The organism is Cellulomonas humilata (genome assembly GCF_030814415.1).
Classification (GTDB): Bacteria; Actinomycetota; Actinomycetes; order Actinomycetales; family Cellulomonadaceae; genus Cellulomonas; species Cellulomonas humilata_A.
This window is the reverse complement of the sequence record NZ_JAUSVB010000002.1, coordinates 1,028,551-1,086,221: the sequence shown is the minus strand read 5'-3', so window position 1 is coordinate 1,086,221 and position 57,671 is coordinate 1,028,551. Positions and strand designations below refer to the sequence as shown.

At 71.9% G+C, this 57,671-nt stretch carries 53 protein-coding genes and 4 tRNA genes (2 of these 57 only partly in view); 14 read left to right on the top strand and 43 right to left on the bottom strand.

From position 1 onward, the window contains the following. Window positions 1-1,084, top strand: partial view of a DUF349 domain-containing protein gene (locus J2X26_RS10950; protein ID WP_307492168.1) — the 3' portion only. The gene continues 863 nt to the left of window position 1, outside the view; only the last 1,084 of its 1,947 coding nucleotides appear in the window; the start codon falls outside the window, past its left edge; its stop codon occupies window positions 1,082-1,084. A 113-nt stretch (window positions 1,085-1,197) separates the two neighbouring features. Next, complete coding sequence (locus tag J2X26_RS10945) at window positions 1,198-1,758, top strand: hypothetical protein (RefSeq protein ID WP_307492166.1); 561 nt, start codon at window positions 1,198-1,200, stop codon at window positions 1,756-1,758. Between the two features lie 3 nt (window positions 1,759-1,761). Here J2X26_RS10945 and J2X26_RS10940 read toward each other — a convergent pair whose 3' ends face one another. From J2X26_RS10940 to pdxT, 10 genes are all read right to left on the bottom strand, one after another. Further along, a complete protein-coding gene (locus tag J2X26_RS10940; protein WP_055914326.1) occupies window positions 1,762-4,086 on the bottom strand; it encodes a RelA/SpoT family protein in 2,325 nt (774 codons plus the stop codon). Between the two features lie 80 nt (window positions 4,087-4,166). Next, window positions 4,167-4,745 carry an adenine phosphoribosyltransferase gene (locus tag J2X26_RS10935; RefSeq protein ID WP_307492164.1) on the bottom strand — a complete coding sequence of 193 codons (579 nt, stop codon included), beginning with the start codon at window positions 4,743-4,745 and terminating at the stop codon, window positions 4,167-4,169. Next, complete coding sequence (gene secF, locus J2X26_RS10930) at window positions 4,742-5,833, bottom strand: protein translocase subunit SecF (protein ID WP_307492163.1); 1,092 nt, start codon at window positions 5,831-5,833, stop codon at window positions 4,742-4,744. Before secF ends, J2X26_RS10935 begins: the two co-directional genes overlap by 4 nt. Beyond that, on the bottom strand, window positions 5,833-7,701 hold the full coding sequence (gene secD / locus J2X26_RS10925; RefSeq protein ID WP_307492161.1) for a protein translocase subunit SecD: 1,869 nt from the start codon (window positions 7,699-7,701) through the stop codon (window positions 5,833-5,835). Before secD ends, secF begins: the two co-directional genes overlap by 1 nt. Before the next feature lie 129 nt (window positions 7,702-7,830). Further along, window positions 7,831-8,259, bottom strand: coding sequence for a preprotein translocase subunit YajC (gene yajC / locus J2X26_RS10920; RefSeq protein WP_307492160.1), 429 nt, complete (start codon window positions 8,257-8,259; stop codon window positions 7,831-7,833). A 103-nt stretch (window positions 8,260-8,362) separates the two neighbouring features. Next, a complete protein-coding gene (gene ruvB, locus J2X26_RS10915; protein ID WP_307492159.1) occupies window positions 8,363-9,421 on the bottom strand; it encodes a Holliday junction branch migration DNA helicase RuvB in 1,059 nt (352 codons plus the stop codon). After that, complete coding sequence (gene ruvA, locus J2X26_RS10910; protein ID WP_307492157.1) at window positions 9,414-10,025, bottom strand: Holliday junction branch migration protein RuvA; 612 nt, start codon at window positions 10,023-10,025, stop codon at window positions 9,414-9,416. The genes ruvB and ruvA overlap by 8 nt, the downstream gene beginning before the upstream one ends. An 83-nt stretch (window positions 10,026-10,108) precedes the next feature. Beyond that, window positions 10,109-10,675, bottom strand: coding sequence for a crossover junction endodeoxyribonuclease RuvC (ruvC, locus tag J2X26_RS10905; protein ID WP_307492155.1), 567 nt, complete (start codon window positions 10,673-10,675; stop codon window positions 10,109-10,111). Between the two features lie 191 nt (window positions 10,676-10,866). Beyond that, window positions 10,867-11,622 carry a YebC/PmpR family DNA-binding transcriptional regulator gene (locus tag J2X26_RS10900; RefSeq protein WP_307492154.1) on the bottom strand — a complete coding sequence of 252 codons (756 nt, stop codon included), beginning with the start codon at window positions 11,620-11,622 and terminating at the stop codon, window positions 10,867-10,869. Between the two features lie 55 nt (window positions 11,623-11,677). Next, window positions 11,678-12,277: a pyridoxal 5'-phosphate synthase glutaminase subunit PdxT gene (gene pdxT / locus J2X26_RS10895; RefSeq protein WP_307492152.1), complete on the bottom strand. Its 600-nt coding sequence runs from the start codon at window positions 12,275-12,277 to the stop codon at window positions 11,678-11,680. A 48-nt stretch (window positions 12,278-12,325) separates the two neighbouring features. Here pdxT and kynU point away from each other — a divergent pair, with 48 nt between their 5' ends. Then, complete coding sequence (gene kynU / locus J2X26_RS10890) at window positions 12,326-13,558, top strand: kynureninase (protein WP_307492151.1); 1,233 nt, start codon at window positions 12,326-12,328, stop codon at window positions 13,556-13,558. Between the two features lies 1 nt (window position 13,559). Here kynU and J2X26_RS10885 read toward each other — a convergent pair whose 3' ends face one another. The 9 genes from J2X26_RS10885 to J2X26_RS10845 all read right to left on the bottom strand — a co-directional run bounded on the left by J2X26_RS10885 (window position 13,560) and on the right by J2X26_RS10845 (window position 21,436). Beyond that, a complete protein-coding gene (locus J2X26_RS10885) occupies window positions 13,560-14,201 on the bottom strand; it encodes an NUDIX hydrolase (protein WP_307492149.1) in 642 nt (213 codons plus the stop codon). Further along, window positions 14,198-15,121 carry a pyridoxal 5'-phosphate synthase lyase subunit PdxS gene (gene pdxS, locus J2X26_RS10880; protein ID WP_307492148.1) on the bottom strand — a complete coding sequence of 308 codons (924 nt, stop codon included), beginning with the start codon at window positions 15,119-15,121 and terminating at the stop codon, window positions 14,198-14,200. The genes J2X26_RS10885 and pdxS overlap by 4 nt, the downstream gene beginning before the upstream one ends. A 98-nt stretch (window positions 15,122-15,219) precedes the next feature. Continuing rightward, complete coding sequence (locus J2X26_RS10875; RefSeq protein ID WP_307492147.1) at window positions 15,220-15,876, bottom strand: hypothetical protein; 657 nt, start codon at window positions 15,874-15,876, stop codon at window positions 15,220-15,222. Next, complete coding sequence (locus J2X26_RS10870) at window positions 15,873-17,099, bottom strand: glycosyltransferase family 4 protein (RefSeq protein ID WP_307492146.1); 1,227 nt, start codon at window positions 17,097-17,099, stop codon at window positions 15,873-15,875. The genes J2X26_RS10875 and J2X26_RS10870 overlap by 4 nt, the downstream gene beginning before the upstream one ends. Further along, window positions 17,096-18,058, bottom strand: coding sequence for a phosphatidylinositol mannoside acyltransferase (locus J2X26_RS10865; RefSeq protein ID WP_307492144.1), 963 nt, complete (start codon window positions 18,056-18,058; stop codon window positions 17,096-17,098). Before J2X26_RS10865 ends, J2X26_RS10870 begins: the two co-directional genes overlap by 4 nt. Further along, window positions 18,055-18,657, bottom strand: coding sequence for a phosphatidylinositol phosphate synthase (pgsA, locus tag J2X26_RS10860; RefSeq protein ID WP_307492142.1), 603 nt, complete (start codon window positions 18,655-18,657; stop codon window positions 18,055-18,057). The genes J2X26_RS10865 and pgsA overlap by 4 nt, the downstream gene beginning before the upstream one ends. 7 nt (window positions 18,658-18,664) lie before the next feature. Then, window positions 18,665-19,219, bottom strand: a complete 555-nt coding sequence (locus J2X26_RS10855) for an HIT family protein (RefSeq protein ID WP_307492140.1) — start codon at window positions 19,217-19,219, stop codon at window positions 18,665-18,667. Beyond that, entirely contained in the window at window positions 19,219-21,231 is a 2,013-nt protein-coding gene (thrS, locus tag J2X26_RS10850; RefSeq protein ID WP_307492139.1) for a threonine--tRNA ligase, read from the bottom strand. Before thrS ends, J2X26_RS10855 begins: the two co-directional genes overlap by 1 nt. Window positions 21,232-21,363: 132 nt before the next feature. Then, window positions 21,364-21,436, bottom strand: a tRNA-Val gene (locus tag J2X26_RS10845). Between the two features lie 299 nt (window positions 21,437-21,735). Between J2X26_RS10845 and J2X26_RS10840 the strand changes: the two genes are divergently transcribed. Beyond that, the gene (locus tag J2X26_RS10840) at window positions 21,736-22,164 is read left to right on the top strand and encodes an SsgA family sporulation/cell division regulator (protein ID WP_056095121.1); all 429 of its coding nucleotides are present in this window, start codon (window positions 21,736-21,738) and stop codon (window positions 22,162-22,164) included. Window positions 22,165-22,216: 52 nt separating this feature from the next. Here J2X26_RS10840 and J2X26_RS10835 read toward each other — a convergent pair whose 3' ends face one another. Together J2X26_RS10835 and J2X26_RS10830 are read right to left on the bottom strand one after the other, a co-directional pair. Then, window positions 22,217-23,080, bottom strand: a complete 864-nt coding sequence (locus tag J2X26_RS10835) for an aminotransferase class IV (RefSeq protein ID WP_307492135.1) — start codon at window positions 23,078-23,080, stop codon at window positions 22,217-22,219. A 4-nt stretch (window positions 23,081-23,084) separates the two neighbouring features. Then, window positions 23,085-24,152, bottom strand: a complete 1,068-nt coding sequence (locus J2X26_RS10830; protein WP_307492133.1) for a chorismate-binding protein — start codon at window positions 24,150-24,152, stop codon at window positions 23,085-23,087. A 146-nt stretch (window positions 24,153-24,298) separates the two neighbouring features. Here J2X26_RS10830 and J2X26_RS10825 point away from each other — a divergent pair. The 3 genes from J2X26_RS10825 (at window position 24,299) to J2X26_RS10815 (ending at window position 24,605) form a co-directional block, all read left to right on the top strand. Continuing rightward, window positions 24,299-24,370, top strand: a tRNA-Gly gene (locus J2X26_RS10825). 56 nt (window positions 24,371-24,426) lie between these two features. After that, window positions 24,427-24,497: transfer RNA gene (locus J2X26_RS10820), tRNA-Cys, on the top strand. A gap of 33 nt (window positions 24,498-24,530) precedes the next feature. After that, a tRNA-Val gene (locus J2X26_RS10815) sits at window positions 24,531-24,605 on the top strand. A gap of 174 nt (window positions 24,606-24,779) precedes the next feature. Here J2X26_RS10815 and J2X26_RS10810 read toward each other — a convergent pair. The 3 genes from J2X26_RS10810 to J2X26_RS10800 form a co-directional block, all read right to left on the bottom strand. Next, complete coding sequence (locus tag J2X26_RS10810) at window positions 24,780-25,640, bottom strand: right-handed parallel beta-helix repeat-containing protein (RefSeq protein ID WP_307492131.1); 861 nt, start codon at window positions 25,638-25,640, stop codon at window positions 24,780-24,782. Window positions 25,641-26,193: 553 nt separating this feature from the next. Then, window positions 26,194-26,442, bottom strand: coding sequence for a hypothetical protein (locus tag J2X26_RS10805; RefSeq protein ID WP_307492130.1), 249 nt, complete (start codon window positions 26,440-26,442; stop codon window positions 26,194-26,196). Window positions 26,443-26,737: 295 nt separating this feature from the next. After that, a complete protein-coding gene (locus J2X26_RS10800; RefSeq protein ID WP_307492128.1) occupies window positions 26,738-27,520 on the bottom strand; it encodes a response regulator transcription factor in 783 nt (260 codons plus the stop codon). Between the two features lie 160 nt (window positions 27,521-27,680). Here J2X26_RS10800 and J2X26_RS10795 point away from each other — a divergent pair, with 160 nt between their 5' ends. From J2X26_RS10795 to J2X26_RS10775, 5 genes are all read left to right on the top strand, one after another. Then, window positions 27,681-31,100, top strand: coding sequence for a hypothetical protein (locus tag J2X26_RS10795; RefSeq protein WP_307492127.1), 3,420 nt, complete (start codon window positions 27,681-27,683; stop codon window positions 31,098-31,100). Between the two features lie 46 nt (window positions 31,101-31,146). Continuing rightward, window positions 31,147-32,295, top strand: coding sequence for a hypothetical protein (locus J2X26_RS10790; protein WP_307492126.1), 1,149 nt, complete (start codon window positions 31,147-31,149; stop codon window positions 32,293-32,295). 387 nt (window positions 32,296-32,682) lie between these two features. Next, window positions 32,683-32,841, top strand: coding sequence for a hypothetical protein (locus J2X26_RS10785; RefSeq protein WP_307492124.1), 159 nt, complete (start codon window positions 32,683-32,685; stop codon window positions 32,839-32,841). 318 nt (window positions 32,842-33,159) lie between these two features. Next, complete coding sequence (locus J2X26_RS10780) at window positions 33,160-33,291, top strand: hypothetical protein (RefSeq protein ID WP_307492123.1); 132 nt, start codon at window positions 33,160-33,162, stop codon at window positions 33,289-33,291. Window positions 33,292-33,301: 10 nt separating this feature from the next. Beyond that, window positions 33,302-34,111: a hypothetical protein gene (locus J2X26_RS10775; protein WP_307492122.1), complete on the top strand. Its 810-nt coding sequence runs from the start codon at window positions 33,302-33,304 to the stop codon at window positions 34,109-34,111. Window positions 34,112-34,114: 3 nt separating this feature from the next. Here the strand turns inward: J2X26_RS10775 and J2X26_RS10770 are convergent, their stop codons facing one another. From J2X26_RS10770 to J2X26_RS10705, 14 genes are all read right to left on the bottom strand, one after another. Beyond that, complete coding sequence (locus J2X26_RS10770; protein ID WP_307492120.1) at window positions 34,115-34,591, bottom strand: hypothetical protein; 477 nt, start codon at window positions 34,589-34,591, stop codon at window positions 34,115-34,117. Then, window positions 34,588-35,127, bottom strand: coding sequence for a phage tail protein (locus tag J2X26_RS10765; protein WP_307492118.1), 540 nt, complete (start codon window positions 35,125-35,127; stop codon window positions 34,588-34,590). The genes J2X26_RS10770 and J2X26_RS10765 overlap by 4 nt, the downstream gene beginning before the upstream one ends. A 6-nt stretch (window positions 35,128-35,133) precedes the next feature. Further along, window positions 35,134-37,701 (bottom strand): baseplate J/gp47 family protein, encoded by a 2,568-nt coding sequence (locus tag J2X26_RS10760; RefSeq protein WP_307492116.1) that lies wholly within the window; start codon window positions 37,699-37,701, stop codon window positions 35,134-35,136. 1 nt (window position 37,702) lies between these two features. Beyond that, complete coding sequence (locus tag J2X26_RS10755) at window positions 37,703-38,167, bottom strand: GPW/gp25 family protein (RefSeq protein ID WP_307492115.1); 465 nt, start codon at window positions 38,165-38,167, stop codon at window positions 37,703-37,705. Continuing rightward, window positions 38,164-38,517 (bottom strand): hypothetical protein, encoded by a 354-nt coding sequence (locus J2X26_RS10750; protein WP_307492113.1) that lies wholly within the window; start codon window positions 38,515-38,517, stop codon window positions 38,164-38,166. The genes J2X26_RS10755 and J2X26_RS10750 overlap by 4 nt, the downstream gene beginning before the upstream one ends. A 1-nt stretch (window position 38,518) precedes the next feature. Beyond that, a complete protein-coding gene (locus tag J2X26_RS10745) occupies window positions 38,519-40,087 on the bottom strand; it encodes a contractile injection system protein, VgrG/Pvc8 family (RefSeq protein ID WP_307492112.1) in 1,569 nt (522 codons plus the stop codon). Continuing rightward, window positions 40,084-40,923, bottom strand: coding sequence for a CIS tube protein (locus J2X26_RS10740; protein WP_307492111.1), 840 nt, complete (start codon window positions 40,921-40,923; stop codon window positions 40,084-40,086). Before J2X26_RS10740 ends, J2X26_RS10745 begins: the two co-directional genes overlap by 4 nt. Then, complete coding sequence (locus J2X26_RS10735; RefSeq protein WP_307492110.1) at window positions 40,923-42,047, bottom strand: hypothetical protein; 1,125 nt, start codon at window positions 42,045-42,047, stop codon at window positions 40,923-40,925. Before J2X26_RS10735 ends, J2X26_RS10740 begins: the two co-directional genes overlap by 1 nt. A 107-nt stretch (window positions 42,048-42,154) precedes the next feature. Continuing rightward, window positions 42,155-42,637, bottom strand: a complete 483-nt coding sequence (locus tag J2X26_RS10730; protein WP_307492108.1) for a phage tail protein — start codon at window positions 42,635-42,637, stop codon at window positions 42,155-42,157. Then, on the bottom strand, window positions 42,634-43,899 hold the full coding sequence (locus J2X26_RS10725; protein WP_307492107.1) for a phage tail sheath family protein: 1,266 nt from the start codon (window positions 43,897-43,899) through the stop codon (window positions 42,634-42,636). Before J2X26_RS10725 ends, J2X26_RS10730 begins: the two co-directional genes overlap by 4 nt. 39 nt (window positions 43,900-43,938) lie before the next feature. Further along, window positions 43,939-44,661, bottom strand: coding sequence for a carboxypeptidase-like regulatory domain-containing protein (locus J2X26_RS10720; RefSeq protein WP_307492106.1), 723 nt, complete (start codon window positions 44,659-44,661; stop codon window positions 43,939-43,941). Next, window positions 44,642-45,298 carry a hypothetical protein gene (locus J2X26_RS10715; RefSeq protein WP_307492104.1) on the bottom strand — a complete coding sequence of 219 codons (657 nt, stop codon included), beginning with the start codon at window positions 45,296-45,298 and terminating at the stop codon, window positions 44,642-44,644. Before J2X26_RS10715 ends, J2X26_RS10720 begins: the two co-directional genes overlap by 20 nt. A 9-nt stretch (window positions 45,299-45,307) precedes the next feature. Further along, the gene (locus J2X26_RS10710) at window positions 45,308-46,459 is read right to left on the bottom strand and encodes a hypothetical protein (protein ID WP_307492102.1); all 1,152 of its coding nucleotides are present in this window, start codon (window positions 46,457-46,459) and stop codon (window positions 45,308-45,310) included. Window positions 46,460-46,513: 54 nt separating this feature from the next. After that, window positions 46,514-46,888 carry a hypothetical protein gene (locus tag J2X26_RS10705; protein WP_307492101.1) on the bottom strand — a complete coding sequence of 125 codons (375 nt, stop codon included), beginning with the start codon at window positions 46,886-46,888 and terminating at the stop codon, window positions 46,514-46,516. A gap of 277 nt (window positions 46,889-47,165) precedes the next feature. Here J2X26_RS10705 and J2X26_RS10700 point away from each other — a divergent pair, with 277 nt between their 5' ends. Then, window positions 47,166-48,080 carry an endonuclease I family protein gene (locus tag J2X26_RS10700; RefSeq protein ID WP_307492100.1) on the top strand — a complete coding sequence of 305 codons (915 nt, stop codon included), beginning with the start codon at window positions 47,166-47,168 and terminating at the stop codon, window positions 48,078-48,080. A 9-nt stretch (window positions 48,081-48,089) separates the two neighbouring features. On the opposite strand, the gene J2X26_RS10695 is transcribed toward J2X26_RS10700, so the two are convergent. From J2X26_RS10695 to J2X26_RS10675, 5 genes are read right to left on the bottom strand one after another with little or no spacing between them, the layout of a single operon-like run. Continuing rightward, entirely contained in the window at window positions 48,090-49,574 is a 1,485-nt protein-coding gene (locus J2X26_RS10695) for a hypothetical protein (protein WP_307492098.1), read from the bottom strand. Between the two features lie 9 nt (window positions 49,575-49,583). Further along, complete coding sequence (locus J2X26_RS10690; RefSeq protein WP_307492097.1) at window positions 49,584-53,423, bottom strand: FHIPEP family type III secretion protein; 3,840 nt, start codon at window positions 53,421-53,423, stop codon at window positions 49,584-49,586. Continuing rightward, entirely contained in the window at window positions 53,413-54,825 is a 1,413-nt protein-coding gene (locus tag J2X26_RS10685) for a CHAT domain-containing protein (RefSeq protein WP_307492095.1), read from the bottom strand. Before J2X26_RS10685 ends, J2X26_RS10690 begins: the two co-directional genes overlap by 11 nt. After that, the gene (locus J2X26_RS10680) at window positions 54,825-55,943 is read right to left on the bottom strand and encodes a CHAT domain-containing protein (RefSeq protein WP_307492093.1); all 1,119 of its coding nucleotides are present in this window, start codon (window positions 55,941-55,943) and stop codon (window positions 54,825-54,827) included. Before J2X26_RS10680 ends, J2X26_RS10685 begins: the two co-directional genes overlap by 1 nt. 9 nt (window positions 55,944-55,952) lie before the next feature. Beyond that, entirely contained in the window at window positions 55,953-57,170 is a 1,218-nt protein-coding gene (locus tag J2X26_RS10675; protein WP_307492091.1) for a S8 family peptidase, read from the bottom strand. A gap of 316 nt (window positions 57,171-57,486) precedes the next feature. On the opposite strand from J2X26_RS10675, the gene J2X26_RS10670 reads away from it, so the two are divergent. Further along, window positions 57,487-57,671, top strand: the beginning of a protein-coding gene (locus tag J2X26_RS10670) for a hypothetical protein (protein ID WP_307492090.1). 1,264 nt of this gene lie beyond the right edge of the window; 185 of the gene's 1,449 nt are visible here — the first part of the coding sequence; its start codon is at window positions 57,487-57,489; the stop codon falls past the right edge of the window.

Genomic DNA, 57,671 nt, shown 5'->3' with positions numbered 1-57,671 from the left:
CCGCCTCGCCGCGACGGACCTGTCCGTCAAGGAGATCGACCAGACCCTGGCCCGCCTCACCGACGAGGTCGCCGAGCCGGCCGCGGTCGGTGACCTCGACGGGCTGCGAGCACGTCTCGACGCACTGCGCACGACCGCCGCGGAACGTCGGGCCGTGGCCGAGGCCGAGCGCGCCGCGGCGCGTGAGGCCGCGGTCCTCGCCCGGACCGAGATCGTCGAGCAGGCCGAGAAGATCGCGTCGACCGACCCGTCGCGCATCCAGTGGCGGCCGGCGGGCGAGCAGCTGCGCCTGCTGCTCGACCAGTGGAAGGAAGCGCAGCGCACGGGACCGCGTCTCGACCGCCCGACAGAGGAGTCGCTCTGGAAGCGGTTCAGCCACGCGCGCACCACGTTCGACCGCGAGCGTCGTCACTTCTTCGCCGAGCTGGAGTCGCGCAACGCGTCGGCCAAGCAGGTCAAGGAGAACCTCGTGACCGAGGCGGAGCGTCTCCAGTCGAGCACCGACTGGGGCGCCACCGCGGGGGTGTTCCGCGACCTGATGGCGCAGTGGAAGGCCGCCGGGCGTGCCAGCCGGGCCGACGACGACGCCCTGTGGGCCCGCTTCCGCGCGGCTCAGGATGCGTTCTTCGCGGCGCGTGACGCCCAGTCGGCCGCGACCGACGAGGAGTTCCGCGCCAACCTCGAGGTCAAGGAGGCGCTGCTCGTCGAGGCTGAGGCGCTCCTGCCGGTGACCGACCTGTCGGCTGCCAAGTCGGCGCTGCACCGGATCCAGGACCGCTGGGAGGCCGCCGGCAAGGTCCCGCGCGCGGATGTCCAGCGCGTCGAGGGGCGCCTGCGGGCCGTCGAGACTGCTGTCCGCGACACCGACCAGGCCCAGTGGAAGCGCACCAACCCCGAGACTCGTGCACGTGCCGAGGGGGCAGCGGCGCAGCTGGAGCAGGCGATCGCGGGACTCGAGGCCGACCTCGACCGCGCCAAGGCCGCGGGCGACGCCCGAAAGATCGCCGACGCGCAGGCTGCGCTCGACGCTCGTCGTGCGTGGCTCGAGCAGGTGCAGCGAGCCGCGCAGGACGCACGCGGCTGACAGCCGTCCTCGCACGTCCGAGGCCCTCGCCCCTCTGTGGGGCGGGGGCCTCGTTCGTCCACAGATCTTCCCCGACGCCCCTCGGACGAGCGTTCGGCCGCCATGCTGCTCCGGTGAGCACCCGCCTCGACGAGTTCCGCGTGACGGTCCCGGAGCTCCCCCGCACCGTGAGCCGGGAGGACGTCGGCGCCGCCGCCTGGTTCGGGCTGCTCCGTGACGGAGTCGTCCGGATCGTCTGGGGTGACGTCGCGATCGCGGCGGATCTTCCGGACACGCCGGAGCTGCGGGCGTTCGCGCTCGCACCGCTGGTCCCCGCCCGCGGGGTCATCGGGCGTCGGACGGCCGCATGGGTCCACACCGGCCGGTTCCCGCCGGTGCGGGTCGAGGTCCTGGTCAGGACCGGCGAGCGCCGTACCGACCCGCATCCCTGCCGTGTCGCGGCGGAAGCGACGCTGTCGCCGTCGGACGTGGTGCGCGTCGGTGCCCACCGAGCCACGTCCGTCCAGCGCACGGGTATCGACATCGCGCGGATGCTGCCTCCGGGAGAAGCCGTGCCGACGCTGCGGGCGCTGCAGGACGTCGGCTTCGAGCCCACCCGAGCCCTGGATCGGCTCGACGGCTTCCGAGGACACCGCGGGATCCGCCGGGCCTACGCCACCCTGCAGGACCTGTGACGGTCAGGCGCGGATCGCCGGCTCCTCGGCCGCCTTGGCGCCGGTGATCCGGTAGACGTCGAACACGCCTTCCACCTTGCGAACCGCGGCGAGCACGGACGCCAGGTGGGACGGCTCGGCCATCTCGAACACGAACCGCGACAGGGCCACCCGGTCCCGGGACGTCGAGACCGACGCCGAGAGGATGTTGACGTGCGAGTCGGACAGCACGCGTGTGACGTCGGAGAGCAGCCGGCTGCGGTCGAGCGCCTCGACCTGGATCTGGACCAGGAACAGCGACGTGCTGTTGTGGCTCCAGGCCACGTCGACCATGCGCTCGGGCTCCGAGCGCAGGCTCGTCACGTTGATGCAGTCGCTGCGGTGCACGCTCACACCCGCGCCGCGCGTCACGAAGCCCACGATGTCGTCGCCCGGGACCGGGGTGCAGCACTTGGCCAGCTTCACCCAGATGTCGTCGACACCCTTGACCACGACGCCGGGGTCGCCGGTGCGGACCCGACGCTGCGTCTGTCCGGGCCGGGCGACCTCGGCGAGGTCCTCCTCGGCCGCCGGCTCCCCACCCATCGACTGCACGAGGCGCTGCACGACCGTGCCGGCCGACACCTGCCCCTCGCCGATCGCCGCGTACAGCGCGGAGACGTCGGCGTAGCGCATCTCGTTGGCCAGCGCCACGAGCGACTCGTGCGACAGCAGGCGCTGGATGGGCAGGTTCTGCTTGCGCATCGCCTTGGCGATGGCGTCCTTACCGTGCTCGATGGCCTCTTCGCGGCGTTCCTTGGAGAACCACTGGCGGATCTTGTTGCGCGCTCGCGGGCTCTTGACGAAGCCGAGCCAGTCGCGCGACGGACCTGCCGTCTCGGACTTCGACGTGAACACGTCGACCACGTCGCCGTTCTCGAGCGACGAGTCGAGCGGCACCAGGCGTCCGTTGACGCGGGCACCCATCGTGCGGTGGCCGACCTCGGTGTGCACGGCGTACGCGAAGTCGACGGGGGTCGAGCCGGACGGCAGCCCGATCACGTCGCCCTTGGGTGTGAAGACGTAGACCTCGGAGCCGGCGATCTCGAACCGCAGCGAGTCGAGGAACTCGCTGGGGTCGGCGGTCTCCTTCTGCCAGTCGACCAGCTGGCGCAGCCACTGCATGTCGTTGCCGGCGGAGTCCTTGTCCGTCGTCCCCGCGTTCTTCGCGCTCTCCTTGTACTTCCAGTGCGCTGCGACGCCGTACTCGGCCCGGCGGTGCATGTCGTGCGTGCGGATCTGGATCTCGACCGGCTTGCCACCGGGCCCGATGACGGTCGTGTGCAACGACTGGTACAGGTTGAACTTGGGCATCGCGATGTAGTCCTTGAACCGTCCCGGGACCGGGTTCCACCGCGCGTGCAGCGCACCGAGCGCCGCGTAGCAGTCCCGCACCGAGTCGACCAGGACACGGACCCCGACCAGGTCGTAGATGTCGGCGAAGTCGCGGCCGCGCACGATCATCTTCTGGTAGATCGAGTAGTAGTGCTTCGGCCGGCCGGTCACCGTCGCGCGGATCTTGGCCTTGCCCAGGTCCGCCCCGACCTGCTCCCGCACCGTCGCCAGGTACTCCTCACGAGCCGGCGCTCGCTCGGCGACCAGGTGCACGATCTCGTCGTAGACCTTGGGGTAGAGGGTCGCGAACGACAGGTCCTCCAGCTCCCACTTGATCGTGTTCATGCCGAGCCGGTGGGCCAGCGGGGCGTAGATCTCGAGCGTCTCGCGCGCCTTCTTCTCCGCCGAGGCCGCCGCGACGAACTTCCAGGTCCGGGCGTTGTGCAGCCGGTCCGCGAGCTTGATGACCAGCACCCGGATGTCCCGGGACATCGCCACGACCATCTTGCGGACGGTCTCGGCCTGCGCCGCGTCGCCGTACGTGACCTTGTCCAGCTTGGTCACGCCGTCGACGAGCATCGCGATCTCCGGACCGAACTCGCGACGCAGCTGGTCGAGCGAGTAGTCGGTGTCCTCGACGGTGTCGTGCAGCAGCGCGGCGGCGAGCGTCGACGGGGTCATGCCCAGCTCAGCGAGGATCGTCGCGACGGCGACGGGGTGCGTGATGTACGGGTCGCCGCTCTTGCGCAGCTGACCGCGGTGCGCCTTCTCGGCCACCACGTACGCCTGCTCGACGACGGCCAGGTCGGCCTTCGGGTGGTTGGTGCGCGCAGCCTGCAGGACGGGCTCGATCGCCGGGAACGCGGCACCGCTGCGGGCGCCGAAACGGCCCAGGCGCGAGCGCATGCGACTCGACGGAGAGTCGTTCTGTGCCGGCGGGAGGCCGGTCTCGGGCGTGCGGACGTCTTCGCTCATCACACCCCCTCCCACGGTCGAGGCGACAGTCTACGACCGAGTACGCGTCGACACGGTCACGGGCCGGACGAGAAGGCTGGTCAGGGCACCGCGAGCAGCACGTCGATCGCGTGGTCCGCCAGCAGTCCACGCCCACCCAGCGACTCGAGCTCCACCAGGAACGACAGTCCGACGACGTCGGCTCCGCACCGTTCGAGCAGCGCCACCGTAGCGGCAGCGGTGCCGCCGGTCGCCAGCACGTCGTCGATCACGAGGACCCGTGCGCCCGCGGGGACGGTCGCCGGGTGGATCTCGATCGTCGCGGTGCCGTATTCCAGCTCGTAGGACTGTGCCGCGGTGGGGCCAGGCAGCTTGCCCGCCTTGCGGACCGGCAGCACGCCCGCCCCGAGCGCGACGGCCACCGGAGCGGCGAGCAGGAACCCACGCGCCTCCATGCCTGCGACGAGGTCGACGTGTCCGTCGACGCGTCCGGCGATCTCGGCGATCACGTCCGCGAACGCATCGGCGTCCGCCAGCAGCGGCATGATGTCGCGGAAGAGGATCCCCGGTTGCGGGTAGTCCGGCACCAGCCGGACCAGGCCGTCGATGCGGCGCAGCAGGTCCGCACGCGCCGCGGGGGCGCCCGTGGGCACCCCCGCCGCGCTGTCCGGAACCGTCATCGCTTGCGCTTCGGCTGCGCGGCGTTGCCCTGGTGGGCGCCCGGCTTGAGCGCCCCGACCGCCACACGCAGCTCCTCGGCCGCGACCGACACGTCCTCGCCACCCGCCGCGCGCGCGGCGCGGGCGTCCAGGACCTTCTTCGTGTGCTCGCGGATCGCAGGCTCACGCTCGCGCAGGGCCACCTCGAACGGCGTCGCGAGGAACACCGACGAGAAGGTGCCGATCAGCATGCCGACGAACAGGGCGAGAGCGATGTCCCGCAGCGTGCCGGCACCGAGGAGGAACGCCCCGACGAACAGGATCGCGCCCACCGGGAGCAGCGCGACCACCGACGTGTTGATCGAGCGGACCAGCGTCTGGTTGACCGCGAGGTTCGCCTTCTCTGCGTACGTGTACCGCGACTGGAGCAGCGTGTCCGCGGTGTTCTCCCGCACCTTGTCGAAGACGACGACGGTGTCGTAGATCGAGTACCCGAGGATCGTGAGGAAGCCGATCACGGTCGCCGGCGTGACCTCCCACCCGATGGCCGCGTACACGCCGACCGTGATGATGAGGTCGTGGAACAGCGCGATCAGGGCCGCGACGGCCATCCGCCAGTTCCGGAAGTAGATCGTCATGACGATCGTCACGAACAGCAGGAAGACCAGGATGCCGGTGATGGCCTTCTGCGAGATGTCCTTGCCCCACGACGGCCCGATGAACGAGCTGGTGACGTTCTCGACGGGAACCTCGTACGCCTCCGCCAGCGCGTTCTTCACCTCGGTGACCTGGTCGTTGGTGAGCGTCGACGTCTGGATGCGCACCGAGTCGGCGCCGACCGTCGTGACCTTCGGCTGCTCGTCGGGCGAGATCTCGGTGACCGTGTCGATCGCGAGCTGCTGACCGGTGTCGGAGACCCCGGACACGACGAACTCGGAGCCGCCGCGGAACTCGATGCCGGGGTTGAGCCCGGGCTTGATGAGGAAGATCGCGGACAGGACCACGAGCACCGTCGAGATCGTGAACCAGATCTTGCGGCGGCCGACGATGTCGTACGACCGACGCCCGGTGTAGAGGTCGTTGCCCCACTGGGCGAATCCGGAGGCCATCAGTGCTCGTTCCCCTCGGTGCGCCCTGACTCGGGCTCGGACTCCTGGGCGGGTGCGTCGACCGGCGCGTCGGTGGTCGACGCGGCCTTCTGCTCGGCGGCTAGCGCCGCGGCACGACGCTCGGCGATCGTCAGACCGCCGGTCCCACCGCCGACGGCGACCGGGACGCGTGGCGTCGGCTCGGCGTCGGCGGGTGCGACCTCGGTGGGCGCATCCTCGACGGCGCGACCCTCGGAGGTCTCGGAGCCGTGCACGACACGGCCTCGGCCCACGTACCGGGTCGACGAGGGTGCACCGAGCCGGCGCGGGTCCAGACCGGAGAGCCGGTGGCCCTGGCCGAAGAACTTGGTCCGGGCGATGAGCTGCATGATCGGGTGCGTGAACATGAAGACCACGAGCACGTCGATCAGGGTGGTCAGACCGAGGGTGAACGCGAAGCCACGGACGCTGCCGACAGCGAGCACGTAGAGCACGATCGCGGCCAGGAAGTTCACGGCGTCGGACGCCAGGATGGTCCGGCGCGCCCGCTCCCAGCCGCGGTCGACGGCGGCGACCAGCGTCCGCCCCTCCCGCAGCTCGTCACGGATGCGTTCGAAGTAGACGATGAACGAGTCGGCGGTGATACCGATGGCGACGATCAGACCGGCGACACCGGGCAGCGACAGCCGGTAGCCCTGCGTCCACGACAGCAACGTGATGATGCTGTACGTGAGGAGACCTGCGACCACCAGCGACGCCACCGTCACCAGACCCAGCGCGCGGTACTGGAAGAGCGAGTAGACGACGACCAGGCCGAGACCGATGAGGCCCGCGAGCAGACCCATCTGGAGCTGCTCGGAACCGAGGGTCGCCGAGATCTGCTCCTCGCTCTCCACCGTGAACGTCAGCGGGAGCGAGCCGAAGTTCAGCTGGTTGGCCAGGCTCGCCGCGGACTCACGCGTGAACGTGCCCGAGATCTCCGCCTTGCCGTCCGCGATGATCACGCCGGAGTCCAGGCTCGGCGCCGAGATCACGAGGCCGTCGAGCACCATCGCGAACTGGTTCAGCGGCGGTGACGCAGACAGACCCTGCAGTCGCGTGGTCACGTCGGTGAACTCGGTGGTGCCCTGGCTGTCGAACGCGATGTTGACGACCCACTTGTTGCCCTGACCGCCGCTGGGCAGCTGGTTCAGGCCCGAGGTGGCGCTGGAGATCCGCGCGCCCTCGATCTCGACCGGACCAAGGATGTACTTCGCGCTGCCGTCCTGGCCGCACGTGACGAAGGCCTTGTCCGGGTCCCCGTTGACGCCACCGGTGAGGTTGGTCGGGTCCGTGCAGTCCAGGGCGTCGAACTCTGCCTGGACCGCGGGAGTGATGTAGTACGCCGTGTCGCTCGGGTTGTCGGGCGCAGCCTTGGTCGGCTCGTCCGACGGCTCCTCCGCCGCGGCGGTGGGCGTGGGCGTGGGGGCCGGCGCCGCCGGGTCCGTCGCGGCGGCCGACTCGGTCGGCTCCGGCGTCGCCGCGGTGTCCGTCGGCGTCGGGTTCCCCATGGCCAGCACCGGCCGGAAGGCCATCTGCGCGGAGGTCCGGACCAGCTCAAGCGTCTCTTCGCTCGGGTTGCCGGGGAGCCCGACGACGATCTTGCCGCCGCTCTGGCTCGTGATCTCGGCCTCGGCGACGCCCGAGGAGTCGACCCGCTGGCGGATGACGTCGATCGCCTGCGCGATCGTCTCGGACGAGATGTCCTCACCGTTCTCCGCGACCGGCGTCAGGATGATCTGCGTGCCGCCCTCGAGGTCGAGTGCGAGGTTCGGGGTCCAGGAGGCGGTGGACCACTTGGTCCCCGCCGCGATGGTGCCGAGCAGCGCGAAGATGATGAGGCCGAGCACGACGAGCGTGCGGACAGGCCTCTGACGGCGTGTAGGAGGAGCCAACGGAGTTCTTCTCTCGTGCGCGCACCGGTCGCGCAGGCAACCGGTGGGGTCGAGGTCCGGGCGTCGTCACCCGGACCGAGCGGTCTACTTGGTGTCCGGCTCCCCGTCCTTGCGGGCGGGCGGGAGCGAGGACAGGTCGTCCGGGACGTCGATCACGTCGTCGTTCGCGCGGCTGATGCGGTCGGCATCGGTCACCACGTCGTCGTGGTCGTCGAGCTCGTCCTCGAGGTCGGCATCATCCTCGACGTCGTCGATCTCCTCGACCGGCGGCTCGATCTTCTTGGCGATCGCGGCCCGGATCCAGCGCGTGTGGGCGCCGGGGCTCGACTCGAGCGTGATGACGTCGTCCTCGACGGCCACGACCGTGCCCAGCAGACCCGACGCTGTCATGACCTCGTCGCCCGGGATGAGGTTGTTCCGGAACTCCTGCGCCACGCGCTGCTGCTTGCGGGTACGACTCGACATGAGCCAGAGAGCGCCCAGGGCGATGGCCAGGATGAGGAAGAGTTCCACAGCGGTACGGCTCCGATCGGGTGGTGTGTCCGCCGCAGTCTAGGCCCGGCGGCTCGCCGCTCCAACGCACGGACCCCGGTCTTGGTTCCGTGAGACGGACGGCTCAGCCGAACAGTGTGCCCGATCCGTGGGGAACCTCGAGCCCGAGGTGCGTCCAGGCCGCGGGGAGCGCGATGCGCCCGCGCGGTGTCCGCCCGATCAGGCCCTCGCGCACGAGGAACGGTTCGGCGACCGTCTCGACGGTCTCGGGCTCCTCGCCGACCGCCACGGCGAGCGTCGTCAGGCCCACCGGTCCCCCGCCGAACCGCGTGCACAGCGCCGTGAGCACCGCCCGGTCGAGCCGGTCCAGGCCCAGCTGGTCGACCTCGTAGACGTCGAGCGCGGACTGCGCGGCAACGAGGCTCAGGGTGCCGTCGCCACGCACCTCCGCCCAGTCGCGCACGCGCCTGAGCAGGCGGTTCGCGATGCGGGGGGTGCCCCGGGAGCGAGATGCGAGCTCCGCGGCGGCCGCGTGGTCCAGCGGGACGCCGAGCAGTCCGGCCGACCGGACGAGGACCCGCTCGAGCTCGTCGGACGAGTAGAAGTCGAGGTGCGCGGTGAAGCCGAAGCGGTCCCGCAGGGGTGCCGGGAGCAGGCCGGCGCGGGTGGTCGCCCCGACGACGGTGAAGGGCGGCAGCGTCAGCGGGATCGCGCTCGCACCCGCTCCCTTGCCCACGATCACGTCGACCCGGAAGTCCTCCATCGCCATGTAGAGGAGCTCCTCTGCCGGGCGCGCCAGGCGGTGGATCTCGTCGAGGAAGAGGACCTCGCCCTCCTCGAGGGAGGACAGGACGGCCGCGAGATCGCCCGCATGCTGGATGGCGGGTCCGCTGGTGACCCGTAGAGGGGCACCCATCTCGGCCGCGATGATCATCGCGAGCGTGGTCTTGCCCAGCCCGGGAGGTCCGGAGAGCAGCACGTGATCGGGCGCCTTGCCCCGGCCGCGCGCGGCGTCGAGCACCAGGGAGAGCTGGTCGCGCACCACGCGCTGGCCGACGAACTCCTCCAGCCTGCGCGGGCGCAGCGCGGCCTCCGCCGCACGCTCCAGGTCGTCGGCTCCCGACTGGACCAGCGACTCGGCCGCGAAGCGCTCGGTCACCAGCTCCTCGCGGTCGTCAGCCATGCCCACCACCCAGGGTCCGCAGGGCCGCGCGCAGCACCCCGGCGACCTCGTCGGCAGCCACGGGCCCCTCGGTGCCCTCCAGGACGGTCGACACGGCGTCGCCGGCCGCGCGCGCGTTCCAGCCGAGCCCGACGAGCGCCTCGATCACCTGGTCGCGCCGGTCCCCGCCGAAGACGGCGGCGGCGGGTGCGGTCACGCTGGCGGGTGCGCCGATCCGGTCCTTCAGCTCGAGCACGATGCGCTGCGCACCCTTGAGGCCGATGCCCGGGACGCGCTGGAGCGCCTTGAAGTCCTCGTCCAGCACCGCGCGGCGCAGCCCGTCCGGCGTGTGGACCGCGAGCATCGCCAGGGCCAGCCGCGGACCGACCCCGCTGACCGTCTGCACGGTCTCGAAGATCTCGCGCTCGTCGGCGTCCGCGAACCCGAACAGGGTCAGCGCGTCCTCCCGCACCACCAGCGACGTGGCCAGCTGCGCGGAGGAACCGACCCGCAGGCCCGCCAGGGTGGCCGGCGTCGCGTGCACGAGCAGGCCCACTCCGCCGACCTCCACCACGGCGGCATCGAGCCGCACCACCTGCACCGTGCCGTGGACCGACGCGATCACCGGCCAACCTCCCAACGTCAAGGACACCTCTGCTGCCGGACACTCTGACACACGCAGGCGAACACCTGTACGAAGACACGCGGTCAGCCGCGGCGTCGGGCCGCCTGCTCGGCAGTGGCCCAGGCGCGCTGAGCCGCGGTCAGGGATCCGGGCGCCCGCTGCGGGGCACCGAGAGCACCCGCGGGCCGCCACAGGTGGCACACGGCGAGGGCGAGCGCGTCCGCGGCGTCGGCCGGTCGCGGGAGCTCCTCGAGCCGCAGCAGCCGCTGCACCATCGTCTGGACCTGTGCCTTGTCCGCCCGTCCGTTCCCGGTGACCGCGGCCTTGACCTCGCTGGGCGTGTGCAGCGCGACCGGGATCCGACGACGAGCGGCGGCCACCATCGCGATGCCCGCGACCTGCGCGGTGCCCATCACGGTGCGCAGGTTCTGCTGCGCGAACACCCGCTCGACCGCGACGGCGTCAGGGGCGTGCTCCTCGAGCCACTCCTCGATCTGGCGCTCGATCGAGAGCAGTCGCTGGTCGACGTCCCAGAGGGCGTCGGACGTCGCGACGCCGACGGCGACCATGGACAGCCGGCGGGACGGGAGTCCGTCGACGACGCCGAGGCCGCACCTGGTCAGGCCGGGGTCGACTCCGAGGACGCGCACGCCGTCATGCTCTCAGCCGGGCAGCCGTGATCCCGGGAGGCCACGCCCCGGGGACGACGAAGGGGCCCGACCGTCTTCGCGGCCGGGCCCCTCCGGGACGATCAGTCCTCTGCGTTCGTAGTCGGACTGAGCCTGCGCTCCGCTGCAGCCGAGTGACGCTCCGCGCCCCTCGACCTCCGCTGCGCTCCGGCTCAGTCCTCCTCGAGCTCCGCCATGACCTCGTCGGACGCGTCGAAGTTGGCGTACACGTTCTGCACGTCGTCGGAGTCCTCGAGCGCGTCGATGAGGCGCAGGATCTTGCGCGCACCCTCGGCGTCGACCTCGATCTGCGTGGCGGGCCAGAAGACGACGTCGGCCGAGTCGTACTCGATCCCGGCGTCCTGCAGGGCCGTGCGCACGGGGACCAGGTCGGTGGCCTCGGAGAGCACCTCGAAGGCCTCGCCCAGGTCGTTGACCTCCTCGCCGCCCGCGTCCAGGACCGCCTCCATGACGGCGTCCTCGTCGGTGCCCTCCTTGGGCACGATGACGACGCCCTTGCGCGAGAACAGGTAGGACACGGAGCCGGGGTCGGCCATCTGGCCGCCGTTGCGCGTGAACGCGACCCGCACGTCGGACGCGGCGCGGTTCCGGTTGTCGGTCAGGCACTCGACCAGCACCGCGATGCCGCCGGCGCCGTAGCCCTCGTACATGATCGTCGAGTAGTCGGCGCCACCGGCCTCCTGGCCGGACCCGCGCTTGACGGCGCGGTTGATGTTGTCGATGGGGACCGAGTTCTTCTTGGCCTTCTGGACCGCGTCGAAGAGGGTCGGGTTGCCCGCGAGGTCACCGCCGCCGGTGCGGGCCGCGACCTCGATGTTCTTGATCAGCTTGGCGAAGAGCTTGCTCCGCTTGGCGTCGACCACGGCCTTCTTGTGCTTGGTGGTGGCCCACTTGGAGTGACCCGACATCGCTTCAGCTACCCCTTCGTCTCCCGCGTCCCGTGGCCGGCTGCAGCGCCGGTCCTCACAGGGTGTCGCGGACGATCTCTACGAACAGTTGGTGCACCCGGGTGTCTCCGGTGACCTCCGGATGGAACGAGGTCACCAGCAACGAGCCCTGGCGGACGGCCACGATCCTACCGGCGGCAGGACCCGACTCCACCCGGGCCAGCACGGACGCGGCCGGGCCGACCTCCTCGACCCACGGTGCGCGGATGAACACCCCGTGCACCGGGCCGTCGATACCGGCGATGTCGAGGTCGGTCTCGAACGACTCGACCTGCCGACCGAACGCGTTGCGACGCACCGTGACGTCCACGCCGCCCAGGGTCTGCTGGCCCTCGATCCCGCCGAGCACGCGGTCGGCCAGCAGGATCATCCCCGCGCACGAGCCGTAGGCCGGCATGCCGGCGCGCAGCCGCTCCTGGAGCGGCCCGAACAGCTCGAACGCCCGCAGCAGCTTGTCGATCGTGGTCGACTCCCCGCCGGGGATCACGAGGGCGTCGACCGCGTCGAGCTCGCGCTGCCGCCGGACCGGTACGGCGTGCGCACCCACGGACTCGAGCGCGTGCACGTGCTCGCGCACGTCTCCCTGCAGGGCGAGGACTCCGACGGTCACGGTCACGACGGGCGAGTCTAGGCGCGCTCCGGTCACGCCGTACGCTCCCGCGTTGTGACCTTCGACCACCTCGACGCCCGTGCGGCCGACCTCGACGCCGCGCACGCCACGACCGACCTGCGCGAGCGGTTCCTGCTCCCGCCCGGCGTCGTCTACCTAGACGGCAACTCCCTGGGCGCGCTCCCCCGGGCCGTGCCCGCCGCGGTCCGGGACGCCGTCGAGCAGCAGTGGGGGCGAGACCTGATCGCGTCGTGGAACACGCACGGGTGGTGGGACGCGCCGGTGCGCGTGGGCGACGCGATCGGCCGGCTGGTCGGCGCCGCGCCCGGTCAAGTCGTCGTCGGCGACTCGACGAGCGTGCGCCTCCACCAGTCTCTGCACGCCGCCGCGGCCCTGCGCCCGGGCCGGTCGGTCGTGCTCACGGAGCCGGGGTCCTTCCCGACGGACCAGTACGTCGTCGCCGGTGTCGCTGCGCAGCTCGGCTGGCGGGTCGAGCACGCCGCTCCGGCCGAGATCCCGTCGAGGCTCTCCCCTGACGTCGCGGTCGTCGTCCTGTCCCACGTGGACTACCGGACGGGCGAGCTCCTCGACCTGCCCAGCATCACCGCGGCCGCCCACGACGCCGGTGCGGTGGTCCTCTGGGACCTGTGCCACTCGGCGGGCGCCGTGCCGGTCGGTCTCGACGAGCACCAGGTCGACCTCGCGGTCGGCTGCGGCTACAAGTACCTCAACGGCGGACCCGGCGCACCCGCCTACGGATACGTCGCGGCGCGGCACCAGGACGCCTTCGTCAACGTCGTGCCCGGCTGGCACGGGCACGCTCAGCCGTTCGCGATGGCCGACCAGTACGTCGGGGCCTCGGGCATCTCGCGTGCGCGCATCGGGACGCCTCCGATGCTGTCCCTGCTCGCCCTCGAGGCGGCGCTGCAGGCGTTCGACGGCGTCGACATCCACGATGTCCGGGCGCGCTCGTTGAGCCTGACGCGGTTCCTGCGGGACGCGATCGCCGACGTCCTGCCCGACGCCGCGTTCGTCTCACCCGAGCCTGACGGGCTCCGCGGGTCGCAGGTGGCGCTGCGGCACCCGGACGCCTACGGGATCGTGCAGGCGCTCGCCGCACGCGGGGTGGTCGGCGACTTCCGCTCGCCGGACGTGGTCCGCCTCGGTGTCGCCGCGCCCTACCTGACCCACGCGGACCTGGTCACGGCCGTGCGGGCGCTGCGCGACGTGCTGGACGCCGGCGAGCACCGCGACCCGGCCTGGGCGCGGCGCAACCCCGTCACCTGACCTACTCGCGCGCCAGGCCGAGGTGCCGTGTCTCGCCGTCCCACGCCGGCAGCAGGCCGCGGACGAGGTCGACGAGACGGTCGGGGAACACCTCGATGTCGACGCGGTCGAGGTCGTCCAGCGACCACCAGCGCAGCTCGTCGATGACGTCGTGCTCGAGCTCGGTCCAGCCGCCGCGGTCGACCGCGCCGAACGCGGCCGCGGGCACGCGGGCCAGGTAGAGGATCTCGTCCTGCCGGCAGTGCTCCGCGAAGAAGTCGAAGATCGCCGACCGGGTGAACACCGGGCCCACGAGGTCCGCCGCGGTGAGGGCGATCCCCGTCTCCTCGCGGACCTCACGCACGGCCGCCGACATGGCGTCCTCACCGTCGTCGATGCCGCCGCCGACCGTGAACCACCAGCTGCGGTCGGGCTGGTCCACGTCGTGCCCGCGGATGAGCAGCACGCGGTCGTCCTCGTCGAGCAGGATCACGCGCGCGGCCTCGCGGAAGAGCAGACCGTCGTCGCCGCGCCGCCACTCCGGGCCGAGACCGTGCACCGGACCGCCGCCGTCGGCGCTCGACCGGGACGGGACACCGGAAGGAACGGCGGAGGCCGCGGACGAGTCGTCCGCGGCCTCCGGCGTCGAGTGGTGCTGCGTCACCAGCCGCGCTCGGCGAGGCGGTGGGGCTCCGGGACGTCCTCGACGTTGATGCCGACCATGGCCTCACCCAGACCGCGGGAGACCTTGGCGATGACGTCCGGGTCGTCGAAGAACGTGGTCGCCTTGACGATCGCGGCGGCGCGCTCGGCCGGGTTGCCCGACTTGAAGATGCCGGAGCCGACGAACACGCCCTCGGCGCCGAGCTGCATCATCATCGCGGCGTCGGCAGGGGTCGCGATGCCGCCCGCGGTGAAGAGCACCACCGGGAGCTTGCCGGCGAGGGCGACCTCCTTGACCAGGTCGTACGGCGCCTGCAGCTCCTTGGCGGCGACGAACAGCTCGTCCTCCGGCAGGGAGGTCAGGCGGCGGATCTGGTCGCGCAGCGTGCGCATGTGGGTCGTCGCGTTGGACACGTCACCCGTGCCGGCCTCGCCCTTGGAGCGGATCATGGCCGCGCCCTCAGTGATACGGCGCAGGGCCTCACCCAGGTTGGTGGCACCGCAGACGAAGGGCACCGTGAAGGCCCACTTGTCGATGTGGTGCGCGTAGTCGGCCGGGGTCAGCACCTCGGACTCGTCGACGTAGTCGACACCGAGCGACTGGAGCACCTGCGCCTCGACGAAGTGGCCGATGCGGGCCTTCGCCATGACGGGGATGGAGACGGCGTCGATGATGCCGTCGATGAGGTCGGGGTCGCTCATGCGCGCCACGCCACCCTGGGCGCGGATGTCCGCGGGGACCCGCTCGAGGGCCATCACGGCGACCGCTCCGGCGTCCTCCGCGATCTTGGCCTGGTCGGCGGTGACGACGTCCATGATGACGCCGCCCTTGAGCATCTCGGCCATCCCCCGCTTCACGCGGGCGGTGCCGATGACGCCGGCGTGCGTCGCGGTGGTGGGCTGGCTGTTCTCGCTGGTCACGTCGAGCCTCGCAGATCCTCGTGCGGTGTGGGAACGGCCGTCTCGACGGCCGGGTCGGTCAATCGTAGTCCGTCGAGCCCGGGCTCCCGGGCGCCGTCTCAGCCGGACGGAGTGCTCTCCACGGGGCCGCGGCGGGTGCCGGGGCGGCCGAGGTTCTCGGGCCACGCGTCGTCCAGCTCGAGGCTGCGGGGCTCCGGGGCGTGCCCGGCGAGGCGCAGCAGCCGGACGAGCCGGCCGCGCCGTGCGCGCGACGTCTGCGCGACGGCCTCGTTGTAGAAGCGGCGCGACAGCTGCATGCGGTACCAGGACGACGCGAGCAGGTCCACCAGCTCGTCGCCCGCGGGGTCCGCGCGCAGTGCGGACACCTCGTCGGGGTCGTCCAGCGCCTCGCGCAGGGTCGCCGACAGCTCGCTCTCGATGCCACCGCGGTCGACCGCCAGCAGAGCCGCCCCGCCGACGGGCAGCTCGTCGGGGCCGACGAGCGTGAGCAGGTCGGCCGGCAGCTCGCTCGCCCCCGTCGACAGCGCGGCCCAGGCCGCCTCGCCGACGAGCACCGAGCTCACCGGGTCCAGCAGCCCGGACGTCGCCAGCTCGGCGGCGACCGTGGCACGGCGCACCAGCTGGGCGTCGAGGACCGCGCGGGACGTGCCGACCTTGCGGTGCAACCGGTCCAGCCGCGACGCGGAGACCCACACCCGCCACAGGGCGAGCGCCAGCACGATCGTCACGTAGACGGTGATCTCCGACCATCTCATCGCGAGTCACCCCGGCCCCGGCGCGGCTCGAGCAGCCGCGCACCGCGGATCGACGACGGGTCCTCACCGACGGGGGCGTCCCGACCGGCGACGACCATCTCGTAGACGGCGAGCACCTGGTCGGTCACGGTCGCCCAGTCGTACTGCCGCACGACCTCGAGCGCATGCTTCGAGACGCGCGCGCGCAGGTCCGGGTCGCGCAGGACGCGGACGAGCGTCGAGGCCAGGTCCGCGCTGTCGCCGGTCCGGAACAGGATGCCCGCGGCGCCGTCGTCCAGCACGCGCGAGAACGCGCCGAGGTCGCTGGCGACAACCGTCGCACCGGCACTCATCGCCTCGACGAGCACGATGCCGAAGCTCTCGCCGCCCGTCTGCGGTCCGCAGTACACGTCGACGGAGGCCAGCAGGTTGGCCTTGTCCTCGTCGGAGATCCCGCCGAGGAACTCGACGGCGGCCGCCGCCTCGTCGCCCAGCAGCTCACGGACCTCGTCCGGTCCGGTCTCCCCGCGCCCCGCGACGAGGAACCTCGCGCCCGGGAGCTCGGCGAGCACCCGGGGCACGGCCTCGAGCAGGACCGGCAGCCCCTTGCGCGCCTCGTCGAGCCGCCCGAGGAACGCGATGGTCGGACGCTCGGGTGTCCCGGTCCAGCGCGGGTCGGACGTCGCGGCGGTGAACGCGTCGACGTACACACCGTTCGGGATCACGACGGCGTCGCCGCCCATGTGCTCCACGAGGGTGCGCCGGGCGTCCTCCGAGACGGCGATCCGGGCCGAGATCTTCTCCAGCGACTGCCGCACGAGCGGGTAGGCCATCTGGAGCGGGCGGGAGCGGATGAGTGCCGTGTGGAACGTCGCCACGATGGGGCCGTCGGCGATCCACAGCGCCAGCATGCCGAGGCTCGGGGTGACCGGCTCGTGCAGGTGCAGGACGTCGAACTCGCCCGCGGCGAGCCACTTGCGCACGCGCGCGGCGGTCACCGGCCCGAAGGTCATGCGGGCGACCGCGCCGTTGTAGCGCACGGGGATCGCACGCCCGGCCGCGGTCATGTACTCCGGGATCGGGGTGTCGTCGTCGGCGGGCGCCAGGACGGACACGGTGTGCCCGCGCGCGATCAGGGCCTCCGCCAGGTCGCGCACGTGGAACTGGACGCCGCCGGGCACGTCGTAGGAGTACGGGCACACGATGCCGACCCGGAGCGTCCGCTCGGCACGGCGGGGACTCATCCGACGCTCCCCTGGGCGGCGAGCGTGGCGGCGTAGCGCTCGGGGTCGAGGTCCTCGACGAAGACCTTCTGCAGCATGTGCCAGTCCTGCGGGCGCTGCCGGACGCCGGCGGCGAACTGGTCGACCCACGCCTGGGTCATCGCGCGCACGCGGTCGGCACGCGGCACGTCCGCCGGCATCTCGATGGCCTTGTTGAACTGGATGACGATGCCCCACGGCGACCCGGCAGCACGGCGCTGGGCGCCCCGCAGCCGTTCGTAGTAGATGACGGTGGTCACCAGCGGCGCACCCGTGGTGATCGACAGCGCCGCCGGCCCGGCCGCCACCCGCGCCCGGTGCCCGAAGAGGTCGACCTCGAGGCCCTTGGACGTGAGGTCGCGGTCGGCGAGCAGGGGCAGGATCGCGGCGCCGTTGCGCGCGGCACGCACGAGCCCGCGGAACACGTCGCCGCCACCGGTGAGCGCGAAGATCGTGATCCCGATGCTCTCCCGGAACGCCACGAACTCCTGGAACAGCGCCTCGGGCTCGAGGCGCTCCGCGACGGTCGTGACCGGCGCGATCTCCCGCGTGCACCAGGCGCCTGCGAGGTCCCAGTTCCCTGTGTGACCGACGGCCAGGACGATGGCCTGGTCGTTGTCCGTGTGCACCCGGACGTTCTCGATGCCGACCACACGGACGCGTGCGTCGATGCGGTCCTGGGTCATGGTCGCCAGGGCGAACGCCTCGCCGAAGTACCGCATGTACGACCGCATGCCGAGGCGGCCCAGGCGGCGCAGCTCTCGGGAGCCGAGCTCTGGACGGACGCGACCGAGGTTCCTCTCGAGCTGCTGCACCCCGCCCCCACGGCGCGCCCACGCCAGGTCCGCAGCGGCGTCGCAGAGCATCCGGAGCACGGGTCCGGGCAGCTTGCCGGCCACCTTCCACGCGACCGAGTAGGCGCGGGCGACGTCGACCTTCACCCCGTCACCTGGCGATACACCTTGCTCATCCGCTGCACGATCGTCACGGCCGACGCGAGCGCGAGCAGTGCGAGCACGACGGTGAGCACGACCGTCGGCGCGCCGACGCCCACAGCGAACGTGGCCACGAGCACGAGGGCGAGGCGGTCCGCCCGCTCGGCGATGCCTCCCGACGCGGTCATGCCCAGCCCCTCGGCGCGAGCACGCGCGTACGGCACGATCGAGCCCAGCACGAGGCAGGCGAGCGCGAGGATCGCGGAGAGCCGGTCGTCGCCGCCCGCGGTGAACCAGAGCACGAGCCCCGCGAAGATGGCGCCGTCACCGAACCGGTCGAGCGTCGAGTCGAGGAACGCACCCCACGGCCCGGAGCGGCCGGCCTGCCGCGCCATCACGCCGTCGAGGGAGTCGGTGAGGACGAACACGGCGATGACGAGGGTGCCGAGCAGCAGGTGCCCTGTGGGGAACGCCCAGAGCGCGGTGACGACCACCACGAGCGTCCCGCCGATGGTCACCGCGTCCGGGGAGATGCCCAGGCGCAGCAACGCCTTGGCGATGGGGGTGAAGAAGCGCGTCATCGCACCGCGCAGTCCGTTCAGCACGTGCCGATCATCCCTTCGATGCGGTCGGCCAGGCAGCCGCCAGCCGCGTCCGCGTGTCGCTGAGCAGCTCCGGCAGCGCGCGGCTGCGGGCCACGATCGGCAGGAAGTTCGAGTCGCCGCCCCACCGGGGCACCACGTGCTGGTGCAGGTGCGCGGCGATCCCGGCACCCGCGACCTCGCCCTGGTTCATGCCGAGGTTGAAGCCCTGCGGCGCCGAGACCGCGCGGACCACCTGCATCGCCGTCCGCGTCAGCGACGCGACCTCGGCGACCTCTGGCTCCGTGAGCTCCGTGTAGTCGGCGACGTGCCGGTACGGGCACACCAGCAGGTGCCCCGAGTTGTACGGGTACAGGTTCAGCACGACGTAGGCCACGGCACCGCGCGCGACGATCAGCCCCGCCTCGTCGCTCAGCGACGGGATCCGGCAGAACGGGCAGCCGTCGCCGGCCGCACCGTCCACCGGCTTGTCCTGCCCGCCCAGGTAGGCCATCCGGTGCGGGGTCCAGAGCCGCTCGAAGCCGTCGGGCACGCCCGCGAAGTCGTCGGCGGACTCGGTCACCATCAGACCTGCACGCGGTCGCGCACCGCCGAGACGATCCGCTCGATCGCCTCCGCCACGGGCACGCCGTTGTCCTGGCGTCCGTCGCGGTACCGGAACGAGACGGCCCCCGCGTCAGCGTCCTCACCGCCGGCGATGAGCACGAACGGGATCTTCTGCGTGCTGGCGTTGCGGATCTTCTTGCCGAACCGGTCGTCGGACCGGTCCACCTCCGCCCGGATCCCCTGCGCCCGCAGCTGGCTCACGACGTCGTCGAGGTAGCCCTCGAACGGCTCGGCCACGGGCACGGCGAGCACCTGGACCGGCGCGAGCCAGGCCGGGAACGCGCCGCCGTAGTGCTCGGTCAGCACGGCGAAGAACCGCTCGACCGACCCGAACAGCGCACGGTGGATCATCACGGGCCGCTGGCGGCTGCCGTCGGAGGCGGTGTACTCGAGCTCGAACCGCTCGGGCAGGTTGAAGTCGAGCTGGATGGTCGACATCTGCCAGGTGCGCCCGAGCGCGTCCTTGACCTGCACCGAGATCTTCGGTCCGTAGAACGCCGCACCGCCCGGGTCGGGCACGAGGTCGAGCCCGGAGGCCTCCGCGACCGCGCGCAGGGTCTCCGTGGCCTCGTCCCAGACCTCGTCGGAACCCACGAACTTCTCCGGGTTCTTGGTCGACATCTCCAGGTAGTAGTCGTCGAGCCCGTAGTCCTTGAGCAGGTCCAGGACGAACTTCAGCGTCGTGGTGAGCTCGTCCGCCATCTGCTCGCGGGTGCAGTAGATGTGAGCGTCGTCCTGGGTGAAGCCGCGGGCACGGGTCATACCGTGCACGACGCCCGACTTCTCGTACCGGTACACGGTGCCGAACTCGAACAGCCGCAGCGGCAGCTCGCGGTAGGACCGACCCCGCGCCGCGAAGATCAGGTTGTGCATCGGGCAGTTCATCGGCTTGAGGTAGTACTGCTGCCCCGCCTTGCGGACGTGCCCTTCGGCGTCGCGCTCCTCGTCGAGGGTCATCGGGGGGTACATGCCCTCCGCGTACCAGTCGAGGTGGCCCGAGATCTCGTACAGCTTGCCCTTGGTGATGTGCGGGGTGTTCACGAACTCGTACCCGCCCTGCACGTGCCGCAGTCGGCTGTAGTGCTCCATCTCCATCCGGACGACGCCGCCCTTCGGGTGGAACACCGCCAGGCCGGAGCCGATCTCGTCCGGGAAGGAGAACAGGTCCAGCTCGGTGCCGAGCCGGCGGTGGTCCCGGCGCTCGGCCTCGGCGATGCGCTCGAGGTAGGCGCGCAGCTCGTCCTTGGTCGGCCACGCGGTGCCGTAGACGCGCTGCAGCTGCGGGTTCTTCTCCGACCCGCGCCAGTACGCGGCGGCCGACCGGGTCAGCTGGAACGCGTTGCCCAGCACCCGGGTGCTCGGGACGTGCGGGCCGCGGCACAGGTCCTGCCAGACGACCTGCTCGCTCTCACGGCCGGCCCCCCGGACGTTCTGGTAGATGCTCAGCCCGCCGAGACCGACCTCGACCGACGCGCCGTCGGCAGCCTGCGGGTCGCCCTTGAGACCGATGAGCTCCAGCTTGTACGGCTCGTCGCGCAGCTCGGCGCGGGCCTCGTCCTCGGTGACGTCCCACCGGCGGAAGGTCTGGCCCTCCTTGACGATCCGGCCCATGACCTTCTCGATCGCCTTGAGGTCGTCCGGGGTGAACGGGGTCTCGACGTCGAAGTCGTAGTAGAACCCGTCGGTGATCGGCGGCCCGATGCCGAGACGCGCCTTCGGGTGGATCTCCTGCACGGCCTGCGCCAGCACGTGCGCCGCGGAGTGCCGCAGCACCGCGAGACCGTCCGGCTCGTCGATGGTCACGGCCTCGACGACCGCGCCGTCGGCCAGCGGCAGGTGCAGGTCGCGCAGCTCGCCGTCCACGCGGGCGACGAGGACGTCGCGCCGGGAGGAGTACAGGTCGGTACCCGTCGTCCCCGGCTCCACCGTGGTCGCGATCCCGTCGACGGTGAGGGTGATGAGCTCGGGCACCGGTACAGCCTCCTTCGTGGCCGCTCGCCCTGGCGGCGAGCCACTCGATGCTACCGGCGGGCTCGCGGCGCATCGGACCTCATATGCACGGCAGGAGGGGCCGGCCTGTGGGGCCGACCCCTCCTGATCGAGTGGGCGATACCGGACTCGAACCGATGACCTCCTCGGTGTGAACGAGGCGCTCTACCAACTGAGCCAATCGCCCGTCGTTCGCGGATCCGTCGCTCCGCGACACGCCGGGTGCCGGGAATGACGAGCACCCGCGGGTGACATCGAAGAGGATGCTACCCGGCCCGGGTCGAGAATCCGAACCGGGCTCACCAGGGCTCACTGCAGGTCATCGCGCCGAAGTCAAGGGGTGCGCCGTCGCCAGGACGGGTGCTGTCTTGCGCTGCCGCACCATCGGGGCGCGTCTCTCCGGGTGAACTCGGGGTCACTACCGGTCCAATCGGGCACCTGGCCTGCCATGATGGGACCTCCAGCCCTTGCGAACAGGAGGACCCGATGCCGAGCTCGACTTACGACGTCGTCGAGGTCGTCGCCATGCAGCTCATCGGATCCGACGCCAGCGTCATCCCGGTGAGCGCCGAGTTCTCCTTCAGAACTTCCGATCCGTACACGGTGCGCGCGGTCTTCACCGGCCCGCACACCATGTCGACCTGGCTGATCGGCCGCGAGCTCCTCTCCCTGGGGATGCACGCGACGGCCGACGCTCCCGCCGGGACCGGTGACGTGCAGGTGTGGCGCGACGAAGACCCCGACTACACGCTCGTGTCGCTCAGCGGAGTCGAGGGCAGCGCACTGCTGGCCGCTCCCACCGAGCCGATCGAGCGCTTCCTCGCCGGGACCGAGGCCCTCGTGCCTCTGGGTACGGAGAGCGACCGGATGGAAGGCGAGATCACGGCGCTCATCGCCGCTCTCCTGACCGCCTGACACCTTCCTCATCGCGACCGGTTCCGCCTCGGGCGGGGCCGGTCGTCGTATGTCATGGGTCGAGGTCGTCGGCGAGCCGTGCCTGGAAGAGCCGCTGCGCCTCCAGCGAGACCGGGCCGGCGTCGATGTCGACCCCGTCGAGGCTGACGACCGGCGACACGTTGCGGATCGAACCGCTCATCATCAGGTGAGCCGACCCGTCGGCGACCTCGTCGAGCACCTCGTACCGGAGCTCCCCCGGTGCGGCCTCACGGACGGGGAGACCCACCGCCGCCGACCACTCCAGCAGGAGCTCTCGGGTAATGCCGGCCAGGCAGCCGCTCGACAGCGGCGGCGTCACCAGCTCGCCGTCGCGCTCGACGAAGACGTTCGAGGCGGTGCCCTCGCACAGCTCACCGACCGTGTTGGCCAGCACGGCCTCGTCGGCTCCGCGCCGGTACGCCTCGGCGACGGCCACCACGTTCTCCGCGTAGGACGTCGTCTTCAGGCCGGCCACCGACGAGCGCTCGTTGCGCACCCACGGCACGCGGACCACCCGGGAGACCTCGGACCGTGCTCCAGGGCCGGCGAGCACGAGGATGCTCTGCCGCTGCTCCTCGGGCGCGAACCGGTGCGACCCCAGCGGTCCCGGTCCGCCCGTGAGCGTGATCCGCAACCGACCGACCTCGGGACCCGCGTCCGCGAGGACTGCCGCGACACCCTCGCGGACGGCACCCTCGTCGGGCGCGGCCAGGCCCAGACCGAGCGCGGACCTCTCCAGGCGGCGCAGGTGCCGGCTCAGCGCGAACGCCGTCCCGTCGTACACCGCACAGGTCTCGAAGACCCCGTCGCCCACCGTGAGCCCGTGGTCGACGCCGGACAGGAGGAGGTCCTCGGGACCGTGCAGACGACCGTTCGACCAGATCACGACACCCATCGCGTCAGTCTGACATCGACTCGGCAGCGACACCGGACGCCAGGCCGACGAGCCGCGCGGCCTTGAGCTCGGTCTCTGCCCACTCGCCCTCGGGGTCGCTCCCCCACGTGATCCCCGCGCCCGTACCGAACCGCAGGACGTCGTCCGCCCACCAGAACGTCCGGATGCCGACGGCCAGCTCCGCGCGCACGTCCCCGTCCGCGCCGACCTCGATCCACCCGACGGCCCCGCAGTACGGACCACGCGGGGCCGTCTCGAGCGCCGCGATGATGTCGAGCGCCGACGACTTCGGGGCACCCGAGACCGAGCCCGGTGGGTAGGTGGCGTCGAGCAGCCGCGCCCACAGGTCCGGCGCGTCGGCGACGTCGTCGGTCAGCACGCCCTGCACCGTGCTCACCAGATGGACCAGGCCAGGGTGACGTTCCTCACCCAGGAGGGTGGTGACCTCGACCGTGCCGGGTGCGCACACTCGCTGGAGGTCGTTGCGAACGAGGTCGGTGATCATGACGTTCTCCGCGCGGTCCTTGTCCGTCATCTGCTCCGGCGTGGCGGCCGTCCCCTTGATCGGGCCGCTGGTGACGACACCGCCGTCGACGCGCAAGTACAGCTCCGGTGACGCGGTGACCACCCACACCTCCCCCGGCACCTGCACGCCGCCCGCGTAGGGCGCCGGGTTGCCCGCCCCCAGCAGCGCACCGAGAGCACGCGCGTCGGGCTCGCCCGGGAGCGGAGCGCTCAGGACGCGGCAGAGATTCGCCTGGTAGACGTCACCTTCCTGGATGTGCGCCCGCACCTGGCCGACCGCGTGGACGTACCCGGCACGGTCGATCGACGACGACCAGGATGCCGCCGACGGGCCGGTCCACACGCCGGCGACGACGGGTTCGGCGGCGGCGACGTCCGCGAACCGCCACGCGCGCACCGTGCCCTCGAAGTCGCCCACGACGGCCCACCAGCCAGGCTCCGCGAGCCGCTCGGGCTGTGCCCGGACGTCCACGACCTCGACGACGCCGGTCGCCTCGACACCGGCGAACCACGCGACGCCACGTCGACTGACGGTCTGCTCGGGCACGCCCACACGCTACCGAGCAGCGGGCCCGCACCCCGCGATGCGCGCAATCACCCGGGTGCCCGGAGCCAGTTGGACTCTCGCCGAGATCGTCAGTTAGAGTTCGGGACGCACACGGAACACCGGTGAATGCCGGGGAGACGTGCTGTGCGGACGTGGCTCAGTGGTAGAGCATCACCTTGCCAAGGTGAGGGTCGCGGGTTCGAATCCCGTCGTCCGCTCGGAGGCAGACACTCCTTGATCGGCTGACCGCAGCCGCTGAGGACTGCGGTCTCACGGTGGAGTGGCCGAGTGGCGAGGCAGCGGCCTGCAAAGCCGTATACGTGGGTTCGAATCCCATCTCCACCTCGTATCACCACAGCAGTACCCGTGGTTCACCATGGGCGATTGGCGCAGCGGTAGCGCGCTTCCCTGACACGGAAGAGGTCACTGGTTCGATCCCAGTATCGCCCACCAGCATTACCGCAGGTCAGGCCCCACTTCGGTGGGGCCTTCCTTCGTTTCGTACCGGCACAGCGTTCCGGTGGCCAAGATCACCCGGCCCGTCATCACACGTGCGCACGCCATCTGAGAAGGGAAGCCTGCCGAACGTTGCCGTCGGGTATTGGGTACTCAGAAGCCCACCTCGAGTCACGGGCAGACGACTCCTACGCACTGCGGCTCAGTGCCGTTGTGCTTCGCGGTGTTCCCGCCCAGGTCCGTGGCGCCCGGGGCGTAGATGCCCCACCCCGTGTTCCTCCGGGCGTCGTTGCCGCCGATGCTGACGAGCTCCATGTGAGCGTTCTCGAGCAGCAGGCCGTCACCATTGAGACGGAATGTGTTGTCCTGCACGACAGTCTCTTCCCACAGCTCCTCGGTCACGAACGCCACCGTGGTCTGGTTCGCACGGAACGTGTTCGAGGCAATGGTTCCCCCGAACCGGCCGGCCACCACTGCCGTCGTGTTGCCGACAAGCGTCGACCCGGTGATCCGCAGGATCGCGCCACGGCCGGTCACGGCCACTTCAGAACCGGTGAACCGACTGTCCGTGATGATGAGCCCGCTCACGACTCCGGCGCTGACCACGGCATTCGGGTTGTCGATGAAAGTAGACCGCTCGACGGTCGCACCTGCTTCGATGACTACGAGCGCTCGGTCGTTGCTAACGAACCGGGTGTCGGTGAAGGTGCCTCTCGAACCTGTGTCGCCCACGTATCCGGCCCCATTGTCAGCAAAGATCGTGTGGTTGATGTCGACCCGAGCCATCTCGGCTGTCACAGCGACTACGCGGTTGTTCGTGAACGTCGAACGGGTGATCGTGACCGCATTGGCGCCCACACCCCCGTCACCCGTGTCGTCGAGCCCTGTGTCGTTGTCGCGGAACGACACGCGGTCGACCAGGACCGGACCACCTACCGGGTCGTCCCAGTTCACGAGGGTGTCCATCCCCTTGGTCCACCCGGTGATCGTTCCGTTCTTGATCGTCGAGTCGCCCGCGGACGCGACCGTCACTCCCACACCGCCGGCCGTGCCCCGCAGGGTGTGGCCGCGCAGGTCGAGATCGACGCCGGCGGCCAGGGCCAGCCCAGGGCCGGCGCAGACCAGGTCGGCCCGCAGCACGGTGTCCACGGTGAGCGTCGAGCCGCAGGCAGGTGGGGCTGGTGCTGCACTCGCGGGAGCTGCCACCAGGACGGCGACGCTCGCAAGCGCCAGGCACCAGAGAGCGACCGCGACACGCACGATTACCTCCGACAGCGAGCTTGGGATGACGATCGAACTGTGACGCCGAACAGACGGCCTGGTCGGCTACCGCGCCGCACCGGGCCGAGCTGACGACGCCGACCCAACGACCCAGGACGAGTGGAGGGTGACCCTCGCCGTACCGAGCCTTGAGACCACTATGGCCCCGTTATGTCTGGCGTCGGAGGGTGAAGATGCAGCGCGGTGCCGGCGCCGAGTCGTGCAACAACGCGGACGCGAGCGAACGTCGGCGAACACGGTCCGACCGGATCACGGCTCGTCGCTCCAGCCGTCCTGCTCAGCCGGGAACCAGCCGAGCCTGCGGTCACGATGTCCTCGACGGCCACTCCTCCCAGCTCAGCTCGGCTCGCTGCGTCGGCTCTTTGGTGGAGATCCCAGAGGTGAGCACGCGGGCCGCGGGGATCCGGGTGACGTCCTCTCGCGAGACTTTCACGTTCACGACGATGGCCATCAGCACGGCGATCGGTGGTGGAACCAGAGCCGCACGGAAGTTCCGGAACAGACGAGCAGCCAGTTGGTAAATGACCCATACATCGACCCAAGCCGAGTCCACGTCCAGAGCGTCTGCGGTTTCGTGTAGCAACGCGATTGCGTTCGCCGGTGTTCGCTCGCATCCGTCGGCGGCTGCGGGTCTGGTGACCTGCGCAGACGATCAATGGCGGACATGGACGGACGCCGTTCCTCTGCCTGACACGGAAGAGGGCCCTGGTTCGATCCCAGTATCGCCCACCAGCATTACCGCAGGTCAGAGTCCGTTCCGGAGAGATCTGCAGCGGCCCTTCTGGTGCTCCCAGGGTGGCATGCTCGGGAGCGGTTGGCGATGCGCCGCTCGCGCTTCCGCCCCCGCCCTACCCGTGTACCGGCTCAGCGGCCCCGAGCAGCCCGTCGCGCTGCGCCTGCAGCACCGCCGTCAGCCTGTCGGTCGTGCCGAGCTTCCGGTAGATGTGCCCCTGGTGCTTGGAGACCGTCCGGCTCGACACGCCGAGACGGTGCCCGATGGCCGTGGCGATGAGGCCCTGCTCCATGAGGACCAGGACAGCGTGCTCGCGCTCCGTGAGCACCGACGGTCCGCCGTCGGGTGGGCTCGTGGTGGCCGCGGTGAGAGCGGCGAGAGAGCGCATGGCGGCCGCGTGCTGGTCGAGGCCGACCACCAACGCATGGATCGACCGCGCGAACGCGAGGTCCTCGGGACCGAAGGGCTGCACTCGCGCCACGACCCACCACCTGCGGCCCGCGCGGCCCGTCCCTGGGACAGGGAACGCGAGCCCGTGGCGCAGGCCGTCGTCGCGCAGCCGCCGCACCACCGACGCCGTGGCGGGCTCGTCGACGCACGGATCCACCTCGTCCGAGCTGCGGACCTGCTCGTCGCCAGGCCAGCGACGAAAGTGCCTGAGGAGCGGCGCATCGAGGGCATGCCGTGAGTAGAACCGGACGTCGACCGGCCGTGCGCGACGGAGAGCGAGCGGCTCGATACGGCAGCAACCGCCGGTCCGCTGGACGGTCCCGGCCGACGCGGCGAACGTCTCCGCGAGCGCGACGGACAGCGCCTCGGGGGCGGGCTCCACCAACGGCGCAGAGAGCAGGCGCCCCGTCAGGTCGAGCCACCGTCGACACTCCTGCTGCTCCTCCACGATGCCTGCCCCCGCACGCGTCGAGTCGTCACCCGGAACTCCGGGAATATGCGTCGCTACCGGACCCGGAGGCGTGCTGTCAAGTCGTCATTGTGCCCATCGCGTCGGCCGAGCTCGCCGTCGACGCTGGCACAAGGCAGGCACGAAAAGGGGGACGACGATGTCCGACGAGCCAGGAGCAGCCGGCGACGACCAGGAGCGACCGGCCGTCTCGGTGTCGTACCGGCGCAGGACGACGCGGCGGCCGGACCGGCTGCTCGACCTCGACGACGACGTGGCGGGTTCGCTGCTCGTCGACGATCTCCTGGCCGACCACGTCGGCAGCCTGGACCTCGAGGACCTCGGGCTGGACGTCGCGATCACCAAGGGCGCGGTGGCCGACCTCTTCACGCAGCGGCTCGAGGCGGTGACCCGGGTCTTCACCACTCTCGACCACCTGCGCCAGGACCTGGGCAACCTCCTCCCGGTGGTGCCGGTGGTGTTCCCGCCCCAGCTCACCGGGCGACTGGTGAACCCGGACGGGTCCCCTGGGGCGTACGTGTCGGTCCGCGCCCTGGAACCCACCTGGGACACGACCGACGGGTTGCGGCAACGGCTGCCGTGGCCGAACCCCGAGGCCGGCACGGACGCACGGGGCGCGTTCCGCCTCTCGCTCCCGCCCCGCCCGATCCCCGAGAGCGGCCTGACACTCCTCGTCACAGGCAGCGACCGCGCGGTCGAGGTGGTGCTGCGCCGCATCGACCTGGTCGGCGGCACGGGCACGCTCGGGGTGGTTCCCCTCGACCAGCACGTCTCACCGTTGCCGCGGAGCGTGCTGTCGCAGCTGGGTGACGTCCTGCTGCCCACCGACGAGAGCGACCCCGTCGACCACCCCGAGGACTTCGCGACGCCCGCCCACCCGATCTCCCTCGGTGAGGGTGACTGCGCTCGTTCCTTCCGGTCCGGCTCAGGGGCCATCGACAGGCGGTCCTACAGGACGCTCGTACGCCTGGTCTCCCCCAGCCTGAGCGCCAAGCGCCTCGCGACGTCCGTGACCGTCGAGAAGGCCGGGACCTTCCGCATGTCGACTGCGAGCCCGACGCTGAGCGGCTACGCGGACACTGCGGAGATCATCGACGTGCTGAGCACGATCGGCAGCTGGGAGCTCGTGGAGCGCGTCCCCGTCGAGGCTCCCATCGACGTCTCGAAGTTCCTCCGTCTGGTCAAGCTCAACCCGCGCGCGGTCCCGAAGGCGTCCACCCTGGGCCTGGGCTACACGGTCTCGATGAAGCAGCTCTGGATCCCGACCGGCATGTCGCTGGGTGACCTGGTGTACTCCCTGCCGCTCGCCCCCGGCGAGCAGCAGCTGGTCGCCATCTCCGAGGAGCGCGAGACGCTCAGCGTCCGCGAGCAGGAGGCCCTGACCGCCGAGGAGCTCCAGCGGTACCAGGATGCTGCCGACACATCGACCTCGGCGGTCTTCTCGAGCGCCGCGGACGAGGTCGCGCGCGGGGGTACGGAGGTGTCGTCCACGTCCAGGGGCTTCTCAGCCGGCGGGGCGACCGCAGCGGCGTTCCAGTACATCCCGTTCTTCACGGCGACCGCGGGAATCGCCGGCGGCTACGCGAACTCGACCACGTCGGGCGAGTCCACCAGCTGGCAGCGGACGTCGCAGGACTACGTGTCCAGCACGGCACAGGAGCTCCACTCGTCGTTGTCGCGGCAGGCCGAGGTGCGCAAGCAGGCGTCGCGGACCGCGATGCGGCTCGCCAGCGCCTCCGAGCGGCGCCAGATCGTCACCAAGGTCATCACCAACCACAACCACAACCACGCGCTGACGATGCAGTACTTCCAGGTGCTCCGACACTTCGGGGTGACGAGCACCGTCGAGGACGTGCAGCTCGTGTGCTTCGTGCCCCTCGAGCTGGTCCAGTTCCTCCCGCCGCTGATGCCCATCGCGCTGCCCAGCGGCACGTACCCCCGCAACCTGCTCCTCTACCGCTACCAGGAGCTGATCCGGCACCACGACGTCATCGCCCCCCGCGTCGCTCGCCACCCGGAGCTGCGCCACGGCCTGCGGATGCTCAGGATCTTCGCGGGCGACCCCACCATGACGGCGAGCGGTTCGAGCGGTGCGGCGCAGGACATCCTCGACGTGTCGGTGCGCGGCACGTTCCTCCCGTTCGAGGACGTGTACGTCACCGCCGTGTCCACCACGGGCAGCCGCATCGGGCCCGTCCGGCTGTCCAACGCCAGCCTGCCGGTCGCCGAGGGCGAGGAGACCGAGGCCGGCCTGCTCCAGGTCCTTCGGGATCGACGCGCTCTGTCGTTCGAGACGCGGACCGGGTCCCTCACGCTGCCGTCCTCGTTCCCCCGGGACAACCTCGCGCGGTTCGAGTTCTCCCGGGCCTTCTCGACGTTCTCCTACCACCTGACGATGCCCTCGACCCTCGAGCTCACCGAGCTGGTCGAGTACCTCCTGAACGTCACGCAGATGGACGTCACCCTGACGCCTGCGAGGCTCGAGGCAGAGGTCGGCGGCCCGCTCGTCGAGGACCCTGTGGTGAGCATCGGCGGTCTGGACGTCATCGAGTCCTACAACGGCGCCGGCGGCTCCGAGCTGATGCCTCCGGTGCTACCCATCTCCGCGACACGGCTGTCGCCGGTGCTCGCGTTCGCCGACCTGCTCCGGATCGAGGCGCTCCTGCAGCACGTGGTCGAGAACACCGTCGGGTACTCGAAGGCCGTGTGGCAGTCCCTGACTCCCGAGGAGCGCGCGATCATGCTCGAGCCGTTCACCATCGGCGTTCCCGCCGGGGGCCTCGCGGACCCGTCGGACGAGGTGCCGCTGCTCAGCTGTGTTGCCAACGAGGTCCTCGGCTACTTCGGCAACTCGGCGGTCATGCCGTTCTTCGTACCTCAGCCGCTCGCTGTGGAGCTCGGCTTCACCTCCCAGGATCTCCAGGAGGCGCTGCTCACCTTCCACCGTCAGGCCTACCAGCCCGTCCAGTCGTCGATCACTCTGCCCGCGCGGGGTGTGCTCGGCGAAGCCGTCCTGGGTTCGTGCAGCTCGAGCGAGAGGATCGACCTCACGCGGTTCTGGAACTGGCAGGACTCGCCCGCGGACACCGCTCCTGACCTGGCCGCGATGGCTACCGCTCTCGGTGACACCGGGAACCAGCTCGTCGGGAGCACGGGCGCGACGATCCCCGCGACGACAGCACTCCCGACGACCTCGTTGCTCACCATCAACGGGACTGCGGGAGCCGCAGCGCCGGTCGCCGCGGCGCCCGCAGCCGCCCAGACGAGCACGACACCCGCGGCCGCCGCCAGTTCGACACCGACGGACCTCACCGGGGCGACGGCCCTGTCGACGACGATGGCCGCGCAGGTGACCAGCACCAACGCGAGCCTCACCGAGGCGATCAAGGCCGCGACCGACCTGGCAGGGAAGGCGCTCGACAAGCTGCCCGAAGCCATCGCGGCGAAGAACGGGGCGGAGGCCGAGAGCGGGACGCCGCCCGCGGAGACACCACCCGCGGAGACACCGCCCGCCGAGACGCCGCCCGCCGAGACGCCGCCCGCGGAGACGCCGGCGTAGCCCGGGGCCCAGGCCCGGACACCGCCTGACCAGAGGAGCGACCCGCATGACCGAGCCACCACCCGACGAGCCACCACCCGACGAGGAGCCGACCGATGAGGAACCACCCCCGGTCGAGGAGCCTCCCCCCGTCGAGGAGCCTCCCCCGGTCGAGGAGCCTCCCCCCGTCGAGGAGCCTCCCCCGGTCGAGCCGCCGCCGGTGCTTCCCGTGAACGACATCCCGTCCGGCACGGGCGTCGGCTCGGCCGAGGAGCGCGCGCTCGATGCGATGACCACGATCCTGCTCTCCGCCGTCTCCCCCGAGATGCTGGCGGCGCAGGCGCTCATCGCGCGGCGCCTCGCGATGTCCGGTGACCTCTTCCCGTCCCGGATCCCGCCCCCGAGGAACATCACGGAGGTCGGTGGCTACCTCAACCTGGTGCGCGACGACCCGGTACTGACGGCGCAGGTGCTCGCGTCCGCGCTGGGGGTCGCCGGTCCCAACCCGGCGCTCGGCTTCGAGCCTGTGCTGCCCCCGCTGTTCTACGCCTCGACACCGAACGACCGTCCCGTGGGCCCCGCGCAGGCCGCGACACCCGTGTCGCTCTCCGTGCGGAGCGACTTCCTCGTCAGCTTCACGGCAGCACTGGCCGGTCTGCACGCACTGGGGTGCACCCTGCCGGTGCTCGCGGCCACCCGCACCCTCCCGCCGGTCGTCCTCGGGGTGCCGGCGCCGACGGACCTCCTGCCGTACCTCGGCCGGGTGCTCGAGCTCGTGCCTGCCGCGGCGTTGGTCGACCCGACCACCGACCCGCTCGCGCTGGGCCAGGAGGGCGCGGCGGGGCCGCAGGTCGTGGTCACGCGCCAGCTCGACCCTGCGGCGCCTGAGGCCGCGACCGTCACGGCGAGCACCTGGTCGTTGTGGTCGTGCGACGCCACCACGTGCACCCAGGCCGACGTGACGGGCCCGTTCGTCCGGCTCGACGTCGTCCTCAACGCGGCGGGCTGGTACCAGAGCGTCGCTCCGGCGGCGCCGACGTCGCAGACGATCCCCGGTGACTGGTTCCGGTGGACGAACACGACAGGGCTGGTTGCGGGCGCGTCCACCGTGGGTGAGGAGCTCCGGCTCCTGCACGACGAGGGGACCATCACGGCGTCGTCGGTCCGTGACCGGCTCACCTGGGTGTGGGACGGCGCGGCGTTCGTCGCGCCATGACACCTGGCCCGGGATCACGCTGCTCACCATCGCGTTCCCGGCTCGCCGCTCCGCGCCGAGCCGCCGTGCCCGCAACGCACTCCAGCACCCACGGCACGCGATCCTCGACCTCACGCTCGACGTCGCGGACGCTCGGGGTGCGGACACGGACGCTGTCCGGCACTCGCGGGCGGAGGTCGAGCGGATCCGCGCTCTCGGCACGGAGTCGAACGCGGCACAGACGCTCGAGTCCGTCCCGCCGCGAGCGGGGACGGCGAGGCGACCACACGGGTGACACCGACGCATCGACGGGACCAACGGCCCTGGTCAGCACCCGCCACTGCGCCGACAGTGCTGAGCAGCCGGAGACCCCGCGCCGTTCAGAGTCCGGAGAGGTGGAGACCCCACATGAATCCAGAGCTGTTTCTCGTCGACTACCACAGCAGGGAGCGCGAGCTCGCCGTCGAAGCCGAGCATCGCCTCGCGTGCGCCACGCGTCCGCAGAGCACACGCCCGATGCCCCGCAAGCGGCTCCTGCGTCGTCTGCTGGCCGCGGCGACGCATTGATCCAGGCACGACACCGCGCCTCGGCCTGACGGACGCGGATCACCTTCGCGGGAGTGCACCCCGTCCTCACTGCTGAGCGACTGCGCGACCGATGACGTGGACCGGCGCCGACGCCGGCGCGCGGAACTCGATGCCGAGTGCGGCCGTCCGGGGTTGCGGACGACCGCGCCGGCGCAGGTAGCGGACTCGCTTCCGACGCCGACGCACGGTGGCCGATCTGCGTCCACGCGTTGACAAGGTTCCGAGCGCAGCGGGACCGTTGCGGGAGCGGATGTCGATGCGGACACCGCAGCGGCCGGGGGCACTGGAGGGGGCCTGATGGGCGACGGCTCCGAGCACCCGGCGATCCCGGATCCCCGGGACCCGTTCGCGCCCATGCAGGTTCAGATCACCGCGGGGACGGACGAGCGCATCTGCTTCGCGGACGCGCCGTTCCAGCTCGAGTCGTGAACGCGGCGTCGTGAACGAGCTGCGCCCGTGGGCGCTGTGGCTGTCGCTGCTTGCGGTCACGCTGAGCCTGCTGGTGTGCGTGGGCTCCTCGCTCGTCACGGACGCACCGCCGCTCGGGGAGCGACTGGAGCAGCTCCGGGCGCAGCCCGCGCCCGACGGGGTCGACGAGGACGACGTGGAGGAGCTCGAGGTCAGTCAGTTCGCCGACGCCCCGTCGGACCCTCCCGGACTGGGGATCCCCGCTCTCGCGCTGATCAGCGGGCTGCTGCTCGTCACCGTCGCGCTCGCGACGCTCCCCCTCGTCGTCGGCAACAAGGTGACCGGCATGGTGCAGGGCATCGTCAGCGTGCTGGCCGGGCTGGCCGCTCTGATCCTGGGGATCATCCTCGCGATCGTCGCCTTCGTCGCGCTGCTGCTGATGGTGGGGCTGCTGCTGTCCCCACCGTTCGGCACGCTGGCGTACCTCGCCGTCTTCGGGTTCTTCGACACCGGCACCAGCCTGGCGCTGCTGGCCCTGATCCTCTTCCTGCAGATCGCCGGAGCGGTGCTGCTGGTGGTCGCGCAACAGAGGTTCCTGCTGAGCAAGGGACTGGTGCTCCTGATCCTCACGGCGCTCCTGCTCACCGTGATCACCCTCGTCCTGCACTCCGTCGTGCCCGTGATCCTGGTGAGCATCACCGACGCGATCGCGGCGATCGTGGCCGCGCTGGTGGCGGCGATCTGGGGGATCGCGGTGCTCATCGGTGGGATCATCTCGATCGTCAAGCTGATCCTCGCCCTGCGCCAGGCCGGCGGGCGGCAGGACGAGCGCGAGGCGTGAGCGTCAGCCGCTCGGCTCCCCCACGGTGAACCGGCACAGCGCCCCGAACGGTGCGCAGGTCAGGGACAGGACGGTGTCCTTGTCGTACACGTTGAGCTCGGCCGGGTCCGCACACGTGAGGTCGTCGCTCTCCAGCGTGCCGGCCGGGAACTCGGCCCCTTCCACCGTCGCGAGCGCACCCTCGCCGTTCTCGCTGGCGCACAGGGTGAACGAGCTGTTGTCCGGCAGCGCGATCCGGCACGTCGAGCCGGACGCGACGGCGAAGGTGCGCGTCTCGAGGTCCTCGCACCCCGGCCGCGTGCTCGCCAGCTCCTCGAACGTCACGGCGTCCTGCGACCGCAGCCACCCCAGGCCCGACTTCACCCCGCCGCGGCCGGAGTCCGGAGGGCCGGCGGAGGGCCGGACCGCGCCGAAGAAGATGAGCAGCACCACCACGACGACGATCGCGAGCAGCACCAGGACCGCGGTCTTGATGCTCACCCGTCACCCTCCGGCGCCTTGTCGCGGTACACGATCTCGGCCACCACGTGCGCGGGCTTCTCCTCGTGCACGATCCGTTCGACGAGCTCCCGGTGGACCGCAGCCTGCGCCGGGAGGGTCACTCGGACCCGGAACGGCATCGGTAGGTCGTCCTCGTCGAGCACCTGGTCGTCCACCTCGACGCCGGGAACGCCCAGCGCGAGGGTGAGGGCGGTGCGCAGGCCGAGCGCCGTTCCCCGGCGCCGGGCGAGCTCTGCCGACACGGCGACGAGGACGCGCAGGCGACCCTGGCCCGTGTCGAGCTCGCTGTCCTCGCTGTCGAGCCATCGCACGAGGTCGACCCAGCGCGCCAGGTACGCCACGAACCTGTCCGGTGTGAGGTAGGGGTCGAACACGTCGGGGAACCGGTCCAGCACGGCCTCGACCGGTGCGTGCTGGGCGTCCATGACGTGGAGGAGCCCCTGCAGCGGGGAGCTGGTGGCCAGGGCTCGCCGGTACACCTCGGGAAGCAGCAGGGCGATGCGGTCGGCGTCCACGGGGCCTCACCGCTGGGGGGCGTCGTAGGTGACATCGAGGTCGTGCGCGCCACCCACGAACAGCCAGGTCGGTGGGAGGGTGACCCGCTCGGAGTACACGGGGCTCGACGCGAGGTGCCAGGTGCTCCCGTCGGTGCTGCGGAAGAGTCCGGCCCGGCCCCCGGCCATGGCGATCGGGGCAGCGTCCACGGCGACGGTCGCCACGGGCTCGAAACCACCGCCCTCTCGCGGCGGGAGACCGGAGTCGATGGCCGGGGCGCGCCACACGGCGTCGGGACCCGGCCGGCTCACCGTGACGCCCTTGCGGGCCGTGGCGGCGACGACCGTCTCCCCCATGAGAGCGATGTCCAGGCACGCGCCCCCCTGCCATCCGGTGCCGACCTGGACCCAGCCCTGCGAGTCCGGCTCCGTGCCGCGCAGCTCGAGGCGGTGGACGCCGGCTCCCTCGTCGTCGCCGGTCGCGTACGCACCGGCGTACACGAAGGTGCGGTTGTCCGTCATCAGCCCACGCAGGAGACGGACGTCGACGCCGGTCAGCCCGGTGGGTATGAACGTGCCGGGCTGCCCGCCCAGGAAGGAGATTCGGACGCCACCGAACTCCTGCAGCGCGACGGCGACCCGAAGTGCGCCGCCGTCGGTGCTGGGGACGCACGCGACGCCGTAGCACGCCTGCGACGGGTCGGTCGCGACCACGAGGATCCGTTCCGACGGCGCCCCGGGGCGCAGTCCTTGGCGGTACAGGCCCTCGTCCGTCGCCAGGAACGCGTACGGCACCTCCTCGACCATGCCGAGCGCGACACCCTCGACGTGGAACTCGAACGCGCCGAACAGGGACCACCGGTCGCCGTTCTCCAGCGACGCGTGGACGACGCTGGCTTCGGTGTCGCCCACGCGGGTGGTCGCGACCACGAGCCCGGGACGGCCGGGGAGCACGGAGAGCCGCTCGACCCGCTCCCCCGGGAAGGCGGCGACCGGCTCCCACCCCTCGCCGTTGTTGACCGACCGGTACACCTGCTCACCGCTCGCGCAGAACCACGTCGCCGGTTGGTGCGCGTCCCGGACGATCGCCGAGACGTCGCCGGGGATCTCCTCGACGACGAGCCGCACGTCGCTGACGTACCGGACGCCGCGCTCGGACTGCAGGACCTCGTACATGGTGGCCACCCGCAGCTCTTCCCCGAACGGCCAGCCGCGATGGCCATCGTCGACGGGGACGGGCGAGAGCGCCCGCCGCAGCCGGTCCGACAGCCGCGCTGCGACCGCGACACGGTCCTCGGTACGGTGCACGACGACGTTGGCGGTGACCCGCACCGGCTTGAGACCGGCCCAGCCCACCCGCACCTGCGTCCCCATGGGCTGACGTTCCACGAGCGCGGCACGGACGCGTTCCACGGGCTGGTCGGTCATGAGCGCCCGGAAGTCGTCCGGGCCGGCGCTCGTGACCTCGCCGGGGTCCAGCTGCGGGACCAGGAGCACCTCCACCTCGCCGGGCGTCGCACCGAGCCACAGCTCCGCGCGGGTGACGGCCTTGGCGCGGGAGACCCCACCGCTCGAGGCGACGGCGACCTGCTCGTAGTCGCGAGCGGTGACGACGCGGTCCAGGGCGTGCATCACCTGCGGACCGCGGACCATGGCGTTCGCGAGCGTCTCGCCGTCGCGTCCGCCGGTCGCCGCCTCGCGGTTGGTGACCTGCACGCCGCCGACCGGGTCCTTGAGCGTCGTGAGGGTCCCCGCGGCCGCGTTCCCCGACGCACCGCCACCGACCCGGTACCAGACCCGGATCTCCCGGCCGGCCGTCGGGACGGCCGCCAGTGTCTCCGGGGCGTCGGTGAGCCCACCGGCCGGCACCGCGATCCGGGCCGCCGGCGCGAACGTCACCGTCCCCGACGACCGGTCGACGACGTACACGTGGTCGTCCTCGTCCTCGCCGCGGACGGAACCGAAGTGGTTGACCTCGGTCCAGACGCGGAACGTCAGTGCCCCGACCCGGCGTGCGGGTGTGCGCGCGTCGATCTCCTCCGCCGTGGCCTCGACCGCCACCACGAGGTCGAAGTCGTCACCGGTGGGCAACGTGATCGGGGGCCGCGCCACCCGCACCACCTGGCCCGGCGCACCGGTCCCGTGACCGACCAGCTCCCCCGCGACCGCCTCGCCGTGGTTGGCCAGGACGTCGACCTCACGCTCCCCGGGGCGCAGGACGGCGTCGTCGGCGGTCACGAACACCGGCCCGCCGGACCCACCGCGCGGGGCGGTGACGCGGGTGCCGCGCGGGATCGTCGTCTCGGTGGTCACCGGCGTCGCGGACGAGAACGTCAGCACCACGGAGGCCGACGCCGGAGGTTCCAGACGCACGCCGATGAGGTTGAGGAACTGTACGTAGGCCTTCTCCGGCGCGCGGTTGACCCGGTAGACGAGCGTGTCGGTGAGGTACGCGAACGCCTCCAGCAGGGTCGCTCCGGGGTCCCCCGGCGACAGGTCGGTCCACTCGGGGCTGCGCGCCCGGATCACTGCGCGCGCCTCGGCGAGCAGGGCGGCGAAGTCCCGGTCGTCGAGGTTCGGCACCGGCAGCGACATGTCAGGCCCCCTCGGAGAGCGGGACGGAGACCTCGATGGTGTCCGTCGGCCCGCCGGCCCGCGGACGGTACTCGAGCACGACGTCCAGCACGTCCGGCCGCTGCGGTGCCGGTCCCGCGTCCACCGAGATCACGACGGCGCGCGGCTCGAACCGCTCGACCGCGCGGCGCACGTAGTGGATGGCCAGCCCGGCGGTCGTGTCGTCGTTGGAGGAGAAGATGAGCGTGGCCAGCGCGCACCCGTAGTCCGGGCGCATCACGCGCTCTCCGGGTCGGGTGGAGAGCAGGAGGAGGAGCGACTGCCGGATCGCGTCGGCGTCGTGCACCCGGTCGAGGCGACCGGTCGCGTCGACCGTGAGGCCGGGCCGCTCACTGTCGACGTCGGGATGCCCGAAGCGCCATCCCGTCCACCGGCTGCGTCCCGCCTGACCGCCGGCACGGCCGAGGCCCACCGCCGGGGTGCTCACGGGCCCTCCGCAACGAGCGTCTGACCCGGGTCCGCGACCTTGTAGTTGACCCCCATCGCCGGTGTGCCGTCGGTCAGGCCGACGAGGTCGGCCCGGATGACGGGCTTGCCGTCGACGAACACGAACAGCGACTTGCCCTGCGTGATCCGCAGGGTGGACGTGCACGGCTTGGTCGTGGCGCTGATGTTGGTGCACCCGCCGATCGAGCGGCCCACCGGGTCCTCCCCGACGACGACCCGCTGCCCCTCGACGTAGACGAGATGCTGCGAGGACGACATCGAGACCTTGCCGCCGGGATGGTCGCAGCGCACGTCGGCTCTCGGCACGAGCCAGGGACGCAGAGATGCCATGTCAGCCTCGCTCCAGGTTGATCCGGTTGGCGCGCAGGGTGATGGTCTTGCCGGGCGCCTCGAGGACGAGGTTGCCGACGGAGGTCAGGTGGACGCCGTTCTCGTCGAGGTCGAGCTGGCTCCCGGCGGCGTTCCCGAGCCGGACGAGGTCGGTGGCGCCGCTCAGCCGCACGACCTGCCCTCCAGGCAGCTGGAGCGCGTAGGCCCCGACGGACCCGTCCGACACGCCCGCGGCAGGTTCGGAGCCTGCGCTCGACCGCACGCCGCCCAGCACGACGCCGCGACCCGGGTCGGCGACGTCGTGCGCGACCAGCACGTGGTCGCCGACGTCGGGCTGCACGGTGAGGCCCTTGCTCTCCCCGGCGCCGAGAGACAGGACGGGGAGCCAGTCGGACTCCAACCCGTCGTAGGCGCTCAGCGCGACCCGGACGCGTCCGCGCTCGTCGGGGTCGTCGACGCGGAGCACCTCGGCCGGCGTCGTCCACGACCGACCGACCGTGTCCGGGCGGCCTGCGCCGAGGCGCAGGTGCGGGGGCGGTGCCGTGGACACCGTGCACGTGTACCCGCCGACGGTCTCGATGACGTGGTCCGCCGTCAGCACGACGTAGTCCCCGGCGGCCTGCGCGGCGACGCCGTCGACGGTCACGGTGACGCCGGGTATCAGGTGGACGTCACCCCGGACGACGGCGCGGAGGCTGCGCGACCGCCCGGCGTCCTGCGCGGTCAGGGCGCCGGCGTGCGCGGCCACGTGGTCCGCCCCGGCCGTGGACGTCCCCCCGCGCACGCCCCCGGACGACGCGACGGACCCGACGGCGTCGAGGTCGACCTCGGAGGTCTGGTTCGTCTCGTCGGCGACCTCCCCGGTGACCGGGTCCCAGCCGGTCACCCGCCAGCTGTCGTGCACGCCGATCGCGCTCAGCGTGACCTCCGCCTCGAGGAGGTTCTCACCCCTGGTCAGCTCGACGGCGGGGCCGGCGTCGGGTGCGCCTTCCCCGGCCGCGAAGATCCGGACCTCGTCGCCGTCGGGATCGACCTGCCACCACAGCCCGGCCCGCGCGCACAGGTCGGTCACCAGGTCGAGCGTGGAGCGTCCGTCCTGCACCACCTGCGGCCAGCGGGGACCGTCGTCCGCCGCGTCGACGCCGAGGTCGATCTCGCCCGCGACCTCTTCGACGAGTCCGGCGACGGTCACGTCGACGAACACGCGCAGCTGGGAGTCCTGCCGCCACCGGTGCGCCCGGTCCTGGGCGCGGACGACCAGGGTGGCCGACCCGTCCGACCGGTAGCAGTGCTCGAGGGTCACCACCTCGCCGTGGAAGAGCGTGTCCGGCCACGCGTCGAGCGACAGCACCACCTCCGCGCCCACCTCGACGCCGTCCAGGACGCTGTCGAGCTCGCCGTCCCGCGTCCCGACGAACTCGAGGCTGCACGCCGCCGGGGAGCTGACCTCGCGGCGCACCCGGACCGTCTGCAGGAGCCGCGCCGTGTCGTCCGCCAGGACCGAACCGCCCAGCCGCAGCTCCACCCGCGGCACCACGACCGGGCCGGCGTCCACCGTCACGGCGCTCATGGCACGGCCGCCGGGGGCGGCAGGCTCTCGGGCGGCGCAGGGACCGCCAGCTCGGTGCCGGCGGGAGGCCAGATGACGTCCAGCAGGTCGTTCAGGTCGGCGAAGGAGCGCCACAGCCACGGCCGGTTGCCCGAGCGTTCGGCGGCGATCTGCGGGAGCGTCTGACCACCGGCGGCCGATCCGTCTGCAGCCGGTCCGCCCGCGCCGAGGACGAGGTGGGTGCCCACCGGCGGCTGCGACCGCACGAGGTCGGCATCGGGCACCGCCCCCGACAGCTCCGTCGGGTCCTCCAGTGCCGCGCCCGGCGGCTCGTTGACCCGCACGAGGCGCATCCGCACCCACGACCGTCCCGGGACACCGCTCTGGTCGAACCGTTCGAGCCGCTCGGCCAGCGACTCCACGACGGCCAGCACGTTCCACGCCTTGCCCCACACGAACCGGACGTGCGGCACCGACCGGCCCTCCGAGGCGGTGTTCTCCGCGAGGTTCCAGAGCGGTCGCGTGAGGTGCCGGACGTCGAGAGGTACCCGCGCCGGGGTGACGGGAGCGACGTCGGTGGCCCCCTCGGACTCCGGCGCCGGGGCGGGAGGCGCGAGCGCCGGCGCAGCTGCCGCCTCGGTGAGCTGGACGTCGAACAGCAGGTCCACGTCGATCTCGGTGCGTCCGCCGCCGGTGTGCAGCAGCGGCGTGTCGGTCACCGTGCGCCCGGACACACCGCCCGACCCGGACGTCAGCGGTCGCAGGCCGGCGACCCGCCGCTGTACCACCCGCTCCGGGTTGAGCAGGCACGGGATCCGCTCGCCCGTCTCCTCGACGATGAACGCGACGCGCTCCATCAGCGCCGCCTCTGCTCAGCGACGAGCGCGTCAGCGGCACCCGCCGCCTCGCCGTCGGTCGAGGCGTGCGCGACGCCGGACCAGGCCAGGGAGGCGGACGGCGAGCGGTCGTCGAGCGGATGCCGGCTCGGCAGGTCGGGCAGGTCGGGCCATCGCAGGTCTGCGCCGGCCGGAGCCGGGGCACGGCCGACGGCCGGGACGTCGACCGACGCCCGCGACGCAGGGCGGTGGTCGCGTGACGGCGCGGCCGGCAGGGGTGGCCAAGGGCTGACGGTCGGGCGGGCGACGATGTCGTCGCGCGGGCTCCGCGGGCTCGAGGCGACCGAGGTGCCGATCACTGCTCGCGGCCGCGGCGCCTCAGCTCCGGGCGGGGCCGGCGGTGGGCCGGCCGAAACGGTAGGCGGGAGCGCGGGGCGGCCGGGTTCGGGGTCGGGCGACCACGCGGTCGGCCCGGGTGGCGCGACCGGTAGCGGGTGGTCCCCCGCTCCGGGAACCGGGCGGCGCGGGTCGGGCTCGGCGCGCCGTCCTGCGGGAACCTCCGACCCGGAGCGCGCGCCAGCGGCAGGCCGTGCAGGGGATCCTGCCGGTCCGTGGACAGTGACGGCCCACGTCCGTGCGGCCGCCTCGCTGGAACGGCCTACGGACTCCCGCGCCGCGGGAGCGGTCTCCGGCGCCGCGGGAGCGGTCTCCGGCGCTCCACGGCGCGCCTGGGTACCGGACAGGTCGTGCGCGGACCGCCGCGGGTGCACCGAGACCCGTGGCGTCGTGGTGGTCGACGTCGTCGGCCGCGGGGCCTCCGCCGGGCCGGTCTCCCCCGGCTCGGGTGCAGCATCGGGGCTCCGGCTCGGGTCGCTGGGACGACCGCGCGCACCATGGCGCGAACCGGTGGCGGCGTCCGGTCGCGGGTCGCTGCCAGCCCCGTCGGCGTCGGCGCCCGGGTGCTCGTCCGGTACCAGCATCGGTGCTTCCGGGACCTCACCCCCGAGTCGGACGTCGATGTCGAACCACTGCGGGTCGCCACCCTCGACGTACTCGACCCACTCCTGCGGCGGTCCGAGGTCGGTGAAGGGGTACGGGCTCGACGGGACGTCGACGGAGGCCGCGGGCGTGCTCGGCTCGACCACCTCGTCCTGCTTCGACGCCCACCTCCAGACCGGGGCGAGGACAGCAAGGACCCACCCGCGGACCTTCGCGGTGCCCCCGCCCTGCTGTCGTCTCGAGGGCACAGCCGTCACGCGCCCCGGGCGAGGGTCTCGTACGAGAGCACAATCTCCTCGATGGCGACCTCTCGGGCCGTCGCCCGCAGCGTCGCCCCTTTCCAGCGGACGGGCAGCGCGTCGCGGAGGTTCCACTGGATCACCGGCTGGGTGCCCTGCGCGTCGAGCAGCACGATCGTGACGTTGCGCCGCTTGATCTCGCCGCGCACGGTCTCCTCGAACCACTTCCACAGCTCGTCGCGGTTGGTCAGCCCGTACCGCAGCGACACATCGCCGTACCGGGTGATCGTCGGCACCTTGTGCACCACCTGGGACTGACCGGCCTCCCGGTACTCGTCGACGTCGATCGTGATGTCGAGCCCGGAGCACTCGATGAAGTGCCCCTCCGTCACGCCTTGGATCATGAGCTTGAAGTTGTGGGCGCGGAACGGGTCCGTCCACGTCGCGGTCCCGCTCGCGGCCGCCGCGGGCGTCGTTCCTTCCGTCGTCTGGCTCACCGCTGACCCTCCTGCTCGACGCTCGCGCCACCCTGGTACTGGCTGACCTTGAAGACGATGAACTCCGCCGGCTTGACCGGCGCGAGCCCGACGTACGTGGTGACGACACCGGCGTCGATCTCGGACCGCGGGTTGGTCTCGTCGTCGCACTTGACGAAGAAGGCCTCGGCGGGCGTGCGGCCCATCAGGGCTCCCTGCCGGTAGAGCCGCTCGAGGAACGAGCCGACGTCACGCCGGATCATGTTCCAGAGGATGGGGTCGTTGTTCTGGAAGGGGATCCAGTTCATGCCCTGCATGATCGACTCCTCGACCATGGCGAACAGCCGCCGCACGTTCAGGTACCGCCACTCGCTGCTGCTGCCGGCGAGGGTGCGTGCGCCCCAGACCTTGATGCCTTCGGTCGAGAAGAAGCGGATCCCGTTCACCCCGGCGGTGTTCAGCTCGCCCTGCTCCGCCGAGGTGAGGCGGTACGTCAGGTCGACGGCCCCGCGGATCGGCTCGTTCGCCGGGGCCTTGTGCACCCCGTGGGTCGCGTCCGTGCGTGCCCAGACACCGGCCAGGTGACCCGACGGCGGCGCCTCGACGATCCTGCCGGTGGCGGGGTCCACGACCCGGATCCACGGGTAGTAGTAGGCGCCCCAGCTGGACTGGCGCGGCGCCACGCCGGGCGCCTGGGCGGCACGGGGACTGCCGGAGCGTCCTTTGCCGGCCTTCGCCTCGGACGCCCCGTCCGCGGCGGCGTCCGCGTCCGACGGCGTCGCGTCGGGACCCGCGTCCGGGGGTGCCGTGCCCACCCGCGTCAGCTGGGAGATGTCCTCGATCTCCAGCGGTGCGTCCAGGATCGCGACGCGGTCCTTCTGGTTCTCGCAGTGCTGCAGGAGCGCCTCGTAAGACGCCGCATCGGTGTATCCCGGTGCGGCGACGATCGCCACCTCGTCGACCTCCTCCAGCACCGAGATCCCCGGTCGGCGCGTCGTGCCGGTGAGCGTCCCCCCCTCGCCGACGTTGAGCACGAAGCAGCGCTGGCCGCCGTTGCCGAAGAACCCGGCGACTGCCAGGGTCAGCGGGGTGCTGGGGCCCTCGCTGGGGAACAGCCGCAGGTACTGCAGCCAGTTGTTCACGGCCACCGGCTCACCGACCGGCGCGTCGGGCGTACCGACGAAACCGACGAACGCCGGGGTGCTCGTCCCGACGGCCTCGATCGGTCGAGCGCCGCTCGGGACTTCTTCGACGTAGACGCCTGGCGTCAAGGGAAGCGGCACGGTGGACCTCCAGGGGTGGGGCAGGACAGCGGCGGACGGTCAGGGCACGAGGCCCGGGAGCGTAAGGTCACCGAGCGCGCCGTCAGGGGCGGGCTCCAGACTCAGGACCGTCGACACCCCGCGGGCGGCGACGCGGACACGCAGGCCGAGGTCGGCGACGACGCCCGCCCGGAGAGCGAATCGGCCTCGGCGGTCGGTCGTGACGTCGGGGCCGGTCGGCAGGATCGTGACGACAGCCGAGGAGACGGGCGAGCCGTCGTCCGTCACCACCCGGCCGGAGAGCTGGAGGAGAGGCATGTTCTCCAGCCGGATCCGGCGGACGCGCGGCGCCTCGGGGCGGTGCAGCAGGCGGCGCACCGGGACGCGCACCAGGAGCCCCGGCCGGGCGGACAGGGCGAGGGAGCGCCACAGCCACGGCTGCGGTCCCTCCGGGTCGACGTCCCAGCCTCCGTCCGCCATCCCGGACAGCGCGAGGTCGGTCAGGGAGGCCGCACGGTCCTCCGCGTCACCCCCGACCACGGCCACCAGCACCGTCACCAGCACGTCAACGGTGCTGACGGTGCGCGTCGCCGGTCCGGCGCCCGTGAGCGGTATGAGGGCGACCGGCTGCACGAGGACCTCCAGCGTCTCGCCCGCGGCCGAGGCGTCGTGCAGCACCGGCAGACCGCTCAGGGACGTGACCTGTTCCCGCAGCGCGTCCAGCGCCGCCGTCCACTCGCCGCCGACGTCCTCGGCGGCGACGTCACGGGTTGCCGCTGGCATATGCCCAGAGCTCGAACGGGGTGGCGTAGTAGATCCACCCGAAGAAGCCCTGCACCGCGGACTTCGCCGGCGGACGCAGGTACCAGGTGTCACGTCGGTGCGCGGCCTTGAGCAGGGCGCCCAGCGGCGCGAACAGGATGGCCAGGAGTGCCGTGACCACGTAGAAGACCGCGAACAGCGGCAGGTACGTCGGACCGAAGGCGCGGGACTGCAGCAGGTGCATCCGCTCGTGCTGGCCCGCACCGCCGAGGTTGACGATCCCGACGGTCTGCAGCACGTCCGTGCCGAAGCCGGACGTGCTCCGGGGCATGTAGACGATCCAGGTCCGGCCGGCGCTGTCCGCCCGGGACGGTCGGCCGACGAAGGGGTAGATCAGGTTGCCGACGATCCCGCCGAAGACGGTGTTCAGCAGGCTCCAGGTGTGGTCGACCACGAGGATCAGCCAGTGACCGACCCGTCCGAGGTCGTAGCTCGCCAGGATCCCGGCGATGAGCGCCTGCACCGCGACGACCACGAGCACCACGAGCAGGACCGCCGGCTCCGCGAGGAACGGGAGCGCGAGGCCCAGCGCCCACATCGTGAACCACGTCGTGGCGGCGGCCACGACGATGGTTCCGAGCGTGCGCAGGACCGCCATCTCGAGTCCTCAGGGATTCTGGAGATCTAACGGCATCTTGAAGTTCTCGATCACCACGTCGTCCAGGTCGAGGAAGACGCCGTCGGGGAACGGGAACGGGAACCCGAACCCGCACTCGAACCACGGCCGTGGCCGACCCGTCGAGATGCGGACCGACGACCCGACGGCGACCTCGCCCGTCGAGGGGTCCTGGATCTCCACGAGCGGGTCGCACTGGTCGGACTGACCCACCTCCTCGAGCGTCACGGTCAGACCGAGAACGCCCAGCTCCTGGAACGCGTTGCTCCGCGGTTCACCGACGAAGCTTCGCAGGGTGACCGTCGGGATCGGAGGGGGCCCGACGACGCCCGTCAGGTCGCTGAACTGGTCCGTGACGTCCGGGGCCTCCTCGTCGCCGCTGAGCGCGCTCTCCTTGACCCGGATCCGCTGTCCCTCGAGGTCGGCCCCGACCGTGAGGGTCTCGCCGATCGCGGTGGCGCCGCCGGAGGTCACGTCGGTGCAGCCTTCGGGGTCGTCGTCCGCCGCGGACCCCGGGCACGTCTGCCAGACGTGCACGAGCGGCACGTCGTCCGCCGACCACGTGCCGGGGGTGACGGTCAGCACCTCGCCCACGGTGGCCTCCCCCACGATCTGCGGAGGGGTCAGAGGCTCGGGGCCGGTGTCCCGGATGACGAACCACCAGATGGCGAGCGCGCCGAGGATGAGCACCAGCACGGCGCCGATGATCGCGAACAGCAGCCATCGGGGGAACGGCTTCTTCACCTCCGGCGGCTCCGGGATCGTGAACGCGACCGCCTGACCCTGCGCGACGAGCTCCGGTCGGTCCTCCGGCGAGACGTCGAGCCGTAGCGCGTGCAGACCCACCGGCGTGTCCATCGGCACGGTCACCAGCACGTCCGCGGTGAGTGTCGCGGCGTTGCCGAGCGGACGCTCGATGTCGCCGACGACGGCCAGCCAGCTCTGCTCTGCTCCCGCCATCGCCTGAGGCAGGAGCCGCACGCGCACCGGCCGGCCCGAGGTGTTGAGGACCGAGAACGACGCGGTCCCCGTTCGTGTTGCTCGCGCGATCTCGACCGACGTCGGGCCCGTCACGGAGAACGGGGCCGGTGTGGTCGTGATCGGCTCATCGGGACCGAAGTCCCCGTCCAGAGGTTCCCCCACGAGAGCCACCTTAGTGACGCACGTCACAGTGCGCTATCACATTCCTGAACCGGTCTACGAGCGCTTGGTCAGATCGTCCGTGCAGCTTGAGGAAAGCATGTTCAGCTTGAGTCCGTCCGAGCTCACGTCAAACGTGAGCAACGTTCCTTGGTCTTCCTCGGTCAAGTAGCATTCTTTCTCGCCATCATTCTCCCAGACGCCTTTTTCCCGCCCTTCGAGCACCTCGACGCGAACGTGCCAGTAGTCGAAAGCCGTGAAGAGCCCCGTCTGATAGTGAACGGTCAACGGGGGGCCGGCCGCACCGGTCGCCAGTGCGGCCCAGGTCTTCTCCTCCGGCACGGCGTCGCCGTGCCGGTGCGTGAGAGTGATGTTCGCCGGAGCGTCGAAGTGATTGGTGACGGTCACGGTGGTCGTTCGGTTGTCTGCCACTGCAGCCCCCTGGGCACCCTGCCGACCGCAGTCTCCGCGGCCGCCCCCTCCGCACAAGCGCCTCACGCACAGGTCCGGGATTTCAGGACGGAGCCCGTCGAGCGCGAGGAGATGGCGAGCCGGTCCACATCGACCGCACCGCCGTTCTGCACCTTTTGTCCGCTCCTGTTCTACGCCTCCATCGACGCCCCGGTCAACGATCCGGTCTCACGGCGCCGAGACCTCGGTGCACCTGGCGAACGTTGACGCAGGGCGGGGGCTGCGGTAGTCCTGGCTCATGGGTATCGGCGACACGGTCGACGGGCATCCCCTCCTGAGGGCAGAGGCGGACACGGCGCTCGCCGAGCTCGCCCGGTCGGAGCAGCGGCCGTACTACGACGCCGACGCGGACCGCGCCGCGTCCGCCGCGTACTACGGCGACGTGCCGCCCGAGCAGCTGGGTGACCTGGTCCGCCGGACGCACGCGCGCACCCCCACCTACAAGCCGGCGCGGGAGGTCTACCCGTGGGTGGACCTGCAGCCGGACCGCAAGATCCGAAGCATCTACACCGGGCACGTGTGGGAACCGGCCGAGCTGATCCGCGCGGACCTCGCGGTCGCGGAGGCCCGGGCGGACGTCCTGAAGGTCCGACTGAGCATCGATCCCCTGAAGGCCACCGCCCGGGCGGAGGTTGCCGCCGCCCTGGAGGCACAGGTCGAGGCGGCACTCCCCTACAACTGCGAGCACGTCGTCCCGCAGAGCTGGTTCGGCAAGAAGGAGCCGATGCGCGGCGACCTGCACCACCTCTTCGCGTGCGAGTCCCGGTGCAACAGCTTCCGGAACAACACCCCATACATGGAGTTCGCCGACTATCCCGCCGCCCCGAGCGGCGGACCTGCCATCACCGTGGTGCGCGCGGACTGCGGGAAGTCCGAGCGGAACGGGTTCGAGCCCTCGCAGGGCCGAGGCCCCGCGGCCCGGGCGGTCTTCTACTTCCTCCTGCGGTACCCGGGCCTCGTGCAGGACGCGGAGATGCCACCGGAGCGACGCGCGATGGTGCTCGCGTGGCACGAGAACGACCCGGTGACCGAGTGGGAGCGGCACAGGAACGCCGCGATCCACGAACGCCAGGGCAACCGCAACCCCTTCATCGACCGCCCCGAGCTGGCGGCGAGCCTGCTGCCCACCCTGGCAACGAGCATCGCGGCCTGACGGCCCGGCTCAGGCGTCGTCGGGCGCCCGGACGAACGTCACGTCGGCGCCCGGGGGGATCTCGCTGCGGGCCAGCACGCGCAGGTCGGGGAACTCCGAGCGCAGCGACTCCCGCAACCAGGCTCGCACGGTCAACGAGTCCGCGACCAGCGGGTACTCCACCGACCGGTCACCCATCGAACGCACCTGCGCCGCCGCGCGCTCTGCCTCGGTGTTGCCGACGTGCAGCCGCCCCTCCTCGGCCAGCGCACGTACCGCCTCGTCCAGGCCCTCGCTCAGCTCGAGCACCGTCCGGGAACCGCTCCGGCCGGTACGCCACCGCTCCTCCGCCGCCAGCTGGCGTACGAGCGCGAGCGCGTCGCGCGGATGGGGCAGGTCCTCGATGGGCACACCGGACCGGTAGGCACCCCCCTCGCGGAGGCGCAGGAGCTCCGCGCGCGGGTGGAGGTCGAGGTCGAGCAGGCGGTCGAGGATCGTGGCGAGGTGACGCAGGGAGGTGCCCTCGTCCACCGCCACCCGGGCGAGCGCCGTGAGCCACTCCAACGGGTACAGCGCGCGCACTGCCGTCAGCGTGTCGGGGAGCGCGAGCGCGAGCTTCCCGTTCATCTCCTGGACCGCGTCGGTCGAGACGAACCAGTGCGCGCGGTTGCGGACGGCGACCTTCAGGGAGTCAGCGACAGCCGCGAGCCCCCCGCCCGTGGGCAGGTGGTACGGCCACGTGCGGACCGCATTGAGCCGGAACGCGAACGCCGCGTCGCCGATGCCCGCCGCCGGGGCGAACCGGAAGTCCGGGCCCAGGATCCCGAAGTCGCGGTAGAGCTCGGTCCGCAGGTCGACGAACACCTCCTCGTCGAGCGACTCGCCGGAGGTGACCGCCCGCAGGGTGTCCAGCTGCATGACGACGTCCAGCACGGTCGCCCGGCCCGCGGCGATCAGCTCCTCGGCCAGGACCACCGGGTGCGCCTCGGCCGAGCGCGCGCCCACCTCACGCAGGTCCTCGGCGCCGCCCGTGACCGCGATCCCGCAGTCCACCACCGTCGTCAGCACCTGGCGCAGGGCCTGCGCCTGGGGCGGTCCGCCCAGACCGGGACCGGACAGTGCGAGCTCCAGGTGCTCGGGGCCGACCAGGGCGGAGAGCCTGCTCTGCAGGGCGATCGTGCACAGCCCTGCCGCCACCTGCACCAGGACGTCGCCGTCGACCGACGCGATGTCCCCGGTCCTGCCCTCGGTGGCGTCCTCGACCAGCTCCATGGCCTCGTCCGCCGTGCAGCGCAGGCGTTCGCCGTGCACCCACAGGCCCCACAGGGCTCCGTCCTGCCCGGACCGGTCCGCCGTGACCTCGACGCGTCCCGGCAGGCCCAGGGCGCGCAGGTGCTCCTCGACGACGTCTCCCGCCGCCTCGCGCACGGCGGCGTGCGTGGCTCGGTCCGCCGCCGGTCCGGGCAGGACGAGCCTGACCGGTACCTCCGGACCCCGGTTCACGTCGGCGGCCATGGGAGCTCCCTACGCCTTCAGCTCGTCGGCGGAGCGGCTCCTGGGGCTGCCTGCGGCATCCAGCTCCGCGCGGGTCAGGATCGCCGTCCTGCCGCCGCCGGCCGCCAGGAGGCGCCACAGGTAGGTGCGGACCGCAGGGTCGTCCACGACGATCGCCGGCCGCGTGCCACCCTCGGCTCCGGACGCGCCGTGCCACGTCTTGACGTCAGCGACGAGGTCGCGCGCCCTCGGCCACGGCACCTGCCACACCGTCGCGTGGTCGATGGGATCGGTGTCGTCGGTCGTCAGCCCGTCGGCGACCAGGTGCTCGAGCTCCGCGGGGAGCTGGGTGCTCGGGGCCTGGGCGTCGAACAGCGTGTCGGCCAGCGCGAGGCGCAGCTCCGCGGCGACGTGCAGGATCTCCTTCCGCTCGCCCGCCTCGATCCTGGCCAGCGCGCCCAGGACGTCCCGCCCGGGCGCCAGCGAGATCCCCTCGCGAAGCAGCAGGCGCAGCACCCGGTGCGTCCGGATCCGGGAGGTCCAGTCCGCCAGGAGGGTCCCGTTCACCGTCGCAAGCTCCTGCTCGTCCAGGTCGAGCTCCTCCACCCAGGCGCCGAGGTCGTCGGGCCCGAACAGCCGAGCGATGTTCTCGTGCAGCACCTCCTCGAGCGCCTCGATGACCTCCTGGATCCCGCCGGGGTCCTCGCTCGACCGTGGCACGCTCGACGCCGTCCCGGAGGCGACGAGCTCCTGCTCCCAGAGGATCCCGAACTCGGCCGGCCCGAGCTCGGGACCGCCACGGAAGCGGATGCCGGGGATGGTGATGCCCGTGCGCTCGCGCAGCCGTTCGCGCAGCTCGGGGATCAGCCTGCTGAACAGCACCCACTCGGGTCCCGTGGACTCAGGGACCAGATCGTCGCCCAGCCGCACCGAGACCGGGTTCTCCAAGGGGAAGGTCGTCACGCTGTCGATGTCCGTGCGGAGCATGCGGAACACGGTGTCGAGGCTGGCCGAGCCGGCCAGCACGGTCGCCAGGGCGACCACCTCCGGCGGTGCTCCCGGATCGTCCCGGAGCGCAGCGATCGCGTCACTGAACGCCCAGTAGCCGCCGGGATCGCGCACGAAGACCGCGACGGCGGCGCGGTCGTCGTCGGCGTCCGCCACGGTGCCCCCCGTCGTGCCTGCGGCGGCGGCTGTCAGCCAGCCCAGGGCGTCGGGTCGCTGCCCGAGGAGGAGGGCGCACAGTGCGGCGCGGAGGGCGAGGCCGTTGCGCAGGTGGGCCACGGCGTCGAGGTCGAGTCCCGGCTGGTCCACGGCATCGCCGGTCGACGCCGCGAAGATGGTGTCGTCCAGGGCGCCGAACAGTCGGACGTACTGGGTCGACGCCTCGTCGAGCGGTGACTCGTCACGGACCGCGTCGTCCGTCTCCTGGCACAGGACCACGACGCTGCTGAGGACGCCACGCTCGGTCTCCGGGAATCCCTCCTCGGTCAGGGCCAGGTAGTGGTCGAGCGCGGTGGAGACGTCGCCGGCCTCGGCGCCGAGCCTGGCCATGGCCGCCCGGGCGACGAGATGACGAGGGACGACGTCGTCGTCCGGCTGCTCGGACTGGAAGGCGTCGCGGACCTCCGACCAGGCATCGTGGTCCGCGCGCTCCAGCTCGCCCATGCGCGCCACGCACTCCCTCTCGAGCGGCCCGGCGAGCTCGCGGATCGCGGCCGAGTGCCGTGCTGTCGCGGTGCGGCGGACGAGCGCCGGCAGGTCGGCGTCCCGCAGGAAGCACAGGGTGTCCCAGCGCAGGCACGAGCGGACACCGTCGCTCACCAGCACCTGCCCGCGCGACAGGTCGTCCGGACCGCCGCGCGCCAGCAGGGTCAGACCGAGGTCGATCATCTGGTTCCCGGGATCTGCCGGACCGTTGTCCAGCGACTGCTGCAAGAGCTCCGCCGCGCGGTCGAAGTGGCCCAGGAGGTACCCCGTCCACGCCACGGTGTGGCGGTCCCCCGGCTCCGGGTCGACCTCCCCGGTCCACAGGTGGGCCACCGCCTCGGCGGCCTCGGGGTCCCGTCCTGCGCGGGTCAGAGCGACGCTGCGGACACGGGGATCCAGCGGATCCGTCTCACCCTGTGCGCTCTGCTCGTCGAGGAGCGCCAGCGCGGCGTCCGGATCCCCCTGCAGCACGTGGACCAGCGCGGTCTGCGTGACCGCCCAGGCGAGCGCGAGGTCCGCCGCGGACACCATGGCCTCGTCCAACCTGCCCACGGCGGCGAGCGAGCGGGACGTCACGTACGCCGCGAACTCGTCACCGGGAGCCGCGGCACGGGCACGGTCCGCGGCGTGCAGCGCACAGCCGGCCAGGCCGAGCTCGAGGTAGACCAGGGAGAGGAAGCACCACGACTGCGCCGAGTCGCCGTCCAGCAGCAGGGCGCACTCGACGTCGCCGACGGAGGTCCAGACCCGGTGCCGCTCGGACTGCCCCGGGACCACGTCGTCGTGCCGGAGCATCCCGTGGACCAGGTGCACCCACGACTCGTCCGTGCCCGGCGCCCGCAGCGCCCTGCCGCGGTCCCACTCGGCGAGGGCGGCCCGGACGGACGCGCCGTCCACCGAGCCGTCCGGCAGCTGGGAGAGCAGCCGGTGGACCTCGGCGAGCGCCCAGCGGTAGAGCGCGGTCTCCCCGTCCAGGCTGATCGCACGCTCGAGATACCCGCGAGCGGTCGCCTGGTCCCCGTCCTGGGAGTAGCGGTCACCGGCGTCGTAGTACGCGCGAGCCGCGTCCGCCGGGCGCTTCAGGCGTTCCAGCAGGTGCGCCTTGTCGACGAAGGCGCGGCGTTCCTGGTGCTGCGCCTTGCCCGCCATGCCGAGCTCCGAGGCGCGGTCGAGCGCAGCGAGGGCGTCCTTCGCACGGTCGGGGTCGCGGGACAGCCGCCGGGACAGGCGCCAGTAGAAGTTGCCGGTGGTCGGGGCGTAGAGACGCTCGAGCTCGGTGACGTCCCGCGCGACGGCGGCCGCCGCCCGGTCGTAGAGCAGCATGGCCTTCGACCACCGGGCGTCCTGCTCCTCCAGCATGGCCAGACCGAGCAGACCGGCGGGCTCGTCCGCCGCGATGTCGACGGCACGCTCGAACTCGGCGCGGGCGGTCTGGGTGTCGCCGTCGGCCAGCGCGCACTCTCCTTGCACCGCGACGAGCCGGCTCTCGAGCGCGGGGTACCCGTACTTGGCGGCCGAGGCTGCGGCCCGCTCGAGCCGGACCTGTGCCTCCGTGGTCGACGAGGCGGACCGGATCATCCCGCGCGCGAGCAGCACCTCGAGGTCGACCCGGTCGTCGATGGTGAGCCCGTCCGCCCACGCCCCGTCGAGGATGGTCCGTGCGACCGGGACCACGTCGGCCAGCCAGCCCTCGTCGAGCGCGTCCGCGGCGGTACGCGCCGAGGCGACGAGCTCGTGCTCGTCCGCCGGCGCCAGGCCGAGGGCCGGGTCGCACAGCCGCTGTGCGACGTCCGGGCGCCCCGCGAGCAGCGCCTCGACGTACGCCACGACCCAGTCGCGAGCGGCCTGCACCGCGGTGCCCGACTCGGCGTCGCGCCGGCGTCGCGCCCACCACGCCTCGGAGAAAGGCTCAACCCGTTCCGCGGCGAGCCGTTCGAGCTCCTGCTTCGCGCGGTTGACCTCGTCGAGCGCGGTGCTGAGCGCGCCGGACAGGCGGGTCACCGCGGCGGTCAGCGCCTCGTCGTCACCGGACGACGACAGCAGCACCTCGCGGACGGCGGCGGCGATCTCCGGCGCGTCCGTGAGCTCGTCGAGAGCCGTCGCGGCCGACTGCAGGACCGCCAGGGCCTCCCCCTGCGACCTTCGCGCGTCACGGTCCACGGCTCTCGCCCTTCAGCTCGGTGAGCATCTCGATGTAGGCGTTGCCGTGGTCGTCGACGTCGGCGCGCATCCGCGCCCTGATCTTGGCCTTCGCCGCCTCGAGGTCGAGGTCGTCCCAGGGGATCGTGTCGAACCAGCTCGCGATGAGGTCGAAGGCGGCGTCCGACGGCGCGTACTCCTTGGCGATCTTGCGGAGCCCGTCCGCACGGGACCGGACCTGCCTCTGGTCGTCCTTCGACGGTCGTGGCCTCGCGGGCTCCGGTGCGGGCGCCTCACCTTGGACGAGGCGACCGTCGGGGTTCTGGAGGTAGAGAACCGGCGCACCGAACAGCGGGTCGTTCTGGTCCGGGAACCGACGACGGGCCTCGCGGACAGCCGCGTCGACCGGGGCGCCGTCGGCGATGAGCTCGTACAGCGTCTGGGTGAAGAGATGAGCCTCGGACGGCGGGAGCGCGTACTGCATGGCGAGGACGGCCTGCACCCCTCGACGCACCAGCTCCCGGGCATGTGCGCCGAACGTCGCGGCGTAGTCGAAGGGGCTGGCCTCCACCAGGTGCAGCACGACGAGCTGCGGGGCGTCCAGGGTCGTGGTCCCGTCGACGACCTTCGTCAGCGCGGACACCAGGTTGCGCTCGCTCTGGCCCGGGGGCACGTCCTGCAGGTCGATCTCCGCGCCGGCCGCCGGGACACGGCAGACGCCGATGATGTGGAACACACGCACGCCACGGATCAGGGCCTTCTTGATCGCGGCCGGGTTCCACTCGTCCGACCGGGACACGATCGCGGTCTCCACCTCGTCCTCGATGGTCGTGATCACGCTCGCGGCATCGCGGGCCTTGGAGTCCAGCTTGGCGGACCGCGGGATCGTCATCACGAAGTGGACCTGGAGGGGGCGGTCGGCGAGGGCGACGCGCGCCGGCGGGTGGTTGAGCTCGAGGGACCGGCTGAGCACGAGGCGGTCCGTGACCGCGACGAAGTACCCGTCCGGGTCGGGGTGGTAGAGGAACTCCCACGGAAGGTCCGAGAGCCACGTGTCGTCCTGTGCCTCCACGTCGATGTGGAGCATCACGCGAAGGTCGCGGCCGGCCGTGTCCGCCTTCGCCCGCGTGCGCTCGAGCAGCCGGCCGACGTCCCCCGGGAAGGCCAGGCGGTACAGCTGCTCGCCCAGCGCCTTGAACGTCTCCGGGACCGGGAGGGAGTCGTAGGTCTTGGGAGTCTTGTTGCGGATCGTCGTCAGCGCGCCCCAGCGGAGCAACCAGGCCCGCAGGACCTCGATGGTGTTGCGCGCGCTCAGGTCCAGGTCCAGGGCGGAGACCTCGTGGTTCCACTCCGGACCAGAGGCGGCGGCGGACACCTCGGAGGCCGTCAGGGTCACGGTGAGCTGGTACGTCTCGTCCGTCATCACGAGCCTCCGACGAGGGCGTCGAGGGCGGCGGGCCGATCATGTGCGTAGACCACCGGCAACCCGATGAGGCGAGGGTCGTGCTGCGGTGACGTGGAGTCGGCGAGGAACCCCCTGCCCCGCTGCGCCGCCCCGTCCAACGAGTCGCCCTCCAGCAGCGCCTCGTACACCTGCGCGGCGAACGTCGAGGCGACCTCGGGACGCACGTCGTACCGCATCCCGATCACGCACGGTGGACCGTTGCGCACCAGCTGCGGCGCCACACCCGCGAAGGACGCCGTCGCGCTCTCCTTCGCACCGGAACAGGACTGGAGCAGGACCAGTCGCGGATCCGCTCCGGACTTCTTCAGGATCTGCGCGACGTCCTGCCCCGAGAGCCAGTTCGCCGTCCCCGCCACGTCGACGAGCGCCACGCGCCCCTCGCCGTCGATCGCCTCGTGCTTGCCGTGCCCGACGAAGTGCAGCACGTCCGGCGAGACGTCCCGCAGCGCCTCCTCCAGAGCACGGGGGGTCGGCGACGGCACGCGCTCGACCGTGACGGAGCCACCCTCCTGGAGCCGGTCCAGGACGCTGTCGATGGTCTCGACGACCACGTCGGCCTCGTCGGTCGGCTGAGACACCACCAGCAGCACCGTCATGCCCGGGCCGACGGCCGGTGCGGTCGGTGGGACGTCGGTCGACACGGTGCGGGAGAGGAGGAACCGCTCGTCCGTCCCGAGGAACATGCCGGTCCCGTCCGGGACGTGCAGGTACTCCCAGGGCAGCGCCGCCAGGTGCCGGCCGGCGGGGGTCGCGGGGAACGACAGCTGCAGGCGCACCCGCTGCCCGTCGAGCAGCTCGTCGCACCGCTGCAGCACGAAGTCCCAGGTCTCGCCGACGAGCAGGGCCCGGAACAGCAGCGACCCGAAGGCGCTGACGTCGGCTCGCGCCCAGCCGTCAGGGCTGCGCGCGAGCCACCTGTCGAACACCCCGATGAGCTGCTCGTCGACGGCGTCGATCCGGGTCTGCTCCAGACGTGACCTGTACCCCTCCGGCGTGCTCGCCCGGACCGTGCCGTCGTCAACCTCGATGGTGACCGTCTGCGGAACCGGATGAACCACCGCGGTCGCCCCCTGCACGCCGCGTCCTCACGGCGCCTGGACCAGCCCTTGGCCGCGGTCGGCGACATCGACGCCGCCCAGCGAGGCGACGCTCGCGTTGGCGAACATCCGTGCCACCACGGTCCCGGCCGTCAACGGCAGTGGCGATGCGGCGACCTCCTCCCACCACAGGGCGAGGACGCCGGCCACGTGAGGCGTCGCCATGCTCGTCCCGTTGAAGGAGACCAGACCCTGTCCCCCGGCCTCCGCCGACAGGACGTCCACCCCAGGTGCGGCGACCAGCGGGAAGGTGTTCGAGAAGGGCGCGATCGACAGCGCGCCCCCGTTCTGGCCGAGGGCGCCGACCGACACGACACCCTGGCCCGCGGCCGGGATCGAGACGGCGATCTCGTAGTTCGGGTCGATGCCGCGCTTGCTCTCGTTGCCTGCCGCGGCGACGAGGATGGCGCCCGGTGAGAAGGCCGCCTGCGCCTGGACCATCTGCATGAGCGCGTCGAACATCCGCAGGTTGGCGCGGTAGCCCTCGAGCGCGGACGACGTGGCCAGGTCCGTCGGCCATCCGTTGTCGGTGAGCTGGGTGACCATCCCCGGGAAGTCGAAGCCGATCGACATCGAGATGACCGACGCCCCCTGCTGCACCGCCCACTGGATGCCGCGGAAGATCGCGTCGGAGCTGCCGCCACCGTCGTCCCCGAGCACCTTGCCGATGAGGGCGTTGCTCACCCCGGGCGCGACCCCGATCCGGGTGCCGCCCACGTCCCGCCCGAAGATGGTCCCGGCGCAGTGGGTCCCGTGGCCCTGGAGGTCGCCGATCCCCGAGCCGGAGAAGTCCTCCTGCACCAGGGTGACCCCGTTGAACGCCGGGTGATGAGCGTCGATCCCGGTGTCCAGCACGGCCACCGTCACCCCGGCCCCCGTCCGGGCCGACCGGTCGGCGCCCACCGCGTGGACACCCCAGGTCGGGCCGGCCGCCTGCGCAGCCGGCTGGCCGGCTCCGCCGCCGGCCTCGGCGGCGCTGACGGGGAACACCAGCTTGACGGGGATGACGGGCGCCACGGCGCGGACGTCAGGCGCCCGGACCACGTCCCGCAGCTCCGCCTTGTCCAGCTCGGCGAGCTCGAGCTCGGGCGCCGAGCCCAGGCCGCCGCCCGGACCACCACCCGCAATGGACGGACCGCCCCCGCCGAACGGGTCCGACGGAATAGAGCCACCAACATCGCGCAGAATTGTGAACTGACGTTCCACCGGATCCCCCTGGGCACCAAAAGATGAATGGGTGCGGCGTGGACGGCACAACGAACCGCCTGTCGCGGAGAAAGGCGTGAAGAATGCCCAGGATCCTCCCGCTCTGTCCGGTGTGTCAACGCGCCGTGGCGCGGACGTCGACAGCCACCGGGTGAACAATCGGAATGGCTGTCATGGACATCCGGCCAGGGCGGCGGGGCACCATGACATGCCCACGGATCCTGCTCGCCGCGGCCGTCGGCCGGACATTGACGGGCGCTCGCGGCGGCGAGGATCATCGGTGCGACTGCCGGGAGAGGAAAGCCGGAGGTCCGTCGTGCCGCACGACTCATCAGCGCGCCCCCAGCTTCCCCCCGGGTGGCCCGACCGCCTCTTCGCCAACGCGTGGACGGGGTCCGGCACCGCGGACGGGGCCCCCGACGGACGGGCGCCGGTCTGGGCCGTGACGGACCACTTCCGTGGCCGTCCGACGGCGGTGCTCGCGGCGCAGAAGCTCGCCGA

What these genes read in the sequence shown, in the direction of transcription:
- J2X26_RS10700 (WP_307492100.1), top strand. Translation starts at nt 47,166, where the DNA reads ATGGGTATCGGCGACACGGTCGACGGGCATCCCCTCCTGAGGGCAGAG.
- J2X26_RS10760 (WP_307492116.1), bottom strand. Translation starts at nt 37,701, where the DNA reads ATGTCGCTGCCGGTGCCGAACCTCGACGACCGGGACTTCGCCGCCCTG.
- J2X26_RS10720 (WP_307492106.1), bottom strand. Translation starts at nt 44,661, where the DNA reads ATGCCAGCGGCAACCCGTGACGTCGCCGCCGAGGACGTCGGCGGCGAG.
- J2X26_RS10745 (WP_307492112.1), bottom strand. Translation starts at nt 40,087, where the DNA reads ATGAGCGCCGTGACGGTGGACGCCGGCCCGGTCGTGGTGCCGCGGGTG.
- J2X26_RS10840 (WP_056095121.1), top strand. Translation starts at nt 21,736, where the DNA reads ATGCCGAGCTCGACTTACGACGTCGTCGAGGTCGTCGCCATGCAGCTC.
- J2X26_RS10790 (WP_307492126.1), top strand. Translation starts at nt 31,147, where the DNA reads ATGACCGAGCCACCACCCGACGAGCCACCACCCGACGAGGAGCCGACC.
- J2X26_RS10900 (WP_307492154.1), bottom strand. Translation starts at nt 11,622, where the DNA reads ATGTCGGGTCACTCCAAGTGGGCCACCACCAAGCACAAGAAGGCCGTG.
- J2X26_RS10780 (WP_307492123.1), top strand. Translation starts at nt 33,160, where the DNA reads ATGGGCGACGGCTCCGAGCACCCGGCGATCCCGGATCCCCGGGACCCG.
- J2X26_RS10835 (WP_307492135.1), bottom strand. Translation starts at nt 23,080, where the DNA reads ATGGGTGTCGTGATCTGGTCGAACGGTCGTCTGCACGGTCCCGAGGAC.
- J2X26_RS10695 (WP_307492098.1), bottom strand. Translation starts at nt 49,574, where the DNA reads ATGGCCGCCGACGTGAACCGGGGTCCGGAGGTACCGGTCAGGCTCGTC.
- J2X26_RS10785 (WP_307492124.1), top strand. Translation starts at nt 32,683, where the DNA reads ATGAATCCAGAGCTGTTTCTCGTCGACTACCACAGCAGGGAGCGCGAG.
- J2X26_RS10740 (WP_307492111.1), bottom strand. Translation starts at nt 40,923, where the DNA reads ATGGAGCGCGTCGCGTTCATCGTCGAGGAGACGGGCGAGCGGATCCCG.
- ruvB (WP_307492159.1), bottom strand. Translation starts at nt 9,421, where the DNA reads ATGGCTGACGACCGCGAGGAGCTGGTGACCGAGCGCTTCGCGGCCGAG.
- secF (WP_307492163.1), bottom strand. Translation starts at nt 5,833, where the DNA reads ATGGCCTCCGGATTCGCCCAGTGGGGCAACGACCTCTACACCGGGCGT.
- J2X26_RS10940 (WP_055914326.1), bottom strand. Translation starts at nt 4,086, where the DNA reads ATGAGCGAAGACGTCCGCACGCCCGAGACCGGCCTCCCGCCGGCACAG.
- J2X26_RS10870 (WP_307492146.1), bottom strand. Translation starts at nt 17,099, where the DNA reads ATGAGTCCCCGCCGTGCCGAGCGGACGCTCCGGGTCGGCATCGTGTGC.
- J2X26_RS10855 (WP_307492140.1), bottom strand. Translation starts at nt 19,219, where the DNA reads ATGGTGACCGAGTCCGCCGACGACTTCGCGGGCGTGCCCGACGGCTTC.
- J2X26_RS10685 (WP_307492095.1), bottom strand. Translation starts at nt 54,825, where the DNA reads ATGACGGACGAGACGTACCAGCTCACCGTGACCCTGACGGCCTCCGAG.
- J2X26_RS10935 (WP_307492164.1), bottom strand. Translation starts at nt 4,745, where the DNA reads ATGACGGTTCCGGACAGCGCGGCGGGGGTGCCCACGGGCGCCCCCGCG.
- J2X26_RS10750 (WP_307492113.1), bottom strand. Translation starts at nt 38,517, where the DNA reads ATGGCATCTCTGCGTCCCTGGCTCGTGCCGAGAGCCGACGTGCGCTGC.
- J2X26_RS10795 (WP_307492127.1), top strand. Translation starts at nt 27,681, where the DNA reads ATGTCCGACGAGCCAGGAGCAGCCGGCGACGACCAGGAGCGACCGGCC.
- J2X26_RS10875 (WP_307492147.1), bottom strand. Translation starts at nt 15,876, where the DNA reads ATGAGATGGTCGGAGATCACCGTCTACGTGACGATCGTGCTGGCGCTC.
- J2X26_RS10715 (WP_307492104.1), bottom strand. Translation starts at nt 45,298, where the DNA reads ATGGCGGTCCTGCGCACGCTCGGAACCATCGTCGTGGCCGCCGCCACG.